51 protein-coding genes and 1 rRNA gene (1 of these 52 running past the window's edge) are annotated in these 56,639 nt (G+C 72.9%); 22 read left to right on the forward strand and 30 right to left on the reverse strand.

From position 1 onward, the window contains the following. A 16S ribosomal RNA gene (locus tag QP089_RS06295) occupies positions 1–574 on the reverse strand; the annotation flags it as partial. A 789-nt stretch (positions 575–1,363) separates the two neighbouring features. On the opposite strand from QP089_RS06295, the gene QP089_RS06300 reads away from it, so the two are divergent. After that, a complete protein-coding gene (locus QP089_RS06300; protein WP_285910368.1) occupies positions 1,364–2,137 on the forward strand; it encodes a hypothetical protein in 774 nt (257 codons plus the stop codon). Here the strand turns inward: QP089_RS06300 and QP089_RS06305 are convergent. Both QP089_RS06305 and trxA read right to left on the reverse strand, forming a co-directional pair. Next, complete coding sequence (locus QP089_RS06305) at positions 2,075–2,914, reverse strand: putative RNA methyltransferase (RefSeq protein WP_285910369.1); 840 nt, start codon at positions 2,912–2,914, stop codon at positions 2,075–2,077. The two genes, QP089_RS06300 and QP089_RS06305, sit on opposite strands and share 63 nt — an antisense overlap. Positions 2,915–3,053: 139 nt before the next feature. Next, positions 3,054–3,407: a thioredoxin gene (trxA, locus tag QP089_RS06310; RefSeq protein WP_285910370.1), complete on the reverse strand. Its 354-nt coding sequence runs from the start codon at positions 3,405–3,407 to the stop codon at positions 3,054–3,056. A gap of 131 nt (positions 3,408–3,538) precedes the next feature. On the opposite strand from trxA, the gene QP089_RS06315 reads away from it, so the two are divergent. Both QP089_RS06315 and QP089_RS06320 read left to right on the forward strand, forming a co-directional pair. Next, a complete protein-coding gene (locus tag QP089_RS06315; protein ID WP_285910371.1) occupies positions 3,539–4,549 on the forward strand; it encodes a sigma-70 family RNA polymerase sigma factor in 1,011 nt (336 codons plus the stop codon). 191 nt (positions 4,550–4,740) lie between these two features. After that, positions 4,741–6,090: a class II 3-deoxy-7-phosphoheptulonate synthase gene (locus tag QP089_RS06320; RefSeq protein WP_285910372.1), complete on the forward strand. Its 1,350-nt coding sequence runs from the start codon at positions 4,741–4,743 to the stop codon at positions 6,088–6,090. Between the two features lie 95 nt (positions 6,091–6,185). Here QP089_RS06320 and QP089_RS06325 read toward each other — a convergent pair whose 3' ends face one another. The 3 genes from QP089_RS06325 to QP089_RS06335 form a co-directional block, all read right to left on the reverse strand. After that, positions 6,186–6,554: an ATP-binding protein gene (locus tag QP089_RS06325; protein ID WP_034517645.1), complete on the reverse strand. Its 369-nt coding sequence runs from the start codon at positions 6,552–6,554 to the stop codon at positions 6,186–6,188. Between the two features lie 96 nt (positions 6,555–6,650). Then, entirely contained in the window at positions 6,651–6,989 is a 339-nt protein-coding gene (locus QP089_RS06330; protein ID WP_285910373.1) for an STAS domain-containing protein, read from the reverse strand. A 31-nt stretch (positions 6,990–7,020) separates the two neighbouring features. Further along, entirely contained in the window at positions 7,021–9,303 is a 2,283-nt protein-coding gene (locus QP089_RS06335; protein WP_285910375.1) for a SpoIIE family protein phosphatase, read from the reverse strand. Positions 9,304–9,614: 311 nt separating this feature from the next. On the opposite strand from QP089_RS06335, the gene QP089_RS06340 reads away from it, so the two are divergent. From QP089_RS06340 to QP089_RS06350, 3 genes are all read left to right on the forward strand, one after another. After that, positions 9,615–13,853, forward strand: coding sequence for a HAMP domain-containing protein (locus QP089_RS06340; protein WP_285910376.1), 4,239 nt, complete (start codon positions 9,615–9,617; stop codon positions 13,851–13,853). Between the two features lie 96 nt (positions 13,854–13,949). Continuing rightward, positions 13,950–14,609 carry a response regulator gene (locus QP089_RS06345; RefSeq protein WP_285910377.1) on the forward strand — a complete coding sequence of 220 codons (660 nt, stop codon included), beginning with the start codon at positions 13,950–13,952 and terminating at the stop codon, positions 14,607–14,609. 107 nt (positions 14,610–14,716) lie between these two features. Beyond that, the gene (locus QP089_RS06350; RefSeq protein WP_285910378.1) at positions 14,717–15,748 is read left to right on the forward strand and encodes an urease accessory protein UreH domain-containing protein; all 1,032 of its coding nucleotides are present in this window, start codon (positions 14,717–14,719) and stop codon (positions 15,746–15,748) included. Positions 15,749–15,769: 21 nt separating this feature from the next. Here QP089_RS06350 and gltX read toward each other — a convergent pair whose 3' ends face one another. Both gltX and QP089_RS06360 read right to left on the reverse strand, forming a co-directional pair. Continuing rightward, positions 15,770–17,170 (reverse strand): glutamate--tRNA ligase, encoded by a 1,401-nt coding sequence (gltX, locus tag QP089_RS06355; RefSeq protein WP_285910379.1) that lies wholly within the window; start codon positions 17,168–17,170, stop codon positions 15,770–15,772. A 92-nt stretch (positions 17,171–17,262) separates the two neighbouring features. Next, entirely contained in the window at positions 17,263–17,841 is a 579-nt protein-coding gene (locus tag QP089_RS06360) for a TIGR03086 family metal-binding protein (RefSeq protein ID WP_285910381.1), read from the reverse strand. A gap of 96 nt (positions 17,842–17,937) precedes the next feature. Here QP089_RS06360 and QP089_RS06365 point away from each other — a divergent pair, with 96 nt between their 5' ends. Continuing rightward, positions 17,938–18,810, forward strand: coding sequence for a helix-turn-helix domain-containing protein (locus QP089_RS06365; protein ID WP_285910382.1), 873 nt, complete (start codon positions 17,938–17,940; stop codon positions 18,808–18,810). Beyond that, the gene (locus QP089_RS06370) at positions 18,773–19,417 is read left to right on the forward strand and encodes an NUDIX hydrolase (RefSeq protein ID WP_285910383.1); all 645 of its coding nucleotides are present in this window, start codon (positions 18,773–18,775) and stop codon (positions 19,415–19,417) included. The genes QP089_RS06365 and QP089_RS06370 overlap by 38 nt, the downstream gene beginning before the upstream one ends. 25 nt (positions 19,418–19,442) lie before the next feature. On the opposite strand, the gene QP089_RS06375 is transcribed toward QP089_RS06370, so the two are convergent. Next, positions 19,443–20,204, reverse strand: coding sequence for an SDR family NAD(P)-dependent oxidoreductase (locus QP089_RS06375; protein WP_285910385.1), 762 nt, complete (start codon positions 20,202–20,204; stop codon positions 19,443–19,445). 119 nt (positions 20,205–20,323) lie between these two features. Beyond that, positions 20,324–20,824, reverse strand: a complete 501-nt coding sequence (locus tag QP089_RS06380) for an HAD domain-containing protein (RefSeq protein WP_285910386.1) — start codon at positions 20,822–20,824, stop codon at positions 20,324–20,326. A gap of 136 nt (positions 20,825–20,960) precedes the next feature. Here QP089_RS06380 and QP089_RS06385 point away from each other — a divergent pair, with 136 nt between their 5' ends. The 3 genes from QP089_RS06385 (at position 20,961) to QP089_RS06395 (ending at position 24,210) form a co-directional block, all read left to right on the forward strand. Next, on the forward strand, positions 20,961–22,415 hold the full coding sequence (locus tag QP089_RS06385; RefSeq protein WP_285910387.1) for an amino acid permease: 1,455 nt from the start codon (positions 20,961–20,963) through the stop codon (positions 22,413–22,415). 57 nt (positions 22,416–22,472) lie between these two features. After that, positions 22,473–23,327 carry a class II glutamine amidotransferase gene (locus QP089_RS06390; protein WP_285910388.1) on the forward strand — a complete coding sequence of 285 codons (855 nt, stop codon included), beginning with the start codon at positions 22,473–22,475 and terminating at the stop codon, positions 23,325–23,327. Positions 23,328–23,394: 67 nt separating this feature from the next. Further along, on the forward strand, positions 23,395–24,210 hold the full coding sequence (locus QP089_RS06395) for a PIG-L family deacetylase (protein ID WP_285910389.1): 816 nt from the start codon (positions 23,395–23,397) through the stop codon (positions 24,208–24,210). Positions 24,211–24,244: 34 nt separating this feature from the next. Here QP089_RS06395 and QP089_RS06400 read toward each other — a convergent pair whose 3' ends face one another. The 3 genes from QP089_RS06400 to QP089_RS06410 all read right to left on the reverse strand — a co-directional run bounded on the left by QP089_RS06400 (position 24,245) and on the right by QP089_RS06410 (position 26,626). Next, a complete protein-coding gene (locus QP089_RS06400; protein ID WP_285910390.1) occupies positions 24,245–24,607 on the reverse strand; it encodes a VOC family protein in 363 nt (120 codons plus the stop codon). Positions 24,608–24,707: 100 nt separating this feature from the next. Then, entirely contained in the window at positions 24,708–25,337 is a 630-nt protein-coding gene (locus QP089_RS06405; protein WP_285910391.1) for a TetR/AcrR family transcriptional regulator, read from the reverse strand. Further along, complete coding sequence (locus QP089_RS06410) at positions 25,334–26,626, reverse strand: acyl-CoA dehydrogenase family protein (RefSeq protein WP_285910392.1); 1,293 nt, start codon at positions 26,624–26,626, stop codon at positions 25,334–25,336. The genes QP089_RS06405 and QP089_RS06410 overlap by 4 nt, the downstream gene beginning before the upstream one ends. Positions 26,627–26,744: 118 nt before the next feature. On the opposite strand from QP089_RS06410, the gene QP089_RS06415 reads away from it, so the two are divergent. From QP089_RS06415 to QP089_RS06425, 3 genes are all read left to right on the forward strand, one after another. After that, the gene (locus QP089_RS06415) at positions 26,745–27,809 is read left to right on the forward strand and encodes a phosphotransferase family protein (RefSeq protein ID WP_353070554.1); all 1,065 of its coding nucleotides are present in this window, start codon (positions 26,745–26,747) and stop codon (positions 27,807–27,809) included. 152 nt (positions 27,810–27,961) lie between these two features. Beyond that, on the forward strand, positions 27,962–29,512 hold the full coding sequence (gene qcrB / locus QP089_RS06420; protein ID WP_285910393.1) for a cytochrome bc1 complex cytochrome b subunit: 1,551 nt from the start codon (positions 27,962–27,964) through the stop codon (positions 29,510–29,512). A 29-nt stretch (positions 29,513–29,541) separates the two neighbouring features. Beyond that, positions 29,542–30,048, forward strand: a complete 507-nt coding sequence (locus QP089_RS06425) for a GNAT family N-acetyltransferase (protein ID WP_285910394.1) — start codon at positions 29,542–29,544, stop codon at positions 30,046–30,048. Positions 30,049–30,209: 161 nt separating this feature from the next. Here QP089_RS06425 and mctP read toward each other — a convergent pair whose 3' ends face one another. Both mctP and QP089_RS06435 read right to left on the reverse strand, forming a co-directional pair. Beyond that, positions 30,210–31,844 (reverse strand): monocarboxylate uptake permease MctP, encoded by a 1,635-nt coding sequence (gene mctP / locus QP089_RS06430; protein WP_285910395.1) that lies wholly within the window; start codon positions 31,842–31,844, stop codon positions 30,210–30,212. Then, on the reverse strand, positions 31,841–32,086 hold the full coding sequence (locus tag QP089_RS06435) for a DUF3311 domain-containing protein (protein WP_285910396.1): 246 nt from the start codon (positions 32,084–32,086) through the stop codon (positions 31,841–31,843). Before QP089_RS06435 ends, mctP begins: the two co-directional genes overlap by 4 nt. A 172-nt stretch (positions 32,087–32,258) precedes the next feature. Between QP089_RS06435 and QP089_RS06440 the strand changes: the two genes are divergently transcribed. Continuing rightward, entirely contained in the window at positions 32,259–33,248 is a 990-nt protein-coding gene (locus QP089_RS06440) for a TIGR03621 family F420-dependent LLM class oxidoreductase (protein ID WP_285910397.1), read from the forward strand. A 6-nt stretch (positions 33,249–33,254) separates the two neighbouring features. Here QP089_RS06440 and QP089_RS06445 read toward each other — a convergent pair whose 3' ends face one another. From QP089_RS06445 to QP089_RS06455, 3 genes are read right to left on the reverse strand one after another with little or no spacing between them, the layout of a single operon-like run. Next, positions 33,255–34,763, reverse strand: a complete 1,509-nt coding sequence (locus tag QP089_RS06445; protein ID WP_285910398.1) for a sugar ABC transporter ATP-binding protein — start codon at positions 34,761–34,763, stop codon at positions 33,255–33,257. A gap of 1 nt (position 34,764) precedes the next feature. Beyond that, positions 34,765–35,835 carry a sugar ABC transporter substrate-binding protein gene (locus QP089_RS06450; RefSeq protein WP_285910399.1) on the reverse strand — a complete coding sequence of 357 codons (1,071 nt, stop codon included), beginning with the start codon at positions 35,833–35,835 and terminating at the stop codon, positions 34,765–34,767. After that, on the reverse strand, positions 35,832–36,905 hold the full coding sequence (locus QP089_RS06455) for an ABC transporter permease (protein WP_285910400.1): 1,074 nt from the start codon (positions 36,903–36,905) through the stop codon (positions 35,832–35,834). The genes QP089_RS06450 and QP089_RS06455 overlap by 4 nt, the downstream gene beginning before the upstream one ends. A 103-nt stretch (positions 36,906–37,008) precedes the next feature. Here QP089_RS06455 and QP089_RS06460 point away from each other — a divergent pair, with 103 nt between their 5' ends. The 5 genes from QP089_RS06460 (at position 37,009) to QP089_RS06480 (ending at position 42,527) form a co-directional block, all read left to right on the forward strand. After that, positions 37,009–37,764, forward strand: coding sequence for an SDR family NAD(P)-dependent oxidoreductase (locus QP089_RS06460; protein WP_285910401.1), 756 nt, complete (start codon positions 37,009–37,011; stop codon positions 37,762–37,764). 18 nt (positions 37,765–37,782) lie between these two features. Continuing rightward, complete coding sequence (locus QP089_RS06465; RefSeq protein ID WP_285910402.1) at positions 37,783–39,450, forward strand: thiamine pyrophosphate-binding protein; 1,668 nt, start codon at positions 37,783–37,785, stop codon at positions 39,448–39,450. Positions 39,451–39,503: 53 nt separating this feature from the next. After that, positions 39,504–40,313, forward strand: coding sequence for an IclR family transcriptional regulator (locus QP089_RS06470; RefSeq protein WP_285910403.1), 810 nt, complete (start codon positions 39,504–39,506; stop codon positions 40,311–40,313). A gap of 79 nt (positions 40,314–40,392) precedes the next feature. Further along, complete coding sequence (locus QP089_RS06475; RefSeq protein ID WP_285910404.1) at positions 40,393–41,121, forward strand: response regulator transcription factor; 729 nt, start codon at positions 40,393–40,395, stop codon at positions 41,119–41,121. Next, positions 41,118–42,527, forward strand: a complete 1,410-nt coding sequence (locus tag QP089_RS06480; RefSeq protein ID WP_285910405.1) for a HAMP domain-containing sensor histidine kinase — start codon at positions 41,118–41,120, stop codon at positions 42,525–42,527. Before QP089_RS06475 ends, QP089_RS06480 begins: the two co-directional genes overlap by 4 nt. Here QP089_RS06480 and QP089_RS06485 read toward each other — a convergent pair. From QP089_RS06485 to QP089_RS06525, 9 genes are all read right to left on the reverse strand, one after another. After that, positions 42,466–44,193 carry an ABC transporter ATP-binding protein gene (locus tag QP089_RS06485; RefSeq protein WP_285910406.1) on the reverse strand — a complete coding sequence of 576 codons (1,728 nt, stop codon included), beginning with the start codon at positions 44,191–44,193 and terminating at the stop codon, positions 42,466–42,468. The genes QP089_RS06480 and QP089_RS06485 overlap by 62 nt on opposite strands. A gap of 395 nt (positions 44,194–44,588) precedes the next feature. After that, a complete protein-coding gene (locus tag QP089_RS06490; RefSeq protein ID WP_285910408.1) occupies positions 44,589–45,161 on the reverse strand; it encodes a TenA family protein in 573 nt (190 codons plus the stop codon). 50 nt (positions 45,162–45,211) lie between these two features. Next, entirely contained in the window at positions 45,212–45,958 is a 747-nt protein-coding gene (locus QP089_RS06495) for a glutamine amidotransferase (protein WP_285910409.1), read from the reverse strand. A 50-nt stretch (positions 45,959–46,008) separates the two neighbouring features. Beyond that, a complete protein-coding gene (locus tag QP089_RS06500) occupies positions 46,009–47,073 on the reverse strand; it encodes a phosphotriesterase family protein (protein WP_285910411.1) in 1,065 nt (354 codons plus the stop codon). Next, on the reverse strand, positions 47,070–48,086 hold the full coding sequence (locus tag QP089_RS06505) for an ABC transporter permease (protein WP_285910412.1): 1,017 nt from the start codon (positions 48,084–48,086) through the stop codon (positions 47,070–47,072). The genes QP089_RS06500 and QP089_RS06505 overlap by 4 nt, the downstream gene beginning before the upstream one ends. Continuing rightward, positions 48,086–48,841 carry an ATP-binding cassette domain-containing protein gene (locus QP089_RS06510; protein WP_285910413.1) on the reverse strand — a complete coding sequence of 252 codons (756 nt, stop codon included), beginning with the start codon at positions 48,839–48,841 and terminating at the stop codon, positions 48,086–48,088. Before QP089_RS06510 ends, QP089_RS06505 begins: the two co-directional genes overlap by 1 nt. A gap of 2 nt (positions 48,842–48,843) precedes the next feature. After that, positions 48,844–49,860: a substrate-binding domain-containing protein gene (locus tag QP089_RS06515; RefSeq protein ID WP_285910414.1), complete on the reverse strand. Its 1,017-nt coding sequence runs from the start codon at positions 49,858–49,860 to the stop codon at positions 48,844–48,846. Continuing rightward, positions 49,857–50,846: a carbohydrate kinase family protein gene (locus QP089_RS06520; RefSeq protein ID WP_285910415.1), complete on the reverse strand. Its 990-nt coding sequence runs from the start codon at positions 50,844–50,846 to the stop codon at positions 49,857–49,859. The genes QP089_RS06515 and QP089_RS06520 overlap by 4 nt, the downstream gene beginning before the upstream one ends. Further along, positions 50,843–51,718, reverse strand: coding sequence for a BtpA/SgcQ family protein (locus QP089_RS06525; protein ID WP_285910417.1), 876 nt, complete (start codon positions 51,716–51,718; stop codon positions 50,843–50,845). Before QP089_RS06525 ends, QP089_RS06520 begins: the two co-directional genes overlap by 4 nt. A gap of 143 nt (positions 51,719–51,861) precedes the next feature. Here QP089_RS06525 and QP089_RS06530 point away from each other — a divergent pair, with 143 nt between their 5' ends. Both QP089_RS06530 and QP089_RS06535 read left to right on the forward strand, forming a co-directional pair. Next, a complete protein-coding gene (locus tag QP089_RS06530) occupies positions 51,862–52,881 on the forward strand; it encodes a LacI family DNA-binding transcriptional regulator (protein ID WP_285910418.1) in 1,020 nt (339 codons plus the stop codon). Between the two features lie 45 nt (positions 52,882–52,926). Beyond that, positions 52,927–54,030: a M20 family metallopeptidase gene (locus QP089_RS06535; RefSeq protein ID WP_285910420.1), complete on the forward strand. Its 1,104-nt coding sequence runs from the start codon at positions 52,927–52,929 to the stop codon at positions 54,028–54,030. A 175-nt stretch (positions 54,031–54,205) separates the two neighbouring features. Here the strand turns inward: QP089_RS06535 and QP089_RS06540 are convergent, their stop codons facing one another. The 3 genes from QP089_RS06540 to QP089_RS06550 form a co-directional block, all read right to left on the reverse strand. After that, entirely contained in the window at positions 54,206–54,850 is a 645-nt protein-coding gene (locus QP089_RS06540) for an RlpA-like double-psi beta-barrel domain-containing protein (protein WP_285910421.1), read from the reverse strand. An 829-nt stretch (positions 54,851–55,679) separates the two neighbouring features. Continuing rightward, positions 55,680–56,135, reverse strand: coding sequence for a hypothetical protein (locus tag QP089_RS06545; RefSeq protein WP_285910422.1), 456 nt, complete (start codon positions 56,133–56,135; stop codon positions 55,680–55,682). Positions 56,136–56,283: 148 nt separating this feature from the next. Next, on the reverse strand, positions 56,284–56,639 hold the final stretch of the coding sequence (locus QP089_RS06550) for a siderophore-interacting protein (protein ID WP_285910423.1). 409 nt of this gene lie beyond the right edge of the window; 356 of the gene's 765 nt are visible here — the last part of the coding sequence; its start codon lies off the right edge, out of view; the stop codon is at positions 56,284–56,286.

Raw genomic sequence — 56,639 nt, forward strand, 5'->3', positions numbered from 1 at the left:
AGACGCGACAAACCGCCTACGAGCTCTTTACGCCCAATAATTCCGGACAACGCTTGCGCCCTACGTATTACCGCGGCTGCTGGCACGTAGTTAGCCGGCGCTTCTTCTGCAGGTACCGTCACTTGCGCTTCGTCCCTGCTGAAAGAGGTTTACAACCCGAAGGCCGTCATCCCCCACGCGGCGTCGCTGCGTCAGGCTTCCGCCCATTGCGCAATATTCCCCACTGCTGCCTCCCGTAGGAGTCTGGGCCGTGTCTCAGTCCCAGTGTGACCGGTCGCCCTCTCAGGCCGGTTACCCGTCGTCGCCTTGGTAGGCCATCACCCCACCAACAAGCTGATAGGCCGCGAGCCCATCCCCAACCGAAAAACTTTCCACCACCAGACCATGCGACCAGTGGTTATATCCGGTATTAGACCCAGTTTCCCGGGCTTATCCCAGAGTCAGGGGCAGGTTGCTCACGTGTTACTCACCCGTTCGCCGCTCGAGTACCCCCGAAGGGGCCTTTCCGCTCGACTTGCATGTGTTAAGCACGCCGCCAGCGTTCGTCCTGAGCCAGGATCAAACTCTCCATCAAGGCCCAACGACCACCCCAGGGGGCGAACCCCAGAGCAGCCAAACCTCAGAAGAAAATCCCAGCAAACGATCCCGAAGGACCGTATTGCCTCAAAGAAATCCCCACCATCCCCGAAAAACGAGGACGGCCACGGGGCGATCCGACCCAAAAGCCGGATCGATAAAGGCACTGGCTTTTAACACGCTGTTGAGTTCTCAAGAAACGGACACCCACCGCGCCAGAGCCGCTTCCGCGGCCCTCGCTCCGGGGCAACCCTACTAACTTACCAGGTTCTTCCTCGCTGTCAAGCCGATCCGCGAAGATCTTTTTGACGGTCGAGGTTGCTCCTGGTTCCCCGCGCGTCGGATCGGACAGATCGATAATCTGTCGTGATCTTCCAGCGGAGACGCCCACCGGGCCGGCCGCCTCGTGGCGTCCTGCATCCCGTCTCGGGCTGACCTAGTCATCGTACCTCAGCCCGGGCGAGGCCCGAACCGTTTTCCGAAGACCGGTTCCCCGGGGCCGTCCGCCTGTCGACGTCCTGCATCCCTGGGGGTGGAAGAGACATTAGGAGCCCTCCGATAGAGCGTCAAATCAGCAGGCGCCCGACTCCGCCGCCACGGCCGCCCGAATGCCAGCGGCAGGCCCGATGACCTCCCTTTTCCCAGGCTTCGTGGGCTGGCTCACAGTGCGGTACCGTTCGCAGACCCGCGTCGCTCGCGGGGCCGGACTCCCCCTCCGGCCAGGCGGCGGCCGGTTTCCCCGTTCGCGGCCGGTCCCCGACGCCGGCCGAGGTCAGGAGGAACGCCCGTGACTGTCCCCGCAACCGTCCGCGCCTCCGCGGAGCGCCTGGTGGTCGCCGCGACGATGGGGCCGACGGTCCATGACGTGCACGCCTGGCGGTTCAAGGTCGTCGCCGGGCTCATCGAATTGCACGCCGACCCGGAACGGTTCCGGCCATTGCACGACCCCGCTGGCCGCGGCCTGCACCTGGCCAGCGGCGCCGCGCTGGTGAACCTGCGGCTGACCGCCGCCCAGCTCGGACACGAGGCCGTGGTGCGGCTGTTGCCCGACCCGGGACGTCCTGCCCTCCTCGCCACGGTCCGCCTCGCCGGACGGCATCGCGTCACGCGAGAGGAACGGCTGCTGTGCGCGGCCACCCTGCGCCCGTCCCCGACCGCGCCGCCTGAGTCGGGCGTGCGCCCGTTAATGCACGTCATCAATGAGCTCCGCGAGGCGGCGAGGCTAGAAGGGGCGGCGCTGCATCCGCTGCCGCCTGGCCGCGACGGCAGCGCGCAGCGCGTGGTCCTGACCACCGCCGGCGATACCCGGGCCGCATGGCTCCGCGCGGGACAGGCCCTGCAGCGGGTGCTGCTCAGCGGCACGGCCCGGTCCGTGGCGGCCTCGTTCAGCTTCGAGGCGGCGGACGTTCCCGGGGTGTGCGACGTGACCACGCCGGGCGAAGTGCCGCAGGCACTACTGGAGCTCGTCCAGGACGTCCCCGCCCGGTCCCGCCGGCGGCTATTCGAGCCGCCGGTAGACCGACAGCACGAAGGAGAGGGGCACTGGCAGCGGGTCCGGTAGCGGCCGGAGGCGCTCCCACAGCCGGTCCGCCGGGACGTGGTGGGCGCTGGGACCCATCCCGACGAGCGTCGCGACCTCCTCATGGGTGAGGACGGCCTCGTCCTCGATCCGCTGCCGCGAATCGAACTTGAAGTAGCCGGACAGGGCCGTGTCCATGCGCTCGGTCTTGCGTTCGTCGATCGACAGCAGCCCCAGCGACTCCACGAGCGCGCCGAGATGTCCGGGCGACGGCGTCACCGTGAAGAGGAAGCCCTCGGGGCTCAGCACGCGGTGGAACTCGGCGGCGTTGCGCGGGGCGAACACGTTCACGACGGTGGCGGCGGCGCCGTCCCGCACCGGGAGCGGGCGCCACAGGTCCGCGACGACGGCTCCGGCGCGGGGATGCGCCTTGGCCGCGCGGCGGGCGGCGTGCTTGGAGATGTCCAGGGCGAGGCCGATCGCGTCCGGTGACCGGTCCAGAATCCGGTTCAGGTAATGGCCGCTGCCGGCGCCCGCGTCGAGGACGAGGGAGCGCCCGTCGACCGTCCGGGCGACGCCGGCGGCGAGGCGCTCGGCGGGCGCCTCGAAATGGCCGGCACCGAGGAACTCGGCGCGGGCGCGCACCATTTCGGGCGTGTCGGCCGTACCCGGACGGGCATTGCCGGGCAGCAGGTTCGCGTAACCCTGCCGCGCGATGTCGAACGCATGCCCGGACGGGCAGAGCAGGCCCCGCTCCGCCAACGCCAGATCCCCTCCGCAGACGGGGCACACCAGGTACGGGACGACATCGGCGAGCATCCGTCCATCATCGTGCATCGGGGGCCCGCGGCGGGCGCCTCGGCCCGCATCTTTGCCATCCCGCCGCGCCCGTGACGACGGGGCGTCCACTGCCCGAAACCCGCCCGGCGCGCGGCCGACGCGCGGCGGGCGCCGCGCGTCAGTTCTCGGTGCGGCGGTGGACGTCCTCCATGTCGAGGGCGCGGACCTGCTCGATCACGTTCTCCAGCACCGGTTCGGGCAGCGCCCCCGGCTCGGCGAAGACGATCACGCCTTCGCGGATGGCCATCAGCGTCGGGATCGAGGCGATCCCGAACCGCTCGGACAGCTCGGGCTGGGCCTCGGTGTCGACCTTGCCGAACACGATGTCGGGGTGCTTGCCCGCGGACTTCTCGAAGACCGGCGCGAACCGCTTGCACGGCCCGCACCACTCCGCCCAGAAGTCGACCAGCACGATGCCGTCCCCCTGTGCCACCTCATCGAAGTTCTCGGCGGTGAGTGTGACGGTCGCCATGTCGGTTTCTCCTCTGCCGGGGTATCAGGACGGTAGAGCGGCTGCCAGCCTCGCAGTATTCCCCACCCGGGAATCACAGGACGGTAATTAGCGTTGACCTCATAGGGAGATCGCACCGGAGAAGGGTCAGGATGGCTGCAACCCGTACCAAGGGCGACAGGGTCGACGTCCCCGACAAGGATCTTGTCGGAGCGTACCTCGACCGGATCGGCCGTACTCCCCTGCTCGACGCGCAGGAGGAGGTCGATCTGGCCAAGGCGATCGAAGGGGGCCTGTACGCCGAACAGCTCCTGGAGGAGGGACGCACCCCCGAGGGCGCGTCCCGCGAGGAGCTGGAGGAGCTGGTCGCGGCGGGGCTGCGCGCCAAGCAGCGCTTCGTCGAGGCCAACCTGCGGCTGGTCGTCTCGATCGCCCGGAAGTACCCGACCGACTCGTTGCCCCTCATCGACCTCATTCAGGAGGGGAACCTGGGGCTGATGCGCGCGGTGGAGAAGTTCGACTACCGGCGCGGCTTCAAGTTCTCCACGTACGCGACGTGGTGGATCAGGCAGGCGATCGGGCGCGGGCTCAGCCACACCGCCCGCACGATCCGGTTGCCGGTCCACGTGGAGGAGGAGCTTTCCCGGCTGCGGCGCGCCGAGCGGCAGCTCGGGCGCGAGCTGGGCCGTGAACCGACCCGCGAGGAGCTCGCCGGCACGCTGGGCGCCGAGCCCGAGCACGTCGACGAGCTGCTGCGCTGGCGGCGCGACCCCGCGAGCCTCGACGCGACCGTCGACGACGCCGGCGAGACGCCGATGGGCGATCTGCTGGAGGACCCGGACGCCGTGACGCCCGAGGCGGAGATCCTGGCGCTGGACGACCTGGAGGGGCTCGGCCGGCTGCTGGACCGGCTGCCCGAGCGGGAGTCGGCGATCCTGCGGGCCCGTTTCGGGATGGACAACGGCCAGCCGCTGTCCTACGCGCAGATCGGCGCTCGGTACGGCCTGAGCCACAACCGGGTGCGGCAGATCACCGACCGTTCGCTGCGGCGGCTGCGGCAGCTGGCGACCGAGACCGACCTGAGCGGCCGCCGGGCGCTTGCGGGCGCGCCCGCCCGGACGGAGGAGCCGGTACGGGCCGCCGCCGGATTCCGCGCGGCCTGACCATTTGGACGCAGACGACTACATAACGTGATTATCTCGCCGATCGGGCGGCCTTGGAGTCGCCCGGTCGGCGTTCTGCTGTTCGCCGGTGGCGGACCGCTCCATCCCCGGCTGGGAGGAATCCCCCCAGAGCGCCCGCGCGGTCCTGACCGGCGCGTCGAGCGCGCGCGGCGCCCTATAGCCTTTGGCGCGTGAGTACTTCCAGCGTCTCGGGGGCGCTCGACGCCTGGCGCGACCTCCCCGCCCTCCAGCAGCCCGATTGGGACGACCCGGCCGAAATGCGCGCGGTCGCCGCCGAACTCGCCGCGCAGCCCCCGCTCGTCTTCGCCGGCGAGTGCGACCAGCTCAAGGCCCGCCTCGCGGAGGTCGCGCGCGGCGAGGCGTTCGTCCTGCAGGGCGGCGACTGCGCCGAGACGTTCGAGGGATCGAACGCCGACGCGGTCAAGAACAAGCTCAAGACGCTGCTGCAGATGGCGGTGGTGCTCACCTACGCGGCCAGCGTGCCGGTGGTCAAGATCGGCCGGATGGCCGGGCAGTTCGCCAAGCCGCGGTCCAAGCCGTCGGAGGTGCGCGGCGGCGTGGAGCTGCCCGCCTACCGGGGCGACGCGGTGAACGGCCTGGCGTTCGACGCCGAGTCCCGCCGCAACGACCCGCACCGGCTGCTGCGGGCCTACCACTGCTCGGCGGTGACGCTGAACCTGTGCCGGGCGTTCACCAAGGGAGGCTACGCCGACCTGCGGCAGGTGCACGCCTGGAACCAGGACTTCGTGGCGACGAGCCCGTCGGGGCGCCGGTACGAGCAGCTCGCCGGGGAGATCGACCGGGCGCTGACGTTCATGAAGGCGTGCGGGGTGAGCCCGGACGAGTTCCACAGCGTGGAGTTCTACTCCAGCCACGAGGCGCTGCTGCTGGAGTACGAGCGCGCCCTGACCCGCATCGACCACCTCAGCGGCCTGCCCTACGACGTGTCGGGGCACTTCCTGTGGATCGGCGAGCGGACCCGGCAGCTGGACGGGGCGCACGTGGAGTTCCTGCGGCACATCCGCAATCCGATCGGGGTGAAGCTCGGCCCCACGACCACCGCCGACGACGCGCTGGCGCTGATCGACCGGCTGAACCCGGAGCGCGAGCCGGGCCGGCTGACGTTCATCACCCGGATGGGCGCGGGCCGGATCCGGGACGCGCTGCCCCCGCTGATCGAGAAGGTGCACCAGAGCGGCGCCCCGGTCGCGTGGATCTGCGACCCGATGCACGGCAACACCTACGAGGCGCCGAGCGGGCACAAGACGCGGCGGCTCGACGACGTGCTGGACGAGGTCGCCGGGTTCTTCGAGGTGCACCGGGCGCTCGGCACGCACCCCGGCGGCATCCACATCGAGTTCACCGGCGACGACGTCACCGAGTGCACGGGCGGCGGCCACGGGCTTGTCGAGGACGACCTGCACCAGCGGTACGAGACGGCCTGCGACCCGCGGCTCAACCGCGGCCAGTCGCTGGACCTGGCGTTCATGGTCGCGGAGCTGTACCGCAAGTCGTCCTGACGCGGTCCGCTAAGGGCGGGGCGCGCCCGCCGTCACGCGCGGGCGCGCCACCGCAGCGGCGGCCCGGTGGCGAGCGATCGGCCGGGAGCGCGCCGTCAGATGCTGACCTCGGCCCAGACGACCTTGCCGCCGGTGACCGGGTCGGCGCCCCACGAGGTGGCGAACCGGTCGACGATGAACAGGCCGCGGTGGGACTCGTCGAGTGGGCCGGGGACGGTCAGTCGGGGCAGCTGCGCCGCGCGGTCGCGGACCTCGACCCGGACGCGGCCGGCCCCGCGCAGCAGGCGCAGCTCCAGGGCCGTGCCCGCGTGCCGGACGGCGTTGGCGACCAGCTCGGCGACGATCGCGGTGACGAGCTCCTCGCGTTCCATGAGCGCCCAGGTGCGCATGGTGCGGGCGGCGAGCCGGCGCGCGTACTCGACGGCCTCCGTCTGGGGCGCCGCGCGCAGCGTGGTCTCCGTCATGGGATCGGTCACTCCGCCCGCTCGCCGTTCCGCATCGTGGTCCGTCCCGTGTTCCGTCCTGCCCCGTCCGGCCGCCGCGGGCCCGGCGGCGTCGTGTCAGCGTCCATCGGCGGACGCCTCCTCCGCCGGTCCCTCGATCAGGAAGCGGTCGAGGCCGGTGGTGCGCAGCACGTTCTCGACCCGGCCGTAGGCGCCGGTGACGGTCAGCGTGGCGTTCTGCGCCCGCGCGTGCTTGTAGGCGCGGACGAGCACGTTCAGCCCGGAGGAGTCGCAGAAGTCGACGGCGGTGAGGTCGACCACGACGACCCGCTCACCGGCGTCCACGAGCTCGACCAGCCGGGCCCGCAGCTCGTCGGAGGAATGCAGGTCTATGGAGCCGCGCGCGGCGATCGTCGCGCGGCCGTCCTGTCGTGTCGTGTGCAAGGCAAGCCCCACGCCACCCCACCTTACCGATTGTTGGTCTCCATCATGACGCCCGCAGAACGATGAGGGCAACGTCGTCGTTCGAGGGTTCGGGGCCGAAGTCGCGGACCGCGCGCTGGATGCGGGCGGCCACGGCCCCCGCGCTCAGCCCGGTGCAGCCCGCCAGCAGCCGTTCCAGGCCGTGGCCGTCGCCGAGCAGGCGGGTGCCCGAGCGGCGCTCGGTGACGCCGTCGGTCACGCACAGCAGCACCTCGCCGCGGCGCAGCTCGATCGTGTCGGTGTGGAACTCCACGCCGTCGAACACGCCGAGCAGCGGCTGGGGTGAGGCGGCGTCGCGGACGCCGCCCTCCGGGTCGAGCACCAGCGGGAGCGGGTGCCCCGCGCTGGCGAGCCTGATCGTCACGCCGTCGCGGCGGCGGCGCACGGCGATCTCGCCGTGCAGCAGGGTGAGCAGCCGCCCGCGCTCGCCCTCGCCGAGGATCAGCCGGTTGAGCCGGGCCAGCACGGCCGGGACCGACATATCCTCGGCGGCGAGGATGCGCAGCGCGTGCCGGGCCAGGCCGGTGACGGCGGCGGCCTCCGGGCCGGTGCCGCACACGTCGCCGATGGCGAACCGCCAGCGGGACGCCGACTGCGGGCCGCCGGGCCGGACGCCGGCCTCGAACACGTCGTAGAAGTCGCCGCCGACCTCGCTGCCCTCCCCCGCCGGCTCGTACACCACCGCGACCTCCAGGCCGGGGATCTCGGGGATGCCGGGGGGCAGCAGGCTGCGCTGCAGGGCGCTGCTCATGGCGGTCTGCGCGGAGAACAGCCGGGCGTTGTCGACGGCGAGGGCGGCGCGGCGGCTCAGCTCCTCGGCCAGCTCGATGGCGCTGCGCTGGAACCGGTCGCCGGCGGGGCGGCCGATGACGATGCAGCCGATGCGCCGTCCCCGGGCGATCAGCGGGAAGGCGTAGGCCTGGTCGTCGGCGGTGCCGCCGGCCGCGGCGCGGATCTCGTCCGGCGCGCCGGCCGGGCCGTTCCACGGGCCGGGGGCGTCCATCGGGGGCGCCTCGCCGGCCTGCTCGAGCAGGTCGCGCAGGCCGTCGGCGCGGGTCTCGTCGGCGTGCCAGACGTAGGCCAGCCGCGCGGGCTCGGCCTCGGTGACGGTGTAGACGGCGCACCAGGTGGCCAGCCGCGGCACGACGAGCTGGGCGACCAGCGCCATCGTGCGCTCCTGGTCGAGGGTGCCGGCGAGCAGGTCGCTGGCCTCGGCGACGAAGCTGAGCCAGCCGCGCCAGGACCGTTCCAGCTCGCCCACCCTGGCCTTCTCCAGGGAGAGGGAGATCTCGTCGGCGAGCCGGCCGAGGCGGGCGCCGTCGGACTCGGCGAACCGGCCGGGGGCCGAGGCGACGGCCACCAGCAGGCCGGTGAGGCGGCCCTGCGACTCCAGCGGCGCGGCGGCCAGGGACCCGGCCCGCAGCGCGGCGGCGGCCGGATCGGCGGCGTCGGCGGCGACCCACGGGGACCCGGCGCGCACGGCGGGGGCCAGGCCGCCCACCGTCAGGCCGCCGAGCGGCATCTCCGCGGCGGTGCCGCTCGACGCGCCCATGATCAGGCGTCCGTCGCGTTCGGTCAGCAGCACGGCCGCGCCGTCGGCGCCGAGGACGTCCCGCACGGCCGCGACGGCGTCGTCCATGGCCTCGACCGCGGCCGGGGAGCGCAGCAGCCGGTCGCCGGCCGCGGGGGTCTCCCCCATCCCGTCGGCGTCGAGCCGCTCGCCGCCGAGCCGGTCGTCGCGGGACCGCGCGCCGGAGGCGGCGCCGAGCCCGGCGTCGGCGATGCCGTCGAGCCCGTCGAGCTCGGGCGGTGCCTGCTTCGCGGTGGGACCGCCCGGTGCCTGTTCGTCCTCGGCGGGCACCGGCGCGTCCCCGGGGTGGGCGGCCTCGCCGGGCGGCCCGCCGTCGTCGGCACCGGGGCGCGGCAGCCGGAACCACACGCCCTTGGTGCGGCGGTCGTAGGAGACGCCCCAGGAAACGGCCAGGCGGGCGATGGAGGGCAGCCCGCGGCCGCTGGAGGCGGTGACGCCCGGCATCTCGATGCCGCGGGTGGGGTGCCGGTCGCGGACCTCGATCTCAATGTCGCCGTCCTCCAGGCGGCAGGACACCTCGAAGGACGTGCCGGCGTAGGCGACCGCGTTGGTGGCCAGCTCGCTGGTGGCCAGCACCGCGTCGTCGGCCGACTCCTCCATGCCCCAGTCGGCGAGCACCTTCCGGACGAAGCGGCGCGCGTCCGCCACCGCCGCGGCGGCGGACGGAAAGGTCGCCGACGCCGTCTGCCGATCCAACTGCCGTCCCTCGTTCGAAGCCTGAGTACCCGGTCCGGCCATCGTGGCAGACCGGCCGGCCGCCCGGCCACGAGAGTCGCGAACCGGGGCCGCGGAACGCCTCTGACCTGGTGAGCGCGCCCCCCGTCACAACACGACAGACCGTAACACGAAGACTACGGGCCCCCGATCCGCGACCTATGCCGCGTGTCCCCCGTCAGCGCGCTATTCGGGTTCCGGAACGGCCGGCAACGTAGAGTACTGATGGGGCCGGGAGGCGGTCCGGACGGACCGGTCCAGCCCGGCGACCGCGGGCCAGGAGGAAGAAGAGCATGCCGCGTACAGCGTCCCGTGCCCGCCCCGCGGGCGGGTCTCGCGACACCACGCCGCGTTACAGCGACGCCGATCTCGAACCGCTGCTGAAGGCGCTGACCGCCGTCCGCGACGGCAGGACGGCCGCCGAGCTGAACGTGCCCGGCGAGGGCGCCGTGGCCGAGGCCGCGGCCATCCTCGACGAGATCCGGCGCAACGGCCACGACCTGGCCGCCGGGCTGTCCCGGGTGCGGCGCGAGATCGGCCGCGAGGGGCAGCTGCGCGGCCGGCTGGCGCCCGGACCGCTGCGCGGGAGCTGGGCGGCGGCCGTCGAGGACGCCAACGCGATCATCGACAAGCTGACCGACCTGGCCACCGGGATGCACCGGGTGGTGGAGGCGGTGGCGGCCGGCGACCTGAGCCAGCGTGTGGAGCTGCGGGTCCGCGGCCGGCCGATGCGCGGCGAGCTGCTGCGGATGGCCAAGTCGGTGAACGGCATGGTGGAGCTGCTGGACCAGTTCACCTGGGAGGTCACCCAGTTCGCCCGCGAGGTCGGCACGGAGGGGCGGCTCGGCGGCCAGGCCCCGGCGCGCGGCATGACCGGCCGCTGGCGGGACGTGACGGCGGCGGTGAACGTGATGGCGGGGCGGCTGACGTCCCAGGTCCGCGACATCGCGGAGGTCACCACGGCGGTGGCGCAGGGCGACCTGACCCGGAAGGTGACGGTCGAGGCGACCGGCGAGCTGCAGGAACTGAAGCTGACGGTCAACCAGATGGTCGACCAGCTGTCGGCGTTCGCCGACGAGGTCACCCGCGTCGCCCGCGAGGTCGGAACCGAAGGACGTCTCGGCGGTCAGGCCAACGTGCGGGGCGTCAGCGGGGTCTGGAAGAACCTGACCGACAACGTCAACGCGATGGCGAACAACCTGACCTACCAGGTCCGCAACATCGCGCAGGTCACCACCGCCGTCGCCGAAGGCGACCTGGGCAAGAAGATCACGGTCGACGCGCAGGGCGAGATCCTGCAGCTGAAGGACACCGTGAACACGATGGTCGACACCCTGTCGGCCTTCGCCGACGAGGTCACCCGCGTCGCCCGCGAGGTCGGCACCGAAGGACGCCTCGGCGGCCAGGCCAACGTGCCCGGCGTCAGCGGCGTCTGGCGCGACCTGACCAACAACGTCAACGGCATGGCGTCCAACCTGACCTACCAGGTCCGCAACATCGCGCAGGTCACCACCGCCGTCGCCGAAGGCGATCTGAGCAAGAAGATCACGGTGGACGCACAGGGCGAGATCCTGGAGCTCAAGGACACCGTGAACACGATGGTCGACACGCTGTCGGCCTTCGCCGACGAGGTCACCCGCGTCGCCCGGGAAGTCGGCACCGAGGGGCGTCTGGGCGGCCAGGCGAACGTGCCCGGCGTCAGCGGCGTCTGGAAGGACCTGACGGACAACGTCAACTCGATGGCGAACAACCTGACCATGCAGGTCCGCGGGATCGCCCAGGTGACGACGGCGGTCGCGCAGGGCGACCTGACCCGCAAGATCGCGGTGGACGCGCAGGGCGAGATCCTGCAGCTCAAGGACACCCTGAACACCATGGTCGACACGCTGTCGGCCTTCGCCGACGAGGTCAGCCGGGTCGCCCGCGAGGTCGGCACCGAGGGCCGGCTCGGCGGCCAGGCGCACGTCCCCGGCGCCGGCGGCATGTGGAAGGACCTGACCGACAACGTCAACGGCATGGCGTCCAACCTGACCTACCAGGTCCGCAACATCGCGCAGGTCGCCACGGCCGTCGCGCACGGCGACCTGACCCGCCGCATCGACGTCAACGCGCAGGGCGAGATCCTCGAGCTGAAGACGACGCTGAACACGATGGTGGACACGCTGTCGTCGTTCGCCTCCGAGGTGACCCGCGTCGCCCGCGAGGTCGGCAGCGAGGGGCGGCTCGGCGGGCAGGCCGAGGTCGAGGGCGTCTCGGGCACCTGGAAGCGGCTGACCGAGAGCGTGAACGAGCTGGCCCGCAACCTGACCACGCAGGTCCGCGCGATCGGCGCGGTGGCCAGCGCGGTCGCCACCGGCGACCTGACCCGGACGATCACCGTGGAGGCGCGCGGCGAGGTCGCCGAGCTGTCGGACAACGTCAACCTGATGGTCGCCACCCTGCGCGAGACGACCCGCGCCAACGAGGAGCAGGACTGGCTGAAGACCAACCTGGCCCGGATCGGCGGGCTCATGCAGGGGCACCGCGACCTGATGCAGGTCGCCGAGCTGATCATGCGCGAGCTGACGCCGACCGCGAGCGCCCAGTACGGCGCGTTCTACCTGGCCGAGGGCGGCGAGGAGGCCGAGCTGGTGCTGATCGCCGGGTACGGGACGCGGCGCAGCCGGATCGGCACGGTCCGGTTCGCGCTCGGCGAGGGCCTGGTCGGGCAGGCGGCGCAGGAGCGCCGGCCGCTGCTGATCAACGACGCGCCGGCCGACTACGTCCGGATCGGGTCGGGGCTGGGCGAGTCGTCCCCGGTCCACATCATCGTGCTGCCGATCGTGTTCGAGGACGAGGTGCTCGGCGCGATCGAGCTGGCCTCGTTCGGCCGGTTCACCGACGTCCACCTGGCGTTCTTCAGCCAGCTGATCGAGACGATCGGGGTGACGCTGAACGCGATCCGCGCCAACACCCGCACCGAGGCGCTGCTCGGCGAGTCGCAGCGACTCGCGCAGGAGCTGCAGGAGCGCTCCGACGAGCTGCAGCGCCAGCAGGGCGAGCTGCGGCACTCCAACACAGAGCTGGAGGAGAAGGCGGCGCTGCTGGCCCAGCAGAACCGCGCGATCGAGATCCAGAACTTCCAGATCGAGCAGGCCCGGCGGACGCTGGAGGAGCGCGCCGAGCAGCTGGCGATCTCCTCGCGGTACAAGTCGGAGTTCCTGGCGAACATGTCGCACGAGCTGCGCACGCCGCTGAACAGCCTGCTGGTGCTGGCCAAGCTGCTGTCGGAGAACCAGGGCGGCAACCTCACCGACAAGCAGGTGGAGTTCGCCCGGACGATCCACGAGTCCGGCACCGACCTGCTGGAGCTGATCAACGACATCCTCGACCTGGCCAAGGTGGAGGCCGGGAAGATGGAGGCGCACCCGCAGCGGCTGTCGGTCCCGGCGCTGGTCGACTACGTGGAGGCCACGTTCCGCCCGCTGTCGGTGGACAAGGGCCTGCAGTTCGGGGTGGAGGTCGCGCCGGACGTGCCGGCGACGCTGAACACCGACGAGCAGCGGCTGCAGCAGGTGCTGCGCAACCTGCTGTCGAACGCGGTGAAGTTCACCGCCGAGGGCGAGGTCCGGCTGGTGATCGAGCGGGCCGGGGACATCGACTTCACGCTGCCCGCCCTGTGGAACACCCCGGACGTGATCGCCTTCCGGGTGATCGACACCGGCATCGGGGTGAGCGCGGACAAGCTGCAGGAGATCTTCGAGCCGTTCCAGCAGGCCGACGGGACCACCAGCCGCCGCTACGGCGGCACCGGGCTGGGCCTGTCGATCAGCCGGAACATCGCCCGGCTGCTGGGCGGGGAGATCCAGGCCGAGAGCCAGCCCGGCCGGGGCAGCGTGTTCACGCTGTACCTGCCGGCCCAGTACAGCGAGCCGGAGGGACGTCGCCGGTCCGCGGCGCCGGAGGAGGCGGACGGCGAGGCGCAGGGCGCGCCGGCCCTGCCGGCGGGCGGCGGCGAGGAGCGCGGAGCCCGGCGCGCGGCGGCCGGAGCGGGCCGCGAGAACGGGCTGGCGGCCGGGCAGCGCGGCGCCGAGCGCGCGGGGCGGGCGCAGCCCGCGCTGACCGGGATGGTCTCCGAGCCCCCCGCCGACTTCGTCGACACCGTGCTGTCGGGCCGCAAGGTGCTGATCGTCGACGACGACGTCCGCAACGTGTTCGCGCTGACGTCCGTCCTGGAGGGATACGGGATGGAGGTCCTGTACGCCGAGGACGGGCAGGCCGGGATCGACCTGCTGCACCGCAACCCGGACGTGGCGATCGTGCTGATGGACGTGATGATGCCCGGTCTGGACGGCTACGCGACCACGGCGGCGATCCGGCAGATGCCGCAGTTCGCCGAGCTGCCGATCATCGTGATCACCGCGAAGGTGATGAAGGGCGACCGCGAGAGAAGCCTCGAATCGGGCGCGTCGGACTACGTGCCGAAGCCCGTCGACGTGGATCATCTCCTCGACGTCATGAGGAACTGGCTGCAACCCTCCGTCGTCCGCTGAGGAGGGGAGCCGTCCGGCGGGTAGGGTCGCCGGGGGCGTTGGTGGCATGAGCGCGGCCGCACGGCGGGGGCCGGACCGGAATCGGAGAGACGACGCGTGGACGACAAGGCGAAGATCCTGCTCGTGGACGACCGCGAGGAGAACCTGATCGCGCTGGAGGCCATCCTCAGTTCCCTCGATCAGGATCTGGTCCGGGCGCGTTCGGGCGAGGAGGCGCTGAAGGCGCTGCTCACCGACGAGTACGCGGTCATCCTGCTGGACGTCGTCATGCCGGGGATGGACGGGTTCGAGACGGCCCGCGACATCAAGCGCCGAAAGAAGACCCGCGACCTGCCGATCATCTTCCTGACGGCGGTGAACAGCGATCCCGACTACGCGTTCCGCGGTTACGCGGCGGGCGCGGTGGACTTCATCTCCAAGCCGTTCGATCCGTGGGTGCTGCGGGCGAAGGTGTCGGTGTTCGTGGAGCTGCACACCAAGAACAAGCAGCTGCGCGACCAGACGGCCCTGCTGCGCGAGCAGGCCGCGCTGCTGCGCGAGCAGTCGACGCTGCTGAAGGCGCGGGACGCCGGCGCGGCCCGGGGCGACGGGGAGGCCGGGGAGGACGATGGCCCGCGGGTCGCCGACCGGCTGGCCGAGGTGGTGGAGCAGGCCGAGACGGTGGGCAAGCACCTGCCGCCCGCGCTGCGCGGCGAGTACGAGGAGCTGGAGCGCCGGCTGGATCTGCTGCGGGAGGCCCTGGAGTCCGGCGGCTGACGTCCCCGCACAGGCGGTGATCGTCCACCGGTGATCGACTGGCCGTGTCCGGTCAGTGACGCTTCGCAGACGGAGGCGCCGGGGAGGGTTCCGCCGGGAGGTGGGCCGTGGACGTCGCCGGGCTGTTCCTCGCCGGCGCCGGGGCGGGGCTGCTGGCGGGCGGCACCACCTGCGCGGCGACCCAGATCGGCCTGCTGACCGGCGCCGTCGGCGGCGGTGCCGCGGGCGGTGCGGACGGCGCCGGTTCGCGGGCGGCGCGGCCGGTGCGGCAGGTGGCGGTGTTCCTGGCGGCGAAGCTGGTGTCGCATGTGGTGCTGGGCGCGCTGCTCGGGCTGCTGGGCGGTGCGGTGCAGCCGGGGCCGCGCGTGCGCGGGGCATTGCTGGCGGTCGCCGCGCTGGTGCTGGCGCTGTTCGCCCTTGACCTGCTGGGTTTCGGGCCGGCGCGGCGGCTGCTGCGGCGGCGCGGGCCGTCCGCACCGAGCCTCGGAGAGCCGGACGACCACTGCCAGGTGCCGCAGGGCGGACGCTCGAGGCGGCCCGTCGTGCTGGGGGCGGCCACGGTGCTGGTCCCGTGCGGGCTGACGCTCTCGGCGGAGCTGCTGGCCGTGACGTCGCGTTCGGTGCTGGGCGGCGCCGTGGTGATGGGCGCGTTCGTGCTGGGGACGGCACCGCTGTTCGGGCTCATCGGCGTCACGGTCGGGCGGGCGATGGCGCTGCTGCGGGGCCGGCTGACCGCGCTGCTCGCCGTGGCGCTGCTCGCGGTGTCGGGCTGGACGATGCTGTCGGGCCTGCGGCTCGGCGGCTGGCTGCCGTCGGGCGGCGGCGGGACGGCGGCGGCGGACGCGGCGCGGTCCGTCCGGACCGACGCGTCCGGCACCCAGGTCGTGACCGTGTGGGCGCTGGACCGGGGCTACCGGCCCGCGCTGCTGACCGCGCGGGCCCGCGTGCACACCGTGCTGGTCCTGCGGACGCGGCACACGTCCGGGCACATGCGGGTGTTCACCATCCCGAGCCGCGACCGGGACGTGTACCTGCCGGCGACCGGCGAGACGCGGGTCGATCTCGGCGCCCCGGAGCCGGGCCGGATGCGCTTCATGTGCGCGTCCGGCCACTTCCCCGGGGCGATCACGTTCCGCTAGCGCGCGGCGGCCGGGTCGGGATCAGGACGACGCGGCGAGCCTCGCGCGGGCGGCGGCGATGCGGGCGAGGGTCCGGTCCCGGCCGAGGATCTCCAGCGACTCGAACAGCGGCAGGCCCACGGTGCGGCCGGTGACGGCGACGCGGACGGGCGCCTGCGTCTTGCCGAGCTTGAGGCCGTGCTCGGTGCCGATCCGCTCCAGCCGGTCCTTCAGCTCGGCGGCGTTCCACGGCGCGTCCTGGTAGGCGGCCTCGGCGGCGGCGAGGATCGCGTCGGCGGGCCCCTTCATCGCCTTGCTCCAGGACTGCTCGTCCTGCGGCGGCTCGTCCAGGCACGCGAAGTCGATCATCTGCACGATCTCCGACAGCAGCGCGACGCGGGTCTGCGCGAGCGGCGCCAGCTCGGCGAACACCGCGACGTCCACGTCGAACGGCGCCTCCTGCAGGAACGGCAGGCACTCGGCGATGAACTTCTCCACCGGCAGCGCCCGGATGTACTCGCCGTTGATGGCGCGCAGCTTCTTGACGTCGAAGAAGGCCGGCGAGGAGTTGACGTCCTCGATGCGGAACTCGTCGACGATCACGTCCCAGGGGACGATCTCGCGGTCGCCGGACGGTGCCCAGCCGAGCAGCATCAGGTAGTTGCGCATGGCCTCGGCGAGGTAGCCCTCGGCCCGGTAGTCCTCCAGCGCGACCTTGTCGCGGCGCTTGGACAGCTTCTGCCGCTTCTCGTTGACGATCACCGGGACGTGCGCCCAGACGGGCGGCTCGCCGCCGAGCGCCTCCCACAGCAGCTGCTGCTTGGGCGCGTTGGACAGGTGCTCCTCGCCGCGCACCACGTGGGTGATGCCCTGGCTCATGTCGTCGACCGCGTTGGCCAGCAGGAAGGTGACCGACCCGTCGGCGCGGGCGATGACGAAGTCCTCCAGCACGGCGTTGTCGAAGACGGGCTTGCCGCGCAGCAGGTCGACGACGGTGGTCTGGCCCTCGTCGGGGGTGCGGAAGCGCAGCGCCCGGCCGGGGCCGGGCTCCAGGCCGCGGTCGCGGCAGAACCCGTCGTAGCCCTTGTGCTGGTCGCCGGTGCGGGCGACGATGGCCTCGCGGCTGCAGTCGCAGTAGTAGGCGCGGCCCCGCTCCTTCAGCGTCCGGGCCGCCTCGGCGTGCTTGTCGGCGTTGGCGGACTGGAAGTAGGGGCCCTCGTACTGCTCGCCGTCCATGCCGAGCCACGCCAGGGCGCGGATGATGCCCTCGGTCCATTCGGGGCTGTTGCGCGAGGCGTCGGTGTCCTCGATCCGCAGGACGAGCGTGCCGCCGGACTGGGCCGCCATCACCCAGTTGAACAGCGCGGAGCGGGCGCCGCCGACATGGAACATGCCGGTCGGCGAGGGCGCGAAACGTACCCGGATCGAAGAGCTCGAAGACATGCCCCCCAGGGTAGAGCGCGCGGGGGCCCGCTCGCGCCCCGATCAGGGCGCGCCGCCCGGCGTGGCGGGCCCCCGTCGCGGCGCGGCCCCCGTCAGGGCTTCCAGTACGGGTCGCGGCCGGCCAGCCCGAGGACGCGGTCGAGCAGCGGCGCGTCCCCGGGGACCGGGACCTCGGGTCCGAACGCGCCGTACTTGCGGCTGACCTCTGCGGTCGGGACGAGCTGCTCCCAGGCGGCCTGGACGACCTCCGGCGGGAAGCCGGGATCGCGGCCGGTGGCGACGGCGAGGTCCCAGCCGTGCACGACGCACTCGCCGAGGACGATCCCGGCGATGAACGCGGCGGGCATGCCCTCCTTGTTGCCGGTCAGGCTGGTGTTGCCCTCCCAGGCGGCCGGGTCGTTCCAGGCGTCGGCGGTCCTGCGGGCCTGCTCCTGGAACCGCTCGGCCCAGCCGGGCTCGGCGGTGAAGTCGTGGTCCTCGCCGGGACCCGTGGTGGGCTCCTTGCGCGCGGCGGTCTCGCCCCGCCCGTTCCACAGGATCAGGTGGTTGACCAGCGCGCGCACGTCCCAGCCGGGACACGGCGTGGGATCGTCCAACCGGTCCTTCGGGATCTCCAGGACGATCCGCGCGGCGACGTCCGCGGCCGGCCGCAGCTGGCTTCGGACTTCCATGACGACTCCTTCGCTCATTCGTTCGAACATACGTCCACGCTAGGCCGGTCGGCGGCGCGCCGTCTTGAAGAAACGCGACACCGCTAGCCTGGGCCGATGGGCCGACCCTTACCCGGCGGGACGCGCGGCATCCTGCACGCGCGGACGGGCCTGGAGCGCTTCCGGGTCGAGCGGCCGGCGCCCGCCCCGGCGCTGGCCCCGTTCGTGGCGCACTTCTGGGTGCTGCGCTGGGACCTGCGGGGCCGTCCGCCGCACCGGCAGCGGGTGCTGACCCGGCCGTCGGTGCACATGACCTTCACCAGCTACCTGACGAGCGGCGCGACGCGGGCGCGGATCGTCGGGGTGGTCCGCGACGACTTCGTGGAGGAGATCGCCGGCGAGGGCCGGGTGATCGGCGCCGCGTTCCGGCCGGGCGGGTTCCGGCCGTTCCTGGACGGGCCGGTGTCCGCGCTGACCGGCCGGTTCGCGGCGGTGGACGAGGTGTTCGGCGAGCCGGGACGGGCGCTCGCCGCGGAGGTCTTCGCCACGCCCGGCGACGGGGAGGCCATCGCCCGGCTGGAGGCGTTCCTCACCGGCCTGCGGCCCGAGCCGGACCCGTCCGCCGGGCGGGCAGCCGCGATCGTCGAGCGGATCGCGGAGCGGCCGGGCGTCGTCCGCGTCGGCGAGGTGGCCCGGGACGAGGGCATGAGCCCGCGCGCCCTGCAGCGGCTGTTCCACGAGTACGTGGGGATCGGCCCGAAATGGGTCATCCGCAGGTTCCGGATGATGGAGGCGGCCGAGCGGGCCGCGGCGGGGACGCGGGTCGACTGGGCGGCGCTGGCGATCGAGCTGGGCTACGCCGACCAGGCGCATTTCACCCGGGACTTCACCGCCGCCGTCGGCACCTCCCCCGCCCGGTACGCGCGGGAGGAGGGCCTGGCAGGATCGGGCCATGACGGACCCCCGCGCGACCCCCGGCCCCCTCGATGACCTGACGGCCTTCCACCGGCTCGCCGCGGAGCGGCTGGCCGGCTTCGAGCACACGACCGTCCCGGACGCGCCCGGCCTGCGCCGCGCCGGGGTGGTGCTGTGCGTCGTGGCGGACGGCGGCGTCCCGTCGGTGATCGTGATCAAGCGGGCGTACAAGGGGCGCAACGCCGGGCAGTGGGGGCTGCCCGGCGGGCGGCTGGAGGACGGCGAGACCGCCGAGGAGGCGGCGCTGCGGGAACTGCGGGAGGAGATCGGCCTGCGCGCGGGGCCGGGCGACGTGATCGGCCGGCTGGACGACTTCCCCGCGACGTCCGGTTTCGCGATCACCCCGGTCGTGGCCGTCCTGCACGATCCGGGGCCGCTGGCGCCGAACCCGGACGAGGTCCATTCCGTCCACTACACGAGCCTGCGCAAGCTCGCCGACGACGGCACCCCGAAGTGGGTGGCGCTGCCGGACGGTGGCAGCCTGCTGCAGATGTGGCTCGGGCCGAACTGGCGGGTGCACGCCCCGACCGGCGCCATGCTGTGGCAGTTCCGGGAGGTCGTGCTCCTCGGGCGCGATGCCAGGGTGGCGGACTTCGCCCAGCCCGACTGGACCCGCAACTAGCGGGCCCGGCCGGGCGGGTCGCGGGTTAGAAGGTGCCGCCGTCGATGACGATGCGCTGCCCCGTCACGTAGGACGCGCCGTCCGAGACGAGGAACCGGACGACGTCGGCGACCTCCTCAGGCGAGCAGACGTGCCCGTACGGGGACGCGGCGTCCTGCTGCCGGATGTCGTCGACGCCCATTGTGGCGCGCACCAGCCGCCGCCCCATGTCGGTGTCCACCACGCCGGGCGCGACCACGTTGACGTGCATGCCGTTGGCGCGTTCCTCTTTCGCCAGGACCTGCGCCAGCGCCTCCTGGGCGGCCTTGCCCATCGCGTAGGGGCCCGAACTCGGGTGCATCAGGTCGGTGACCACGCTGGACACGAAAACGATGTCGCTGCGGTCCGCGCGCCGCATCAACGGGATCAGCGCCTGGCTGAGGTGGTGGGGGCCGAAGGCGTGCACGCGCAGCACCCGCTCCAGCTCGGCCGGGTCGGTGTCGGCCACGGTGTTGCCGCGGCTGGCGATCCCGGCGCTGTGCACGAGGATGTCCAGGGCCCCGAAGGTCTCCTCGACCTCGGCGGCGAGCGCCCGGCACTCGTCGAGGGAGTCGACGGACGCCCGGACGGCGTGGCCCGCCACCCCGGCGGCCTCGATGTCGGCGACGGTCTTGCGGGCCGCCTCCTCGTCGCGCCGGTAGGCGATCGCGACCCGGGCGCCGTCGGCGGCCAGGGCCAGCGCGATGGCGCGGCCGATTCCCCGGCTGCCCCCGGTGACCAGGGCGGTACGGCCGGCGAGAGAACTCATGGACACTCCTTCGTCAGGGCGCGGAACGCGGAGCACCATCCTGCCCGCCGCCCGTCCGCCGACGTAAGCGGCCCCTGACAAGAGCCGGTCCCCGGTCGCGTCCCGCCGTGACCCCCGCGTCAGCGGGCGAGGGCGCGCAGCCAGGCGGCGCCGCGCTCGAGGTCGTCGTCGGTGAGGCCCACCAGCGGGTCGACGGCGACGAGGAGGTGCTCGGCCACGCCCTCCTCGGCGGCGATGCACTCCGTCGCGTCCGGCTCGTCCTCGAACCAGACGAACGGCCGCCGCTCGACCCACGCGGCGACGTGCCGGGCCTTCCAGGCGCCGAGGGTGCGGCCCTCCTCGACGCCGGGGAACCGCGGGATCGGCACGAACGGCAGCTCGGGCAGCCCGATCCGGGGGGAGATCCACTCGTTGGCGTTGTCGCACCAGTAGCTCGCCCACGCCAGCTCGGCGCCGGTGGACTCGGCCAGTTCCAGCAGGGACGGGCCGTGCTCGGCGTTCAGCCACAGGCGGAACGTGACGCCGTTGGGCGAGCACCGGTGCCGCCGGTAGCCCCGGTGCGGCCTTTCGAACGGATTGAGCACACCGTCAACGTCCAGCAGCACCAGCGGCGACCCCATACCCGAGAACCTACGGCATGGGGACCGGAAGTTACATCAAGGTCATTTTGGGCAGCGTTTTGACAGTTTTGGCTCCATGACCGAAACTGCACCGGGCCCGTCGGGGCGACACCCTGTGGAAAGGCGGTAACGAGGCGTGAGCGAGCAGGATTTGAGGACGGCGCCGGCCGAGACGCCGCACGTCGACGCCGGCGACACCGGCTACCGCAAGTCCCTCAAGACCCGCCACGTCAACATGATCGCGATCGGCGGGGCCATCGGCACCGGGCTGTTCCTCGGCGCCGGCGGGCGGCTGGCCAGCGCGGGCCCATCACTCGCCATCGCCTACGCGGTCTGCGGGTTCTTCTCGTTCATGGTCGTGCGGGCGCTCGGCGAGCTGGTCCTGCACCGCCCCTCGTCGGGGTCGTTCGTCTCCTACTCGCGCGAGTTCATGGGCGAGAAGGGCGCCTTCGTGGCCGGCTGGATGCACTTCCTCAACTGGTCCACGACCGGCATCGTCGACATCACCGCGATCGCGCTCTACATCCACTACTGGAAGATGTTCACGAGCATCCCGCAATGGGTGCTGGCGCTGATCGCGCTCGCGGTGGTCGTCACCATCAACCTGATCTCGGTGCGGATCTTCGGCGAGCTGGAGTTCTGGTTCTCCATCGTCAAGGTGGGCGCCCTCGTGGCGTTCATGTGCGTCGGCCTCGTGCTGGTGGTCACCGGCCACAAGGTCGGCGCGCAGGACGCCGGGCCGATGATGATGTTCGACCACGGCGGGATCTTCCCCAAGGGCGTGCTGCCGATGCTGGTGGTCGTCCAGGGCGTCGTGTTCGCCTACGCCTCGACCGAGCTGGTCGGCGTCGCCGCCGGCGAGACCGAGAACCCCGAGGAGGTCATGCCGAAGGCGATCAACTCGATCGTCTGGCGGATCCTGGTGTTCTACGTGGGGTCGGTGCTGCTGTTGGCGATGCTGCTGCCCTGGAACGCCTACAAGGACGGCGAGAGCCCGTTCGTCACCGTGCTGTCCAAGCTGGGCGTGCCCGCCGCGGGCGACATCATGAACCTGATCGTGCTCACCGCGGCGCTGTCCAGCCTCAACTCCGGGCTGTACTCCACCGGCCGGATCCTGCGCTCGCTCGGCGCAGCCGGCTCGGCGCCCCGGTTCACCACGACGATGAGCAGGTCGCAGGTGCCCTACGGCGGCATCCTGCTGACCACGGCGATCTGCGTGCTCGGCGTCGGGCTGAACGCCTGGGTCCCCAGGGACGCCTTCGAGATCGTGCTGAACTTCGCGGCGATCGGCGTCCTCGGCAGCTGGGCGATGATCATGATCGCGCACCTGCTGTTCGTCCGGCGGGCCCGCGAGGGCGCGCTGCGCCGGCCGTCCTACCGGCTGCCCGGCTCGCCGGTCACCGAGATCGTCACGCTGGCCTTCCTCGCCGCGGTGCTCGTGCTGATGTGGTTCGACGACGACGGCGAGGGCCACCAGACCGTGCTGGCCGTCCCGGTGATCATCGCCGCGCTGGTGGCCGGCTGGTTCTGCGCGCGGGGCCGCATCGCGGCCATCAGGGCGTCCCGCGCGGCCGCCGCGGCGGAAGAATGACCGTTCCCTGACCCGCCGGTGCCGATTCGGCACCGGCGGGGCGGGCATCGTGGGGGCATGTGCCGACTGTTCGGGATGACGACCGGCGGGCCGCGCGTGCACGCCACGTTCTGGCTGCTGGACGCCCCCGACAGCCTGAACTCCCAGAGCCGCCGGATGCCCGACGGCACGGGGCTCGGCTGGTTCTCGCTCGGCGAGGAGCCCGTCCGCGACCGGGCCCCCATCGCGGCGTTCGAGGACGCCGACTTCAACGCCGAGGCCCACGACGTCGTCTCCCACACGTTCATGTCGCACGTCCGGTATGCCTCGACGGGCAAGCCCGACGTGCACAACTCCCACCCGTTCGTCATGGACGACCGGCTGTTCGCGCACAACGGGATGGTCCGCGGCCTCGACGTGATCCGCTCCTGGCTCACCGACGTGGAACGCGCCCCGGTGCAGGGGCAGACCGATTCGGAGCTGGTCTTCGCCTACGTGACGGCGGAGATCCGGCGGCACAGCGACACCGCCGCCGGCCTGATCGCCGCCGTCCGGCGCATCGCCGCCGAGGTGCCGGTCTTCGCGCTCAACGTCCTGCTCGCCGAGTCGCGGCGGCTGTGGGCGCTGCGCTACCCCGACACCCACGAGCTGTGGGTGCTCGAGCAGGAGCTCGGCGAGCAGGAGGCGGCCTGCCGGCTGTCGTCCGACCGCGAGCCCGGCCGCGTGCACCTGTCGGCGCACCGCGACCGGACGCCCGCTCACGTCCTCGCCAGCGAGCGGATGGACGACGACCCGGGCTGGCGGCTGCTGGAGCCCGGCGAGCTGCTGGTCGTGGAGGGCACGTCGGCGACCTCGCTGTTCCCGTTCGACCCGCCGGCCCACCGGGTGTCCCGCGACGATCTCTCGGTGACCGAGGCCACGTCCCAGACGTGATCCGCTTCACCCGCGGGCACGTAGGGTTGACCGGGTCGGACGAGCGCCCTTGAGGAGTCCCGGAGCAATGGAGCACGAACTCACCCTGATGGCGGTCCACGCCCACCCGGACGACGAGGTCCTCAGCACCGGCGGCCTGCTCGCGCGCTGCGCCGCCGAGGGGATCCGGACGGTGCTGGTCACCTGCACCAACGGCGAGCAGGGCGACGACTCGGGCGGCGTGAAGCCGGGCGAGCCGGGCCACGACGCCGAGGAGGTCGCGCAGCGGCGGCTCGCCGAGGTGCGCGAGTCGGCCGGGATCCTGGCGGTGACGCATCTGGAGCTGCTCGGCTACCGCGACTCCGGCATGGAGGGCTGGTCCACCAACGACGACCCGCGCGCGTTCGCGAACGTCCCGCTGGAGGAGTCGGCGGGGCGGCTGGCCGAGCTGATGGAGCGCTACCGCCCGCAGGTCGTCGTCACCTACGACGAGAACGGCGGCTACGGGCACCCCGACCACATCCAGGCGCACCGCATCGCCGTCGCGGCCACCGAGAAGACCGGCATCCCGGACAAGCTGTACTACACCGCGATCCCCCGGTCCGGCGTCGCGCAGATGTTCGAGGTCGCGAAGTCGGCGGGGGTCGACCTGGGCTTCGAGCCGCCGGACGACTTCGGCGTCCCGGACGAGATGATCACCAGCGCGGTGGACGTCTCCCCCTACGCCGCCCGCAAGGTCAAGGCGCTGCAGGCGCACGCGAGCCAGGGCGAGAACATCTTCTTCCTGCGGCTGCCCGAGGAGGTCCAGCACATGGCCTTCTCGACCGAGACGTTCATCCGGCACTTCAACCGCGTCGAGGCCGCCCCCGACACCGAGGACGACCTGTTCGCGGGCCTGCGCTGAGGCGCGGGCGCCCGGCGGCGCCGCACGCTCCGCGTCAGGGGCGGTAGGTGCCGAAGTACCACTCGTTGCCGTCCAGGTCGCGGGCGGCGTAGTCGCGCGAGCCGTAGTCGGTGTCGACGAGCTCGCGGAAGATCTCGGCGTCGGCCGCCTTCGCGCGGTCGTGATGGGCGTCGGGGTCGTCGACCGCGACGTAGACGGCCGCCTTGACCTGCACGCCGGCGCCGAACATGAAGATCCCGGTGTCGTAGCGCATCTCGGCGTGGACGATCCGCCCGTCGTCGTCCTTGTGGACCGCGTGCGGGGTGAAGCCGAACGCCTTCTCCAGCCACTCCATCGACTTCTGCGGGTCGGCGGTCGCGATCAGCGGGTAGAAGGTCCGCCGGATCTCACTGGTCATGTCATCCTCCCTGGTCGTCCGATGCCATGCCCAGTCTCCGGGCCGCCTCCCCGGCGCGTCTTGGACGAATGGGAGCCGCGCTGCCGCAGGGGCGCAGGAATCAGCGGCGGGCGGCGTCGCGCTCGTCGGCGAGGCGGCGCGTCTCCTCGGAGACGGGCGCGCCGAGGATCGCGGCGACGACGTCGATCAGGTAGCTGGTGAACAGCCGGTCGTCGGTGCGCGGGCCGGAGCGGGCGCGGCGGGCCAGCTCGGTCGCGGCGTACAGGATCGCGGTGAACCGGCGGTGCAGCCGCGCCGCGTCCTCCTCCAGGACGGGCTCGACCAGCCTGCGCCACCGGTGCAGGCTGTCGGCCCCGTCGTCGGCCTCCGGGACGACCGGGCGCAGCCGGTTCACCCCGTCCGCCCAGATCTGCAGGAACGCCCGGCCCGACTCGTCGCGCAGGCAGACGGCCAGGGGGCGGACGAGGGCGGCGGCGAGCGCGCGCCCGTCCCGCTCGCCGTCCGCCTCGTAGGCGTCGAGCAGGGCGTGCCGGCGCGCCTCGATCTCCGGGGCGTGCCGGGCGTGGATCGCGCGCACGATCCCCGCCCGGTCGCCGAAGTGGTACTGCACGGCCGTGGCGTTGCGGGCGCCGGCGGCCTGCACGATCTCGCGCAGGCTGACGGCGTCGATCCCCCGCTCGGCGTAGAGCCGCTCGGCCGCGTCCAGCAGCCGCTCCCGCGTCTCGTTCATTCGTTACCTATAGCGTGTTCCAGGGCGTCGGCGAAGCGGGCGCGGGCCGCCTCGCGGCGGGTCGGCAGGTGCCCGGACGGCCACAGGCCCTCGACGGGCTCGACGTCGCGCAGCAGCTGCCGCGCCACGGTGATCTTGTGGACCTCGGTGGGGCCGTCGGCGATGCCCATCGCCTCGGCGCCGAGCATCATGGCGGCGAACGGCATCTCGTTGGAGACGCCGAGCGCGCCGTGCAGGTGCATCGCCCGCTGCACGACGTCGTGGTACACCTTCGGCATCGCGGCCTTGACGGCGGCGATGTCCTTGCGGACCCTCTTGTAGTCCCTGTGCTTGTCGATCAGCCAGGCGGTGCGCAGCACCAGCAGCCGGAACTGCTCGATCTCGATCCAGCTGTCGGCGATCTTCTCCTGGGTCATCTGCATCTTGGCCAGCGGCCCGAACCGGGTCTGCCGGGACACCGCGCGCTCGCACATCATGTCGAACGCCTTGCGGACCTGCGCGATCGTGCGCATGGCGTGGTGGATGCGGCCGCCGCCGAGGCGCGTCTGGGCGATGACGAAGGCGCCGCCCTCGTCGCCGAGCAGGTTCTCGGCCGGGACGCGGACGTTCTCGTAGCGCAGGTAGCCGTGCGAGCCCTCGCGCTCGCCGCCGACGCCGACGTTGCGGACGGTGGTCAGGCCGGGCGTGCCGGCCGGGACGATGAACATCGACATGCCCTCGTAGGCGGACACGTCGGGGTTCGTGACCGCCATGACGATGAGGAACTCGGCGTGCCGGGCGTTGGAGGAGAACCACTTCTCGCCGTTGATGACCCAGCCGTCGCCGTCGCGGACGGCGCGGGTGGTGAACAGGGTCGGGTCGGCTCCGCCGTGCGGCTCGGTCATCGAGTACGAGGAGGAGATCTCGCCGTCCAGCAGCGGGCGCAGGTAGCGCTCCTTCTGCTCGGGCGTGCCGAAGTGGGCGATGATCTCGGCGTTGCCGGAGTCGGGCGCCTGGCAGCCGAACACCGACGGCGCCCAGCGGGACCGGCCGAGGATCTCGTTGAGCAGGGCCAGCTTCACCTGCCCGTACCCTTGGCCGCCGAGGTCGGGGCCGAGGTGGCAGGCCCACAGGCCCTTCTCGCGGACCTGGTCCTGCAGCGGCCGGACGATCGTCTTGTAGCGGGGGTCGGTCTTGTCGTACGGGTCGCCCAGCACGAGGTCGAGGGGTTCGACCTCGTCGCGGACGAACGCGTCCGCCCAGTCGAGAAGTTCCTGGTAGGCGGGGTCGGTCTCGAAGTCCCAGGCCATCGCGAGCCTCCTGCGGTCGGTGCGCTCCGTCCCGTGAATAATCGGGCCGTCTCAATGAATAATGCAAGTGCATGACTGTTACTCTCCGGTAGACCGCCGTACCGGAAAGGGAACCGCCGTGCAGCCTGAGCAGATCGACGCCGCGCTCGTGGACTTCGCCGTCCTGGCCGGGTGGATGGACGGTCAGGGGCTGCCGGGCGGCGCGTTCGAGGACGTCGAGCCGCTCACCGGCGGGACGCAGAACACGCTGGTCCGCTTCCGCCGCGGCGGCCGTGACTACGTGCTGCGGCGCGGCCCCGCGCACTTGCGCGCCCGGACCAACGACGTGCTGCGCCGCGAGGCCCGCGTGCTGACGGCGCTGGACGGCACCGACGTGCCCGCGCCGCGCGTGATCGCGGCCTGCCCGGACGAGTCGGTCATGAACGGCGCGGTGTTCTACCTGATGACGCCGGTCGATGGCTTCAACGCCTCGGTGACGCTGCCGGACCTGCACGCCGGCGACGCGTCCGTCCGGCACGAGATGGGCCTGAACGCGGCGCGGGCATTGTCCGCGCTGGGCGCGGTCGACCACGAGGCGGCGGGCCTGGGCGACTTCGGCAAGCCGGAGGGCTTCCTGGAGCGGCAGGTCAGCCGGTGGCTGTCGGAGCTGGACTCCTACAGCGCGCTGGACGGCTACCCGGGCCCGCAGATCCCGGGCGTGGACGACGTGGCGCGCTGGCTGGAGGAGCGCCGCCCGACGACGTGGCGCCCCGGCATCCTGCACGGCGACTACCACCTGGCCAACCTGATGTACTCGTTCGGCGGGCCGGAGGTCGCGGCCATCGTCGACTGGGAGATGTGCACGATCGGCGACCCGCTGCTCGACCTCGGCTGGCTGCTGGCGACCTGGCCGCGGCACGGCGACGAGAGCGCGCTGCTGGCCGGGCCGCTGGGCGCCGCCGGGGGCCTGCCGGCGACGGACGAGCTGGTCGAGGCCTACGCCGGGCGCGCCGGGGCCGTGGCGGGCCGCGACCTGTCGTCGATCACCTGGTACGCGGTGCTCGCCTGCTTCAAGCTCGGCATCGTGCTGGAGGGGACGCACGCCCGCGCGTACGCGGGCAAGGCGCCGAAGGAGACCGGCGACCTGCTGCACTCGATCACGCTCGGGCTGTTCCGCCGCGCCCAGGCGTTCATCGCCTCCTGAGCGTTCATCGCCTCCTGAGCGTTCCCGCGCCCGCTCGGCCGGCCGCCCCCCGAAGTACTACGACTCGTAGAACTACCCCTTGTAGAACTACGTTGCGTCGTACTACTTTCGGTCGTACAGGTCACCGGCGACCGACCCCCTGGGAGTGGCGCATGTCCATGACCGAACGGCGTGATCACCCGGCCCGGCGAACGCTGGACGCGCTGGACGAGCGGCTCGGCACCACCGGATTCGCCCGCCGCGCCGCCCGCAAGGCGTTCCCCGACCACTGGTCCTTCCTCATCGGCGAGATCGCCCTCTACTCCTTCCTCGTCCTTCTCGCCTCCGGCGTCTTCCTGACCTTCTTCTTCAAGCCGAGCATGGTCGAGGTCGTCTACGACGGCTCCTACATCCCGCTGCGCGGCGTCAAGATGAGCGAGGCGTACGCCTCGACGCTGCACATCAGCATGGACGTGCGCGGCGGCCTGCTGATGCGGCAGGTCCACCACTGGTCCGCGCTGATCTTCATCGCCGCGATCATGGCGCACATGCTCCGGGTCTTCTTCACCGGAGCGTTCCGCAAGCCCCGCGAGCTGAACTGGCTGCTCGGCATCGTGCTGTTCGCGCTGGCGATGGCCAACGGCTTCACCGGCTACTCGCTGCCGGACGACCTGCTGTCGGGAACCGGGCTGCGCCTGGTGCTCGGCGCCGTGCAGTCGATCCCCCTCGTCGGCAGCTACCTGTCGTTCTTCCTGCTCGGCGGCCAGTTCCCCGGCACCGACCTGGTGCCGCGGCTGTACATCGTGCACGTCCTGCTGGTGCCGGGGCTGATGGCCGCGCTGGTACCGCTGCACGCGATCGTGCTGCCGTGGGTGCAGAAGCACACGGACTTCCGGCGCGGCCGCAGCACCGAGCGGACCGTCGGGGGCAAGCCGTTCTACCCGGTCTTCATGGCGAAGACCACCGCCTTCGTGCTGTTCACCGCGGGCGTGACCGTGCTGCTGGCGGCGTTCCTGCAGATCAACCCCGTCTGGCAGTACGGCCCCTACTCCCCCAGCGCGATCAGCGCCGGCTCGCAGCCCGACTGGTACCTGGCGTTCGGGGACGGCGCGCTGCGCCTGATGCCCGGCTGGGACGTCACCGTCGCCGGGCACACGCTCGCCCTGGGCATCCTCGTCCCGCTGCTGGTCATCACCGCCTTCTTCACGCTGCTCGCGCTGTATCCGTTCATCGAGCAGCGCGCGACCGGCGACACCGCGATCCACCATGTGCTCGACCGGCCGCGCAACGCCGCCACCCGCACGGGCCTGGGCGTCGCGGGGATCGTCTTCTACGGCGTGCTGTGGGCGGCGGCCGGCAACGACGTCATCGCCGACCGCTTCGAGGTGTCCCTGTTCGCGACCACCTGGTTCTTCCGCGTGACGCTGGTCGTCGGGCCGGTGGTGGCGTTCGCGGTGACGCGGCGGCTGTGCCTCGGGCTCCAGCGCCGCGACCGGCTGCTCCTGGAGCACGGCATCGAGACCGGGATCATCGTGCGCGACCCGTCCGGCGGGTTCAGCGAGCGGACCCGCCCGCTCCCGGCGGCGACGGCGGAGCGGATCCGGGCGCGGACCGCGGTCCCGAAACCGCCGGCCGGTCCGCTGGCGCGGCTGTTCGGCGGCGGCGAGCTGGAGGGTCCGGAGGAGCGGAAGGAGCGGAAGGAGCGCCGGCCCGTCCCCCGCTGATGCGATGATCACGGGTGGGAGGTGCCGCGATGAGGATCCGCAGGGGCGGCCCGGACGACGTGCCCGTGATCATGGCGATGCTGGACGGCGCCGTCGCGTGGCTGGCGAGCAACGGGCGGACGGGCCAGTGGGGCGCCGAGCCGTGGTCGCGCGACCCGCGCCGGGTCGACCGCATCGCCGGCATCGCCCGCGACGACGAGATCCTGGTGGCGGAGGCGGACGGCCGCCCCGCCGGGGTCATGGCGGTCGCGCCGCGCCCGCCGTCCTACATCGGCGCGGCCGGCGAACCGGAGCTGTACATCACGCTGCTGGTGACCGACCGGGCGTTCGGCGGGCGCGGGGTCGGCGGCTTCCTGATCGACGAGGCGAAGCGGCTGGCGCGGGCGCGGGACGCCGGGCTCCTGCGCGTCGACTGCTACGGCGGCGACGACGGGCGGCTCGTCGCCTACTACCGGAGCCAGGGGTTCGAGCCCGTCGCCGAGTTCACGGTGGGCGACTGGCCCGGGCAGCTGCTGTCCCAGCGCGTCGACGAGTGAGACCCCGCCCCGCCCGCCTTGCGGATCGCGGCGGGCGGAGCGCAGTCTGGAGAGACCGGTGGGAACGGGGCAGTCGGTGACGCCCTTACGCCGCACGGACGGCGACCGAGCCGCTCGCCCCGTTCCACCGGTCCACGCCCGTCACGGGCCTTCGGTGCTCCTCACGCCGACTGGCCGGTCAGCTCGCCCGCCGGGTCCTCCGGCGTCGCAAGCCGGTCGCCCGCGTCGGCGGTGTAGTCGTCGGCGCTCGTCTCGTCCTTGCCGGCCGGCACCTTCAGCGCCCGCACGACGGCCGTGACCACGACGGCGACGATCATGTTGAGCACGAACGCGGTCAGCGCGATGTAGCCGGTGTGGCCGATGAACGGGATGTCGGCGAGCGGCGAGCCGAAGTGGCTCTGCGTCGCCGACGACTGGTCGTAGGCGGTGTACGTGCCGTACACCATGCCCGCGGCCCAGCCGGCCAGCAGGCCCCACCGGTCCAGCCACCGCGTGTACAGCCCGATGCCGATGGCGGGGAACGTCTGCACGACCCAGATGCCGCCGAGCAGCTGCAGGTTGATCGCCAGCGACTTGTCGAAGCCGAGCACGAACACCAGCGCGCCCAGCTTCACCAGCAGCGACACCAGCTGCGACACCCGCGTCTCCTCCTCGGGGGTCGCGTCCGGCCGGATGAAGGAGGTGTAGACGTTGCGGGTGAACAGGTTGGACGCGGCGATCGACATGATCGCGGCGGGCACCAGCGCGCCGACCCCGATCGCGGCGAACGCGACGCCGGCGAACCAGTCCGGGAACACCTGGTCGAACAGCTCCGGCACCGCCAGCTGCGGGTTGCCGGCCTTCTTGACGGCGGCGACGACGCCGGGGTGGGCGAGCGCCATGTAGCCGAGCAGCGCGAGCAGGCCGAGCAGCAGCGAGTACGCCGGCAGCAGCGCCGCGTTGCGCCGAATCACGTCGCGGCGCCCGGCGGCGAGCGCGCCGGTCACGCTGTGCGGGTAGATGAACAGCGCGAGCGACGAGCCGAGCGCCAGCGTCCCGTACGCCCAGTGCGTCATGTCGTTGGTGAACAGCGACCCGGCGGGCTTGCCGGTCGCCTGGCTCGGCTTGGCGAGGGCGGCGGCCGACTTGTCGAAGATGCCGTCCCAGCCGCCGAGCTTGGTCGGGATGTAGACGATCGCGACGATGATGACGAGGTAGATCAGCGCGTCCTTGACGAACGAGATCAGCGCGGGCGCCCGCAGCCCCGAGGTGTAGGTGTAGGCGGCCAGCAGCGCGAACGCGATGAACAGCGGCAGGTCCTTGGCCCAGCCGGAGCCGGACACGCCCATCACCGTCAGGACGGCCTGGATGCCGACGAGCTGCAGCGCGATGTACGGCATCATCGCCAGGATCCCGGTGAAGGCGATGGCGAGCCCCAGCGACCGCGACCCGTACCGGCCGCGGACGAAGTCGGCGGCGGTCACGTAGCCGTGCCGCTGCGCGACCGACCACAGCCGCGGGCCGATCAGGAACACGATCGGGTAGGCGATCGCCCCGTACGGCACCGCCCAGAAGCCCATCGCCCCGCCCGCGAACACCGCCGAGGGCACGGCGACGAAGGTGTAGGCGCTGTAGAGGTCGCCGCCGAGCAGGAACCAGGTGATGAACGTGCCGAAGCTGCGCCCGCCGAGGCCCCACTCGTCCAGGTGCATGATCGTCTGACCGCGGCGCCAGCGCGCGGCCGCGAAGCCGACCACGGTGACCACCGCGAAGAAGACGATGAAGATGGTCAGCTCGACGCCGTTGACGTCCTTCACTTCGCCGCACCCCGCTTCCGGGTCAGCAGGTGGGCGCTGCCGATGCACACGGCCGTGAGCACCACCCACAGCAGCTGCCACCAGTAGAAGAACGGGAAGCCGGCCACGCGCGGACCGTCCTTGGCGTAGGTCGGCACGGACAGGTAGACGACGAAGGGCGCCACCAGCAGGATGCCCGCGGCCACCCTGCGCGCCAGGGACGTGCGGGGCGGGGGTGCGGGTGCGGGGGACGTATCACTCACGGACTGACCTCCAGGGCCGGGGGAACGAGCGGCCAGGGCGAATCCCGCCCCCGGCAATATTGCGATCTTCGAACCGCGGACACCAGCCCCCGGGGCGATTTGTTGACCAAGTCCGAGCCCGATGCCGTTTTCCTGCCAGCGGAACGGTCCACGCGCACGGCATGCTCGGGCCATGGACCAAGCCCGCAACGATCAGGCCTCGACCGGCCGGACCGGCACCGGCCGGGCCCGCCGCCCGTTCCGCTTCGGCGTGGTCGGGGAGTCGATCCGCTCCGGGGCGGAGCTGACGGCGACGGCGCGGCGTGCGGAGGACCTCGGATACTCGACGCTGACCCTGCGCGATCATTTCGTGGCCGAGCCGTTCGGCGACCAGCTCGCCCCCATGGTCGCGCTGGCGTCGGCCGCCGCCGCGACGAGCACGCTGCGAATCGGCACGATGGTGCTCTGCAACGACTACCGCCACCCGGTGATGCTGGCGAAGGAGGCGGCCACGCTCGACCACCTGTCGGGCGGCCGTTTCGAGCTGGGCGTCGGCGCCGGGTGGCTCCGCGAGGAGTACGACGCCGCCGGGATGCCCTTCGACGCCGCGAGCGTGCGGGTCGGCCGCCTGGAGGAGTCGCTGCGGATCCTGCGGAGCCTGCTGTCGGGCGACACGACGACCTTCGCCGGAGAGCACTACCGGGTCGACGGCCTGACGGTCTTCCCGCGTCCGGAGCGCCGCCCGCCCCTCGTGGTCGGCGCGGGCAGCCGCCGCATGCTCGGCATCGCGGGCCGGCTCGCCGACACCGTCGGGATCCTGCCGCGCGCCCTGCCGGACGGCACGATCTCCGACGAGATCACCGAACGGCTCCCGGAGACCATCGAACGCAAGGTCGGCTGGGTGCGGGAGGCCGCCGCCGGGCGCGACGTCGAGCTGAGCATGGTGGTGACGCCCACGTTCGGTCCCGACCCGCTCCGCGCCGCCGCAAAGGTCGCGGTCATGCGCGGCTGGGGCACCGCGTCCACCGACCTGGTGCTGGACATGCCGTCGCAGTTCGTCGGGCCGCCCGAGCACATCGCCGAGCAGATGCTCGCCCGCCGCGACCGCTACGGCTTCACCTACTACCTGGTGCCCGACGCGGCCATGGACGCCTTCGCACCCGTCATCGCGCACCTGGCGTGACGTGCGTCAGCGCGCGGAGCCGGCGAACCCCGCGTTCATGGCCAGGCTCAGCTCCGGTTCGGTGAGCCGGCCACCGCTCAGCGACCCGACGACGCGGCCGTGCTGGAACACCACGACGCGATGGCAGAGCTCGACCAGCTCGGCGAGGTCCGACGAGGCGATCAGCACCACCTTCCCCTCCGCGGCGAGACCCCGCACGATGGCGTGCAGTTCGGTGCGGGCGCCGACGTCGACGCCGCGCGTCGGGTCGTCCAGCGCCAGGACGGACGGGTCGGCGTCCAGCCATTTGGCGAGGACGACCTTCTGCTGGTTGCCGCCCGACAGGTCGCTCGCGCGGGCGCGCACGTCGCCGCGGATACGCAGCCGTTCCAGATGGCCGCGCGACCGGTCGACGAGGCGGGAGCGGCGGGGCAGGAACCCGCCGCGTCCCTGCCCGAGCCAGCTCACCGTCGTGATGTTCTCCCACAGCGGCTTGTCGAGCATCAGCCCGCGGCCTTTGCGGTCGCCGGAGATGTAGGCGACGCCCGCCGTGACGGCGTGCCGGGCCGAGCGGGGCGATCGTCCGTCCGGCAGCCGCACGGACCCCGGCGACGGCCGGGCGCGCCCGCACACGGCGTCCAGGACGGCGAGATGGCCCGCGCCCTGCAGCCCGGCGAGCCCGACGATCTCGCCTTCCGCCGCCGTGAGCGACACGTCGCGCAGCCGGCCGGGGACCGTGACGCCGGTGAGGGAGACCGCCGCCCCGCCGGGGCGGCGCGGGGCGGCGGCGGGCACGGCGGCCGGTGCGGCCGGGCCACCCGCGGGCTGGCCCAGCATCGCGGTGACCAGGGCGTCCAGGTCGACGTCCGCGGCGTCGGCGCCCGGCAGCACGACCCGTCCGTCGCGCAGTACGGTCACCCGCGTCGCGATCCGCATGACCTCTTCCAGGAAGTGCGAGATGTAGAGGACGGCCAGGCCGCGTTCGGCGAGGCGCCAGGTGACGTCGGCGAGCCGGTCGGCGGCGGCGCGGGGCAGCGCGGAGGTCGGCTCGTCCAGGATCAGCACGCGGGGCTCCTGCAGCAGCGCGCGGCAGATCTCCAGCAGCTGCCGGTCGGCGAGCGGCAGGTCCCCGGCTCTGATGTGCGGCGGCGGGTCGATGCCCAGCTCGTCCAGGACGGGTTCGGCGAGACGCCGCATCTCGCGGGTGCTGACCAGGCCGCGGCGGCGGGGCGCACCGTAGGGGAAGAGGTTCTCCAGCACGGTCAGGTCGTCGTAGGTCATGAGCTCCTGCGAGACGATCGCGACGCCCTGCGCGGCGGCCTGCCGGGCGTCGGCGAACCGGACCGCCGCGCCGTCCAGGTCGATGGTGCCGCCCTCGGGCCGCACCACCCCGGAGATGATCTTCACGAGGGTGGACTTGCCCGCCCCGTTCTCGCCGACGAGCGCGTGCACCTCCCCCGCGTCCAGGGTGATCCCGACGCCGTCCAGCGCGGTGACGCCGCCGTAGTGCTTGACCAGGCCGGAGGCGACCAGCATGTCAGCGGGCCTCCTTGAGCGGCCGGATGCTCGCGTTCGGGTCCGCCAGCAGCTTGTCCAGCTGCGGCTTGTACCAGGCGTAGGCGTTCCGCACCGACTGCTGCCGCTTGAGGATCTCGTCGATGTTGCCGGAGTCCATCACCAGGCCGGGCGTCTTGAACCAGCCGCTCGGCGGCTTGCCCTTGCCGTCGCGGACCGCCTTGATGAGCAGCGCCGTCGCGACGTAGCCCTTGAGGTAGTGCTCGGGGTCGATGCCGGCGAAGTTGGTGCCGCGCTTGATGGCGTCCAGCGTCTTCGGGTCGACGTCGAACCCGGCGGTCAGGTACCTGCCGTGCCGCTGCTCCTTGAGCCGGGCGAGGTTGTAGCTGTCGGCGTCGCCGACGCCGAGGAACGCCAGCGCGTCCGGATGGGCGTTCACCTGCGCCTGCCAGGCGCCGTAGCTCTGCGCCGGGTCGCTGTAGGTCTGGAACGGGCCGAGGACGCGGATGCCCGGGGCCTGCTGCGCGAGCGTGTCCTTGATGCCCTTCGCGCGGCTGTCGAGCACGGGCGTGCCCGGGTTCGGCACGCCGACGACGATCGTCCCCTTGGCGTCCTTGCCGAGCTTCTTCACCGCGGCCTGCGCGAGCATCGCGCCGAGTTCGTAGTTGTCGTTGCCGACGTAGAAGCCGACCTTGCTGCCGTCGGTGGGCGCGGTGTCCAGCGCGACGACCGGGATGCCCTTCTCGACGGCCTGCGCCGCAGGGCGGGTGAAGATCGGCGGGTCGAGGTTCTCCAGCACGATCCCATCCGGGTGGGTGACGGTGAGGTTCTGGAACAGCTGCTGCTCGGCGGGCCCGTCGGTGTTGGGCGGGCCGACGACCTTGAAGTCGATGTTCCCGGCCTGCTTGGACGCCTCGGTGGCGCCCTCGTACATCTCGCGGGCGAAGTTGAGGCTGTAGTTGGCGACGGCGATGCCCATCTTCAGCCGACCGCCCTTGCCGCCCGACCCGCCGCCGCAGGACGCGGTGGTCAGGACGGCGCCGAGCAGCACCGCGGCGGCCGCGGCGAGGGGCCCGCGAGGACGAAGGATCATGGGTTCCTCCCAGGTGGGCGCGGGTCGGGGACCGGCCCCGGCGGGCGGACCGGACGCAGGTCGCGGACGCGGCGCAGCAGCGGCGCGGCGCCGACGGCGACGAGGATGACGCCGCCGGTCGCGAAGGTCGTCCAGTTGATGGGGACCTCGAAGAACACCAGCGCCGCCGTGACGGCGCCGAGGATGAGGGTGCCCGCCGCGGCGCCGAGGACGGAGCCGCTGCCGCCCTTCAGCGGGGTGCCGCCGATGATGGCCGCGGCGATGGCGGTCAGCTCGTAGCCCTGCCCGATCGTGGGGTCGCCCGCGATGAAGAACGCCAGCGCGAGCACCGCCGCCACGCCCGCCATCAGCCCGGACAGCGCCAGTGCGGCGATCCGGGTGCTGGTCACGGGCAGCCCGCCGAACTCGGCGGCCTCCGGATTGGAGCCGATCGCCCGCACCCGCGCGCCGAACCTCGTCCGGGTGAACAGCACGCTGAGCACCGCGACGGCGAGGACGAACACCCACACCGCGTTCGGCACGCCGAGCAGGTCGCCGCCGCCGAGGACGCGGAACAGCGCGTCGCCCTGCGGCAGGTCGGTGATCTGCTTTCCCTCGGCGAGCGCGAGCCCGACGCCGCGCAGCAGCATCGCGGTGGCGAGCGTGACGATGAACGACGGCAGCCGCAGGTACGTCGTCACCGCGCCGTTGAGCGCCCCGACCAGCGCCGACAGCGCCAGCACGGCCAGCGCCGCCAGCCAGGTGTTCCAGCCGTCGCGGATCAGCAGCGCGCCGACGACCACGCCCATCGCGTACATCCCGCCGACCGACAGGTCGACCTCCCGCATCGCCAGCGCGAACACCATGCCGAGCGCCATCAGCCCGACGTAGACCGAGTTGTGCGCGGTGGTGAGCAGGTTGCCGGTGCGCAGGAAGTCCGGCTGGAACAGCCCGACGCCGAGCACCAGCAGGACCAGCACGCCGACGACGCCCGCCTCGTCGGGGACCGGGCGGCGCGTCCGGCGCCGGACGCCGGCCTCGCCGTCTTCGTTCGCCGCCCGCGCGGCGGCCGGGGGCCGTGGAACTGACATGCGGCGAGCATGGGACCGGCCGCCTTCCGCGACAAGGACGCCGTTTCAGTGAGTGAAAACGGCGCCTTGTCGGCGCCGCCGCGGCGGGCGCACGCTGCCGTCCATGACCGAGACGCCGTCCTTGAACGGAACGCAGCGGGTCGCGCTCGTCACCGGCGCCGCGGGCGGGCTGGGCCGGGAGTTCGCGATCGCGCTCGCCGGGCGCGGGCTCCGGGTCGCGGGCCTGGACCTGGCCGACATGTCGGGCATCGCGGACCGCATCCCCGGCGACCGCTTCCTTCCGGTCCGCGCGGATGTGACCGACCCGGACGAGGTGAAGGCGGCGGTGGAGGAGACCGTCGCCCGGTTCGGGGGCCTGCACATCGTGGTCAACAACGCCGGGATCTATCCGCCGATCCCGTTCGAGAAGACGACGCTGGAGGACTGGCGCCGGATCATGCGGGTGAACCTGGACGGGCCGTTCCTGGTGTCGCACGCCGCGCTCCCCCACCTGCGCGCGGCGGGCTGGGGCCGGATCGTCAACATCGTCTCGGCCGTGGTGTTCCTCGGCCCGCCCGACCTGGTCGCCTACACCACGTCCAAGGCGGGGCTGGTCGGCTTCACCCGGGCGCTGGCGAGCGCGGTCGGGGCCGACGGGATCACCGTGAACGCGATCGCGCCCGGCCTCACCCGGACCGCGACCGCCGCCCGCACGACCGGCGCGGACGGCGGCTTCGAGCGGGTGCGGGGCCTTCAGGCGGTCCCGGCGGTCGAGGAGCCGCGCGACCTGGTCTCCACGCTGCTGTACGTGGTGGACGAGGGCAGCGGCTTCCTCACCGGGCAGACCATAAACGTCGACGGCGGCTCCGCCAAGCACTGACATCCGGGAAGGCAGGACATGAGGCCGATCGAGGCGCTGCTGGAGATCGCGCGGGACGAGGGCGTCACGCGGATCTTCGGAAATCCCGGCACCACCGAGCTGCCGCTGATGGACGCGCTGGTCGAGGCGCCCGACCTGCACTATGTGCTGGGGTTGCAGGAGGCGTCGGTGGTCGCGATGGCGGACGGGTACGCCCGCGCCACGCGCCGCACGTCGATGGTCAGCCTGCACGTCGCGGCGGGCGTCGCGAACGGGCTGATCGGGATGCTGAACGCGCTGCGATCGCGGACGCCGATGGTGATCGTCGCGGGCCAGCAGGACCGGCGGCACCTCCTCCAAGACCCGATGCTGTCGGGCGACCTGGTGGGGCTGGCGTCGGCGGCGACGAAGTGGGCGGTCGAGGTTCAACACGCCCGTGACCTGCCGATCGTGCTGCGGCGCGCGTTCGCGCTGGCGGCGCGTCCGCCGGCGGGTCCGGTGCTGGTGTCAGTGCCGATGGACTTGCTGGAGGAGGACTGCGACGTCGCCGTGCCCGCCCGCTCCCCCGTGACGGGCCCGGGACCGGCGGACGTCGCGGACGCGGCGGCACTGCTCGCGGCGGCCGAGCGTCCGGTCGTGGTCGCCGGCGACGGGGTGGGGCGGGCGGGCGCCGTCGCCGAACTGGTCGCGGTCGCCGAACGGCTCGGCGCGGCCGTCCACCACCAGCCGATGAACGACGGAATCGACTTCCCCACCGGGCATCCGCTGTACGCCGGGATGCTGCCGCCGCGCAACGCGGTCATCCGGGAGACGCTCGCCGCGCACGACGCCGCGTTGATCGCCGGATGCCACGCGTTCATGCCGCACCACTACACGCCCGGCCCGGCGGTCCCGGACGGCCTCACGATCGTGCAGATCGACGAGGACCCGGCGGAGATCGGCCGCAACTTCGCCGTCCGGCACGGCCTGACCGGCGACCTCGCCGGGACGCTGCTCGCGCTCGCCACCGCGCTGGATGGCCGGGTGCCGTCCGCGCGCGAGCGGATCGAGCGGCTCGGCGCCGCGCACGCCCGTGCCCGCGCGGAGACGGAGCAGCGGGCGGCCGCCGCCTACGGGCCCGCCCCGATGGACCCGGCCGCCGCCGCGCACGCGGTCGCCGCAGGACTGCCCGGCGACGCGGTCGTGGTGGAGGAGGCGATCACGACCGGGTTGAGGCTGCGCGCCGTGCTGCGCCAGGACCGGCCCGGCTCTTACGTGCACACGGTGGGCGGCGGGCTCGGTTGGGGCATCGGCGCGGCGGTCGGCACCCGGATGGGCTGCGGCGACCGCCCGGTGGTCGCGGTGCTCGGGGACGGCTGCGCGATGTTCGGCGTGCAGGGCCTGTGGAGCGCCGCCCGCCACCGGGTGCCGGTCGCGTTCGTCGTGATGAACAACGGCGAGTACCGCACCCTCAAGGAGACCCTCGACGAGGGCGGCGGCGCGTCCGCCGAGCACGGCCGCTACGTCGGTATGGACCTCGCGCCGCCGGCGCTGGACTGGCAGGCGGCGGCGCGGCTGTTCGGTATCGCCTCGGTGCGCGCGGGATCGGCGGCGGAGCTGGCGGAGGCGGTCGCGGCGGCGAAGGACCTGGAGGCGCCGCTGCTGATCGAGGCTCCGGTCGCCGGGCACGCCCCCTCGTCCGGCGGCCGGCCTCCGGGCTCGCGGTGAGCGGCGGGCCGCCGCCCCTTGCCGGGACGCCCGATCGCGGTGACGATCGGGACATGGACACGCGCGCCCGCGGAGCGGAGCCGGAGCCAGAACCGCCGCGATCGGTGCTGGCGCGCGGGCTCAGCCTGCTGGACGCCTTCGGCTCCGCCGACACCGAGCTGACGTTGACCGAGCTGGCCGCGCGCACCGGGCTGCCCAAGCCGACCGCGCACCGGCTGCTGGGGGAGCTGGTGCGGTGGGGCGGCGTCGAGCGGACCGCGGCCGGCTACCGGCTGAGCATGCGGCTGTTCGTGCTGGGCCAGCGGGCGCCCCGGCCGCGCGGGTTCCGCGAGGCCGCGCTGCCCCACCTGGAGGATCTGTACGAGGCGACGCACGAGAACATCCACCTGGCGGTGCTGGACGGCGTCGACACGCTGTTCCTGGAGAAGGTCAGCGGGCACCGGTCCATGCCGATCATCTCCCGCGTCGGCGGCCGGCTCCCCGCGTACTGCACCGCGACCGGCAAGCTGTTCCTCGCGCTCGGGCCGCGGGAGCGGCTGGACCGGGTGCTGGCGGCCGGGCTCGCCCGCCACACCCCGCACACCATCGTCATGCCGGGGCTGCTGCGGCGGGAGCTGGCCCGCACCGCCGACCGCGGCTACGCGGTGAACCGGGAGGAGTCGGAGGCGGGGGTGTCCGCCGTCGCCGCGCCCGTCTTCGACCACCGCCGCCGGGTGATCGCCGCGATCTCCATCACCGGCAACGTGTGCCGGCTGGACCTGGACCGGCTCGCCCCGGCCGTCCGGACCGCGGCGCTGTCGCTGTCGCGCGAGCTGGCCCGCGACGGCGCGCCCCTGCCGCCACCGCGGTTAAGAACCTCCTGAGCGGCGTCTAAGACTCCTCTCACCCTCCGCTCAGAATCGGTGGCCCACAGTGGTGGCCGGACCGAGCGAGGGAGCGGAGATGGCGGAGGCGGACGCGGGCGCGGGCGCGGGCGCGCCGAGGATCCTGGTGGCCGACGACGATCCGGCGGTGCGCGCGGCGCTGGAGCGGGTGCTGCGCTTCAACGGCTACGAGGTGGAGCTCGCGGCCGACGGCCTGGAGACGCTGGAGGCGATCGACCGGGCGGCCCCGGACGCGGTCGTGCTCGACTGGATGATGCCGAACCTGGACGGGATCGGCACCTGCCGGATGCTGCGCGGCCGCGGCGACGACCTGCCGGTGCTGCTGCTGACCGCGCGGGACGGCCTGGACGACCGCATCGCCGGGCTCGACGCGGGCGCCGACGACTACATCGCCAAGCCGTTCGAGCTGGAGGAGCTGACGGCGCGGCTGCGCGCGCTGCTGCGCCGCTCGCGCGGGTTCGGCGCGGAGCCGGGCGGTGACGAGGTGCTGCGGTTCGCGGACCTGGTGATGAACGTCGACACCCGGCAGGTGCGGCGCGGCGGGCGGCCGCTGCAGCTGACCCGCACCGAGTTCGACCTGCTGGAGCTGCTGATGCGGCGGCCGCGGCGGGTGCTGGAGCGGGCCCGGATCCACGAGGAGGTGTGGGGGTTCGACTTCGGCCGGTCGTCGAACTCGCTGCACGTCTACATCGGCTACCTGCGCCGCAAGACCGAGGAGCACGGCGGGCCGCGGCTGATCCACACGGTGCGGGGCGTCGGGTACGCGCTGCGGGAGGACCCGGTATGAGGCTGCGGCCGCGCGGTCGGCGACGGCGCGGGCTGTCGCTGCGGACGCGCGTCGCGCTGCTGGCCGCCGGGACGGTGATCGCCGCGATCGTCGTGACGTCGGTGGTGTCGTTCACCATGTTCACCGGGCGGCTGCGCAACGAGATCGACCAGAACCTCATCGGGCAGGCGCAGACGCTCGCCGACAACGTCAACGGCCGGCCCGGCGACCGGCACGACGGCGACCTGCTGGCGGCGCTGGACATGAGCGTCGCGACGGTCCGCGGCGGCCGCGCGGTCTCGCCGCCGGGCACCCGGACGCCGCCGCCCGTCGACCAGGCCGCGGTGCGGAGGGTGTCGGCGCCGGGCGGCCCTCCGTTCGTGCTGGCGGACGGCGAGTCGGGCGGCGTGCACATGCGGGTCATCACCGTGCGGGCGCAGGACGGGACGGTGATCGTGCTGGGCCGGTCGCTGACGATGGTCGACGAGACCGTCACCGGCTTCCAGTACATGACGATCATGGTGGGGGCGGGCGCGGCGGTGCTGGCGGCGGGCGCGGGCATCGCGGTGGCGGGCGCCGGGCTGCAGCCGGTGCGGCGGCTGACCCGCGCGGTCGCGGCGATCGCCCGCACCCAGGATTTGAACACCGAGCCGATCCGGGTGTCGGGCGACGACGAGATCAGCCGGCTGGCGGGGAGCTTCAACGCGATGCTCGCCGCGCTGAACCGGTCCCGGGAGCGGCAGCGGCGGCTCGTCGCCGACGCCGGGCACGAGCTGCGCACCCCGCTGACCAGCCTGCGCACCAACATCGACCTGCTGATCCAGTCGCGCGCCCATCCCGAGCGGACGCTGCCGCACGGCAGCATGGACGCGCTCCTCGGCGACGTGAAGGCGCAGCTGCGGGAGCTGACGAACCTCGTCGGCGACCTGGTCGAGCTGGCCCGCGACGACGAGCAGGCCGCGGTGCGCACCGAGGTCCGGCTGGACCGGGTCGTCCCGCTCGCGGTGGACCGGGTCCGGCTGCGGGCGCCGGCGGCGACGTTCGAGACGCGGCTGGAGCCGTGGCTGGTGCGCGGCTCGGAACCGGCGCTCGTCCGCGCGGTCACGAACCTGCTGGACAACGCGGTGAAGTTCAGCCCGCCGGACGGCACCGTCCGGATCGTCCTGCGCGATGGGGAGCTGCTGGTCGCCGACGAGGGGCCGGGCATACCCGAGACGACGCTCCCCTATGTCTTCGAGCGCTTCTACCGCGCGCCGGAAGCCCGCGCGCTGCCGGGCTCGGGGCTGGGGCTGGCGATCGTCCGGCACACCGCCGAGCAGCACGGCGGCACGGTGTCGGCGTGCAACCGGCCCGAGGGCGGCGCGCTCATGCGTCTGCGCCTTCCTGGGACGCCGCAAGCGTCCGCGAACCGGTCGGATGGAGCATGACGATCCGGTCCGCCTTCGGCGCCAGATGCAGGTCGTGGGTGATGAGGATCGTGGTCCGGCCGGCCATCAGTCGCCGCAGCGGGCCGAGGACGTTGCGGGCCGTACGCGCGTCCAGGCCGGTCGTGGGCTCGTCGAGCACGAGGACCGGCGCGTCCCGCACCATGGCGCGGGCGATCCCGATCCGCTGCCGCTGGCCGCCCGACAGCAGCCGTCCCCGCTGCCCGATCTCGGTGTCGTAGCCGTCCGGCAGCGCGGTGATGAAGTCGTGGGCGTCGGCGGCGACCGCCGCGGCGACGATCTCCGCCTCGGTCGCGCCGGGCCTCCCGTAGGCGATGTTGTCGCGGACGGTGCCGGAGAACATCAGCGTCTCCTGCTGCAGCACGGTGACGGTGTCGCGGAGCGCGGCGAGCGACAGCTCCCGCAGCGGGATCCCGTCCAGCCGGATCCCGCCGGAGTCGGGATCGTAGAAGCGCAGCAGCAGCTTGGTGACCGTCGACTTCCCCGCGCCGCTCGGCCCGGCCAGCAGCACCAGCTCGCCCGGCCCGGCTCTGAAGTGCAGGTCCTCGATGACGGGACGGTCGGCGCCCGGATAGCGGAACGTGACGTGGTCGAAGGCGACCCGCCCGCGCCGCGCGACCCGGGTGCGCGCCGCCGGATGCTCGGCGACGGCGGGCCGGGTCCGCAGCACCTCCTGGACGCGGTCGGCGCCCGCCGCCGCCTCAGACGCGGTGAGCGCGAGCTCCCCGAGGCTCTGCACGTTCGGGTACAGGTAGCCGAGGTAGGCGGCGAAGGACAGCAGCCCGCCGAGCGTGATCCGATGCTCCTGCAGTTCCCACGCGCCGGCGCCGAGCACGACCAGCACGCAGACCGTCTCGACGACCTCGACTAGCGGCCCGTACAGGCTGGACAGCCGGCTCTCGGCCATCTTCGCCGCCAGCCAGGTGCGTCCCTCGGCGTGCAGCCGCCGCGCCTGCATCTCCTGCCGGTTGTAGGCCTGGACGAGCGGCTGGTTCGACAGGCTTTCCTCGACGGTGCCGACCATCGCGCCGTTGCTCAGCCGCTCCTGCCCGGCCGCCGCCCGGAACCGTCCGGAGAACCCCCGCGTCACCAGCAGGAAGACCGGGACGAGCGCGCACGCCACCAGCGCCAGGTCCCACCGGACGGCGAACGCCGCGGCCACGAAGAACACGGCGCTGACGACCGCCGTCACCATCCGGACCAGCCCGGAGGCGACCAGTTCCTCGATCGCCTCGACGTCGTCGGTCAGCCGCGCCATCAGGTCGCCGAGCCGCCCCCGGTCGAAGAACTCCGGCGACAGCGTCTGGACGTGCGCGAACACCCGGTCGCGCAGCCGCAGCAGGAACCGCTCCCCCGCCAGCGTCGTCACGTACTCGCCGACGAACGTCATCAGCGCGGCCACCACCGCGATGCCGAGCCACTCGGCGGCCGGCGTCCAGAAGGCGGCCAGGTCGCGGGCGGCCAGCGCCCGGTCGGTGATGACGCCGAACAGCCGGATCGCCGCCACCTCGCAGGCGGCCGCCGCGACGGCGAGCACGCCGCCGAGCAGCAGCAGCCGCCGGTCCCCCCGCATGAGCGGCCAGAAATGCCGGAACGTCGTGCGCACCGACACGACGGGCGCGGCCTCCGAAAGAGTTGTCCCGGCCACGTCCTCTCCCCTCGCTCCCGCGCGTTCCCGCGCATGAAAAAGGACGGGAGCCGGCAGGGCGCGTTCTTTGCCCCGCCGGCTCCGCCCGGCTCGTGTGTTCGCCCGTTACTTGGCGTGCGGCCGGCGGGCGGGCTTGCGGCGGTGCTTCTTCGGCGGGACCGGCTTGACCGGGCGCTTGCGGGGCTTGGGAGCGATCTTCTTGAAGCTCATCTCGGCTTCCCTTCGGTTTCTCCTCGCCGCGTTCGCGGCCTTGCAGAAATGAACTTACGGCCCGAGCCGATGACCATTCGCAGACTGCACTGAATCGCGGCGAAGAGAAAGATAAGAGAACGCTAAGCGCCATTTCCGGCATGCGTAGGCCCCCGGCGCGGCGCGCCGGGGGCCTGGTCGCGCCGTCAGGCATAGACGGCGTCGTGGAAGGCGATCTCCGCCTCCAGCATCGCGCCGAACCAGCGGATCAGCAGGTCGTCCGGGATGCTCTCGGGCAGGGCGTCGACCTGGCGGGCCAGCGCGTCCACGCCCTCGCGGAACGCCTCGGTCGCGTGCAGCGCGACCCAGTCGGCGATCGGGCCGGGCCGCGTGCCGCCTCCCGCGTGGGCGCGGGTGCACCAGGCGAGGTACAGGCTCTCGGCGGCGAACAGGACCGTCGCCACCGCCCCGTAGCCGCCCTCGCGGGCCGCTGCCAGGGCGAAGTCGGACAGGATCCTGGCGCGCTCGGCGGCGCCCGGCCGCGCCTCGACGGGCCAGGCGGCGCGGGCGGCGCGGAAGTAGTCCGCCTGCTCGGTGGTCAGCGCGTGGACGGCCCGCGCGTTGCGCTCCATCGCCGTCCAGTCGGGCGCGTCCCACACCGCGAGGCCGTGCAGGCGGGCCGCCGTCGCCACGAACGACGCCTCGATCTCCAGGTAGTCGGCGTACTCCCGGTCGCCGATGGCGCCCGCCGCGACCTCCTGGATGAAGCGCATGGCCATGGCCCGGTCCATCGTTCCGGAACAGGCGTCGAGCAGTCTCTGAGAACGGGTCACTGCGCGAGCCACTCGATCAGGCCACCGAACACGCGGGCGTAGCCGTCCCATTCCTCGCAGAACGGCTTGGGCGCCCAGTGCGGGGAGCAGTCGGAGGTGAACACCGCCGACCGCCCCTTCCCGTACTCGGTAACGGCGACCAGCGGATCGCCGTTCAGCGTGGCGAGGACGTCGGCGCCCTGCCGCGCGCGGACACGGTTGTAGCCGAGCAGCGCGGGCCATTCGCCCTCCACTCCGCCGAGCGCGGCGTGGCCGGAGCCGGTGACCTCGGCGTTCGCACCCGCGGGCAGTTCGACGCGGTCGTCCTCGGGGAGCAGCTCGACCGGCAGCGCCTCGTGCAGCACCGTGTTGCGGAAGGCGGCCTTGCCCTCGAAGCCGGTGAAGGAGAGGTATCCGCCGACCATCAGCAGGCCGCCGCCGTCCGCGACCCAGGCGCGCAGCGCGCCGAGCCGGTCCGCACCGGGGATGGCCTGCTCGAAGACCTGCGGGGCGAGCTGGATGGAGTTCGCGCCGATGTCGGACAGCACGACCACGTCGTAGCGTCCGAGCGCGTCCGCGTCCCCGGGGAACTCGGCCGGCACCAGGTGGGCGGGCATGTGCTCGACCTCGTGGCCCCGGCTCTCCAGGGCCCGGCGCAGCGGCTCGACACCGGTCACGTACGAGCTGGTGGTGAAGGAGTCCACCCCCTTGATGTGGGTGGACTGGGAGACCCAGCTCTCGCCGGCGATCAGGACGCGGCTCACTATCGATCCTCTCTTTTGGATGGGAAAACGCGGGGGACGCCGGCGGCCGGTCAGGCCGCGGCGGACTCGAACAGCCGGGCGGGATTGCCGCGCAGCAGGCCGTCGACGGTCTCCGGCGCGACGCCGAGCGCGGCGAGCCGCCGCGCGAACAGCACCGGCACGTACTGGAAGCCGTTGCCCCCGTAGGTGGTGAGCATGCTCTTGAGGAACACGTCATGGCTGAGCAGCAGCCGCCCGCCGTGCCCGCGCGCGATCAGCCCGGCGACCGCGCGGGCCGTCTCGTCCGGTGCGGGCGACTGCCCCTCGCCCGGATACAGGAACGGCATGCCGATCATGTCGAACTCCAGCCACACGCCCCGGTCGGCGACCGACAGCTGGTAGCCGGGGTCGCCGCCGGACGGGTCCATGTGGCACAGCACCACCGCGCCCGGCGGCACGCCGTACCCGTCCAGCACGATGTCGAGCACCTCGTGGGCGCGGCGCTGCCAGCCCGGCAGGTGGACGTACAGCGGGACGCCGGTCTCGCGTTGCGCGCGGGCGGCGGCGCGCAGCGCGACGTGCTCGGCCGAAGTGAAATCGGGCGACACCCCGATCTCGCCGATCACGCCGGGCCGGACGCCGGTGCCGTCCGCGCCGTTCGCGAACTCGGCGACCAGCTCGGCCGCCATCCGCTCCTCACCCGCCTCCGCCAGGTGCGCCGGATGGTACTGCTCCAGGTACCAGCCGGAGCCCATGACGATCCGCAGGCCGCTGCGCTCGGCGAACGAGCGCAGCGCCACCGGGTCGCGGCCGAGGCCGCCGGGCGTGACGTCCACGACCGTGCCGCCGCCCGTCGCGGCGAACGCGCGCAGGTCCGACAGCATCGCCGCGTCGTCGTCGAGCGTGCAGTGGTCCAGGCAGTCGTAAGGGCGCTCGCGCAGCAGCCAGGCCAGACCGGGCGTCGTCCGGGCGTCGCGCAGGAACGCCAGGGCCGGGTCGGTGGCCGGTTTCACCGCCTTGCGGACGTCGTTGCGCAGGTGCTCGTGGGTCAGGGTGAGCCCGAGCCCGTCGCTGGGGACGGGCCCGGCCACCGTCATCACGGGCACCGCGCCCGGCCGGGTCTCCGGCACCGTCATGTCCGCCCCAGCAGCCGGGCGCCCAGCTCGGAGATCGAGCGGCCGCGCAGGTTCAGCCAGATCGCGGCGAGCAGTACCAGCCCGGTGACGATCGGGGTGAGGAACGGGCTCACCCCGAGCAGCGTCAGCCCGTTGGCGATCACGCCGGTGATCACCGCGCCGATGATGCTGCCGATCATGGTGCCGCGGCCGCCGAACAGGTCGGTGCCGCCGAGCACCACCGCGGCGATCACGGTCAGCTCGAAGCCCTGCCCGGAGTTGGCCGAGCCGGAGCCGAGCCGCGCCGCGGTGAGCAGCCCGGCCACGCCCGCCGCGAGCCCGGCCAGCATCAAGGTGACCATCTTGATCCGGGCGGTGTTGACGCCCGCGCGGCGCACCGACTCCTCCTGCGAGCCGATGCCGTTGACGTAGTTGCCGAACCGCGTCCGGGCCAGCAGGATCCCGCCGATCACCACGGCGGCCAGCGCGATCCAGGCCAGCGCGGAGAAGCCGAGGAACTTCGCCTCGCCGATCTTGGCGACGTACAGCCGCCGGTCGATCGGCACCGAGAACCCCTTGGTCCACAGCTGCGCGAGCCCGCGGATCACCGACATCGTCGCCAGCGTGACGATGAACGGCGGGATCTTCTGGTAGGCGGCCAGCCAGCCGTTCACCGCGCCCCAGAACAGGCCGGCCGCGAGCGCCGCGACGATCACGATCGAGGAGTCCCAGCCGGCCTTCAGCATCTCCGCCGTGCCGACCGCGACGAACGCGACCGTGGAGCCCACCGACAGGTCGATCTGCCCCGTCGTGATCACGAACGTCATCGCGACCGCGACGATCAGCGTGATCGCCACCTGGGTGGCGAGGTTCGACATGTTGTCGAAGCTGAGGAAGTTGTCGGCGGCGATGCCGAAGCCGGCGAACAGCGCGACGGTGACGCCGAGCATCGCCAGCGTCGCCTTGTTGGCGCGCTCCCAGCGGCTCGGGGTCTTCGCCAGGACGGTCGGGGCGGGCGGGGCCTGCACGCTCATCAGGCCACCTCCTCGGTGTGCTCGGTGCCGGAACGGGTGATCATGGCGACGAGCCGCTCGATGTCCAGCGCGGACACCGGCTCGTCCTCGACGCTGCGCCCCTCGTACATGACGGTGATGCGGTCGCAGACCTCGAACAGGTCCTGCAGCCGGTGGGTGATCAGGATGACCCCGACGTCCTGCGCCGCCACGTCCTTGATCATGGCGAGCACCTGGCGGACCTCGGCGACCGCGAGCGCGGCGGTCGGCTCGTCCAGGATCAGCACCCGCGGCTTGAACGACACGGCCCGGGCGATCGCCACGGCCTGCCGCTGCCCGCCGGACAGGTGCCCGATCTCCTGGTAGGTGGACTTGACCCGGACGTGCAGGTCCGACAGCGTCTCGGCGGCCCTCTCGTGCATGGCGCGCCGGTCGATGAACGGCCCTTTGCGCGGTTCGCGGCCGAGGAACAGGTTGCTCGCGACGTCGAGGGTGTCGCAGAGCGCGAGGTCCTGGTAGACGATGCCGATCCGCTCGCGGCGCGCGTCCGCCGGGCTGGCGAACCGCACCTCCCTGCCGTCGATCGCGATCTGCCCGGCGTCGTGCTGGACCGCACCGGCCAGCACCTTCATCAGGGTGGACTTTCCGGCGCCGTTGTCGCCGACGAGGCCGAGGACCTCGCCGGGCGCCAGGGTCAGGTCGACGCCGCGCAGCGACTGCACCGCGCCGAACGACTTGGTGATGCCCTTCAGCGTGACCAGCGGTCGATCGCCCATGATCACTTCTCCAGGTAGTACAGGTAGTCCCCGACGTTGGCGGGGGTGACGATCTGGGTCGGGACCGGCACGTCCTTCGGCGCGGACCGCTTGCACGCCAGGTCGATCGCCGCGTTCATCGCGTCGTAGCCGAACTGGAAGGTGTTCTGCTGGACGACGCCCTTGATCCAGCCGGCCTTCAGGCCGTCCACCGCCTGGCTGGACAGGTCCCAGCCGACGACCTGGAGGTCCTTGGTGCGCTGCTGGCTGACCACGGCGGCGGCCAGGCCGATCAGCGCGGGCTCGCCGGTCGCGTAGGCGTAGGGCAGGTCCGGGCTGCCGGTCAGCAGGTTCTCCGCGGCGGTCTGCGCGTTCTCCTGGATGTTGCGGCCGTCCACGACGTTCTTGATCTTCATGCCGTGGCTGGTGACCTCGTCGGTGAAGCCCTTCTGCCGCTCGTTCTGGATCGTGCTGTTCAGCGCGCCGACCACCCCGATGTCGCCCCTGCCGCCGGAGATCTTCAGCAGCGCGTCGGCGAGCTGCTTTCCGCCCTCGGCGTTGGCGGTGCCGACCTGCGTGGACACCGCCGGGTCGTCGACGGTGGCGTCCACCGCGACGACCGGGATGCCGGCCGCCTGGGCGCGCCGGACCGCGGGCTTGATGCCCTCGGTGTCCACCGCGTCCACGATGATCGCGTCGTAGTGGCCGGCGACCATGTCGTCGATGGCGTTGGCCTGCGTGCCGGAGTCGTCATTGCCGTTGACGACCTGGACCTGCGCGCCCGCCTTGGCCGCGACGGTCTTCGCGCCCGTGTTGATCTGGTTGAAGAACAGCGCCTGGAGGTTGATCGGGACGAGCCCGATCTTCGGGGCGTGCCCCTGCACCTTGCAGGACTGCGCGATCCTCTTGGGCGGCGGCGGGCCCTGCTCGGTGGCCTTCTTCTCGGCCGCGATCTCCTTGCGGGCCTGCACGTCGCAGGCGGTCGTCGCCGTCAGCAGCAGGCCGAGCGCGACCGCGGCCGACACCGTGCGTCGCATCATGTCTCCTCTCCCAGGCGCCGCGCGAGCGCGGAGGGCGCTTCCGGACCGGATCCGGCTGTTTCCTTGTGGGCCGTGCGGGCTCGAGCTGTGTTCGCCTGGGCGGGGTCCGCTCCGGCGGAGTCGATATAGGCGAGGACGGCCTCGCGATGCGGCAGCCCGGCGCGCGCGCCGGGCCGGGTGCACGACAGGCCCGCGGCGACCGCGGCGACCCGCGCCGCCTCCAGCGGGCCGGCGCCCCGGTCCAGCTCCGCGCAGTAGGAGCCGGCGAAGCAGTCCCCGGCGCCGGTGGCGTCCACGGCGGTCACCTCGATCGCCGCGCCGGCGTGCCGGGAGCCGTCCGGCGTGAACAGCGTCCAGCCCCGGGACCCGTCCGTGACCACCAGGTTTACCCGATGTTCGGTAGCGGCCACCGCCAGCGCGGAGTCGCCGCCGAGGAACATGGCGGCCTGCGCGCGGCCGACGATCGCGTGGTCGGCGGCGGCGAGCGCGGCCCGCGCCGCCTCGGCGCCGTCGCAGCCGTCGAGGTCGACCACGACCCCTGGCCGTCCTTCGCCGAGCACGCCGGCCGCGGCGGGGAAGCGGTAGCCGTCGAGGTAGAGCCAGTCCGCGCCCGCCGCGCGGGCCTGCGCGGCCACGGCGGCGACATGCTCGGTGGTGACCTGGTCGTCCTGGCTGATGATGGAACGTTCCCCGTCGGGGGTCAGCAGGACGACGGCCGTGGTGAGGACGCCGGTCCGGGCCGTCCACCCGGTGCCGACGCCGTCGGCGGCGAGCGCGCCGAGGAACGCGGTGCTCGCCTCGTCCGGCCCGACGACGCCCGCGAAGCGCGCGTCGGCGCCCATCCGCGCGGCCGCCACCGCCGCGTTCGCCCCCATCCCGCCCTCGCCGCGGCGCACCGCGGTGGCCTGGACGCGGGCGGCCGGCCCCGGCAGGACGGGGACGGCGACCGTGAGGTCGACGTTGGCGTAGCCGCAGAACACGATCATGGGAGGACCACGCCCGCCTTCGCCGCGGCGGCGGTCAGCTCGCGCACCTTGGCGCCGTCGACCCGGCCCCACCAGCGGCCGTTGTCCTTGACCGACGACGCGACGATCACGCCGTCGCAGGCCGGCAGCAGCCGCCCGACGTTCCCCGCGGTGATCCCCGAGCCGATCACGACCGGCAGCGTGGTGTGCGCGGCGATGCCCTCGACCTCGTCCAGGGCCGCCGCGTCGCCGGTCCGCGAGCCGGTCGCGATCAGCACGTCGGCGCCGAAGAACTCGGCGTCCTCGGTCTGCTCGGCGAGGGTCCGGTCCGCGACGATCGCGTGCGCGCCGTGCTTGACGTGCACGTCCGCGAAGACCTTGACGGGGCCGGCGCCGATCCGGCTGCGGTACCGGGCGGCGTGCGCGGACTGGCCCTCGATGATCCCCTCGTTGGCGACGTAGGCGTTGGCCCACTGGTTGACCCGCACGAACCCGGCGCCGCCCGACCAGGCCGAGGCGATCGAGCACTCCGCCGCGTTGGACAGGACGCTGACGCCGAGCCGCCCGCCGGTGGCGTGCCGGACCCGGTCGGTCACCACGGCCATGGCGGCGGCGGTCTCGTAGCCGTGCTCGCCCGGCTTCAGGAACGGGATGTCCCAGTGGTTCTCGACGATCAGGCCGTGGCAGCCGCCCTCCAGGTAGGCCCGCGCCTCCTCGATCGCGAACGCGCAGATCTCGTCGAGCGGGACGCCCTCGTAGTGCGGGCTGCCCGGCAGCGGCGGCAGGTGCACGACGCCGATGACGACCTTCGGGGTGCCGAACAGCTCCTCGACGGCGTTCGGCTTCGGCGGGAACACGCCCAGCGCCCGCTCGCTCCCGGTCGCCCTCACCATGTCGCCTCCTGTGTAATCGATTGCAGTCGCGTTGCCCTGCACCGTAGATAGGCGATGCGCAAACCGTCAAGGGGCTATGATCGGGTCAGCCGTTATCGAACTGCCCAGCATCCGGGCTGCCGCCAAGCTGGAGAGGTAAACGATTGCAGCGGGTCACGATCGCTCAGGTCGCCGAGCGGGCCGGGGTGTCCACCGCCACGGTGTCGCGCGTGCTGTCGGGCCGCGGGCCCGTGTCGGCCGGGGTCCAGCGCAGGGTCAGGAAGGCCGCCGACGAGCTCGGATACCAGGTCAACTCCATCGCCCGCGCGCTGCGCAACAGCCGCACCGACACCGTCGGCATGGTCGTGCCGAGCATCTCCAACCCGTTCTTCACCTCGCTGGTGGAGAGCGTCGAGCACGCCCTCGGCCGCGAGGGCAAGGAGCTGCTGCTCTGCGACGCGCGCTCCGACCCCGAAGTGGAGGCGCGGCGGCTCGCGACCCTCGTCGCCCGCAGCGTCGACGGCATCATCGTCAGCCCGAGCCACGGCACGCTGAGCGGCGCCGCCGTCCAGGAGACCGCGGGCCGGCTCCCGCTCGTCCAGCTCGACCGGTTCGTCGGCGGCACCAGCACCGACTGGGTGGGCGTCGACGACGTCGCCGCGATGCGCCAGGTCATGGACCACCTGCATGCGGGCGGGGCGCGATCGGCTGCGTTCGCCGGCTCGCTGCTGACCAACTCCTCGACCGAGCAGCGCTTCGCCGGGTTCCGCCGCCGCGCCGAGGACCTCGGCATCGCCGTGGACCCCGACCAGATCCTGCTCGGCGACTACAGCGTGGAATGGGGCGAGACCGCCGCCGCGCGGCTGATCGCCGCCGGCGACCTGCCCGACGCCATCGTGTGCGCCGACGACCTGATCGCGCTCGGCGTGACCCGGGCGTGCCGGGCGCACGGCGTGGACGTCCCCGGCCGGGTCCAGGTCACCGGGTACGACAACATCGAGTTCTCGCGGCTCAGCGAGCCCGCGCTGACCACCGTCGACCAGCCGCGCGACCGGATCGCCACCGAGGCCGTGCGGCTGCTGGCGGCCGCCGCGGGCGAGAACGAGGCGGACCGCGGGCCGTCCGCGCACATCGCGCTCGTCCCGACCCTGGTGGTCAGGGACAGCACGCAGGCACGGGCCTGAGACTTCCCCGGCCGCCGGCCGGGCCCGGGAAGAGGAGGTCAGCAGATGGGCGAGGCGCTCGATCTCGCGCGGCGGCTGGTGCGGATCGACACCCGGGGCGGCGGTGAGCGCGCGGCCGCCGACCTGGTCGCCGGCGTGCTCGACGCCGCCGGCTTCGACGTCCGCGTGGACGAGCCGGCCGAGGGGCGGGCGAACGTCGTGGCCCGGCACGGGCCCGCGGCACCGCGCGTCCCGGTCACCTTCACCGGGCATCTGGACACGGTGCCCGCCGATCCGTCCGGCTGGTCGTTCGACCCGCTGTGCGGAGACGTCCGCGACGGGCGGCTGCTCGGGCGCGGCAGCAGCGACATGAAGACGGGCGTCGCCTGCCAGATCGAGGCGGCCGTACGGGCCGTCCGAGACGGCCTGCCCGGACCTCAGCTGGTGTTCACGTTCGGGGAGGAGACCGGCTGCGACGGGGCTGCGGCGCTCGACCCGGCCGCGCTCGCCGCCACGGACCTGCTGGTCGTCGCCGAGCCGACGGGGAACCGGACGGTCCTCGGCCACAAGGGCACGCTCTGGTTGAAGGCCACGGCGCGGGGCGTGTCCGCGCACGGATCCCGGCCCGAACTCGGCCGCAACGCCCTCGCCGCGCTCGCAGGCGCGGCGACCCGCATCCACGCGCACGCCGGCTGGCCGGTGAGCCCCACGCACGGGCCCGCGACGGTCAACGTGGGCACCTTCCACGCCGGCGTGCAACCGAACCTGGTGCCCGACCGCGCCGAGATGCGGCTGGACGTCCGCACCGTCCCCGGCTTCGGCGCGGACGAGGCGGTCGCGGTGATCTCCGGGCTGTGCGGCGAGGAGGTCGAGATCGAACGGCTCGTGGACCTGCCCGGCGTGGCCACCGACCCCGCCGCGCCCGGCGTGCCGGAGGTCCTGGACCTGCTCGCTCCCGGCTCCTCCGGGGCCCCGCCCGAGTACGCGACGTACTTCACCGACGCGTCGGTGCTGGCGGGCCTGCTCGGCGGGCCGCACGTGGTGATCTACGGGCCCGGCGACCCCGAGCAGGCGCACGTGACGGACGAGACGTGCTCGGTCGCGCGGATCGACGCCGCGTCCGAGGCGCTCTACCGCCTGCTGGCCGCCCGCCCGCGCTTCGCGGCGTGACGCGGACTGGGCGACGGAGCCCGCACGCATGACGACGTCCCGGCGATCGGAGTGATCGCCGGGACGTCCTCATTCCATGCGCTCCGGCAGCCCTGCCGGAAGAGCCGCTGAGGCTCGGAGTGAGGCGGCTCACGGAAGCGTCGCACAGGGGTTCCCCGTGAGGCCGCTCACACCGTCAGCCCAGGGGCTGCGGGTCACCCTTGGTGCCCGGGCCGGAGCCCCACGACAGGACCTGCCACTTGACGCCCTGGAGGTGTCCCTCGCCGGTGCCGGCGTCGTACTTGCTGTCCGGCTTCTCGCCGTCGAGCAGGTAGCGGAAGGTGTAGGTGTCGAGGTCGAGCATGACGCCGTCGTGCGAGGGCGCGCCGGGCCCGCGGTCGCCGATGAAGCCGGTGATGCTGCGGCCGTGGTAGGTGACCTTGACCTTGGTGTTCAGCGGCCAGCTGGGGCTGGCGAACAGGCCCTTCTGCATGGGCTTGCCGCTGGCGGGGGCGCCGGTGTCGCCGTTGATGCCGGAGCCGTCGTCCCAGAAGTAGGACGCGGTGGTCGTGCCGCTGAGGATCGCCTTCGGGCCGTCGTCGGCCTTCTTCTTGGCGGCCGACGGCTTGGACTTCTCGTCCTTGGAGGCGGCCTTCGAGCGGGACTCGGCCAGGGTCTTGGAGGCGGTGTCCTTCTTGGGGGCCTTGTTCTGCTGCGCGGCCATGTCCTGCTGCTGCGCGAGGAGCTTGTCGGGCTGGGGAGCGGAGTCGTCGTGGCTGGCGGCCGCCACACCGCCCACAAGCATCCCGGCAAGAGCCGCGCCGGTGACACCGGTCAACACGCGATTGATCGTCCGCTGCTGCATATGGATCCTTAGTTCGGCGTACAGGGCTGCCGTTCCGGCGCCGGAGCACAGGGGTCGTCCGGGCATGCGGAACGGGGTCCGAGACTCGGGACTCGGAATGCCGCCGCGAAAGGGAACCCGCGTCGGATCGGCCCGCGGGCATGGCGGACCGCGCTCGCGTCCGACCGCGCACGCCCGTCATGGGGCGATGCGCGCGAAGCGGGCTTCGATGAAGCGGGAAGGAATGCCGACCGGGGGCTCGGTGGCCTGCCACGGTCACGGCCGGTGCATGGTACGGCCGTGGTTCGGCGGAGGGATCCCGCCTGGCGGGCGGGAGGCGACGGCTATGCGATTGGCCAGGTCAACGGTGCTTTGACCTCGACCTGGCGTTGACTATATCCGGCATTACCGCGCTTGAGTCAAATGGGCGATTTCTTTACCTTTGCCCAGGTAGATCCTCTTCTAGGGAGGTCGGCCGGATCGCCTTTCTCGCAGGGGATCCGGGCGAGTGCGCCGCCCGGCGGCCGCACAGAAAAGATCTTAAAGAACGATCTTATGCGGTGGGAATGATCGCTATGCGACGTCCGGAGCGCCGGCGAGAGGGGCGCCGGGAGAGCCAATGATCAAAGGGCGGGGCGCTGGCGCCGGGGCACACGAGGGCGGCCCGGAGCGACATCCGATGGGCACACCGAAAAGCCCGTCCGGCTTTCCGGACGGGCTACGGGATGCGAACAGGCCCTGTGCGCAGGGCGCTCTCGAGAAGGCCCGGCGACGACCGCGCAGGAGGCGGGCGCCGGGCCGTGGACCGCGCGCGGCGGCCCGGGTGTCAGCGCGTCGGGTAGACCGACGGCACCAGCGGGGTCGGTCCCGTCCCGCCGGCGAACACCGGGTTGACGGCCGGCGCCTCGGCGAACGGGGACTCCGCGTAGGGAGGCTGCGCGAAGTCCGGCTGGGCGAACTGGGCGGCGGCCACGATCGGCTGGTACGGCGCGGGAGCCGCCTGCGGAGCGCCCGGCGGGGGCACCGGAGGCGGTACGTGGGAGCCGTCGGCGCGGCGCGGTTCCGGCGCCGGAGGAACCGTCCGATCCGTGCGGCGCTCGGCCAGGACGGCCATCAGCGCGCGGGCGGTGTCGGCGTCCATCCGGAGCAGGACGCTGGGCGTGCCTGCCTGGTCGACGAACGGGGAGACCGAGGGGGCTGCGGGGAGCCGGGGCAGCGCCGCCCGCATCTCCTCGCGGAGATCCTGGGCCAGCCGCAGCGCCTGTCGGTCACTGTCGCTCAAGTGTGCGGTCATCGCGATCTCCGGGCGAGTTCACGTGCGGGGGGTCCGGGGCAATCCTGCTAGGAATGGCGTGCAGGTGCAAGGGCTGATGCACGTGCATTTTACGAAATATCGCCCCGTAACCCCCGCCCGCGCCGCTCGTTGGCGATCAGTCCAGGCCGCGCCTGCCGGGCGTCCAGTACGGCTTGACCAGCACGGATCTGCGCGGCCAGCCGCGTTCGCGGACCAGATGGGCGCGCACGGCCTGCACGGTGCGTGCCTCCCCGGCCACGTAGGCGCACCCCGGCTCTTCGGGAAGATCCAGCCGGCGCACCGCGTCCACGAGGATCTCCGACGACGCGGCGGAGGCGTCCCCGCGCCGGCACCAGGACAGCTCCTCCGCCCTCGGCAGCGGGAGCCGGTGCTCCGGCTCCGCGATCTCCACCGCGCCATGGACGCGCTCGTCGCGACCGACGGCGCGCAGCATCGCGCCGAAGGTGACCGAGGCCGTCTCCTCCCCCGCGA

The sequence above is a fragment of the Actinomadura opuntiae genome (assembly GCF_030283205.1).
In the GTDB taxonomy this organism is placed as follows: domain Bacteria; phylum Actinomycetota; class Actinomycetes; order Streptosporangiales; family Streptosporangiaceae; genus Spirillospora.

What these genes read in the sequence shown, in the direction of transcription:
- QP089_RS06305 (WP_285910369.1), bottom strand. Translation starts at nt 2,914, where the DNA reads ATGCTCGCCGATGTCGTCCCGTACCTGGTGTGCCCCGTCTGCGGAGGG.
- trxA (WP_285910370.1), bottom strand. Translation starts at nt 3,407, where the DNA reads ATGGCGACCGTCACACTCACCGCCGAGAACTTCGATGAGGTGGCACAG.
- QP089_RS06315 (WP_285910371.1), top strand. Translation starts at nt 3,539, where the DNA reads ATGGCTGCAACCCGTACCAAGGGCGACAGGGTCGACGTCCCCGACAAG.
- QP089_RS06325 (WP_034517645.1), bottom strand. Translation starts at nt 6,554, where the DNA reads ATGACGGAGACCACGCTGCGCGCGGCGCCCCAGACGGAGGCCGTCGAG.
- QP089_RS06340 (WP_285910376.1), top strand. Translation starts at nt 9,615, where the DNA reads ATGCCGCGTACAGCGTCCCGTGCCCGCCCCGCGGGCGGGTCTCGCGAC.
- gltX (WP_285910379.1), bottom strand. Translation starts at nt 17,170, where the DNA reads ATGTCTTCGAGCTCTTCGATCCGGGTACGTTTCGCGCCCTCGCCGACC.
- QP089_RS06360 (WP_285910381.1), bottom strand. Translation starts at nt 17,841, where the DNA reads ATGGAAGTCCGAAGCCAGCTGCGGCCGGCCGCGGACGTCGCCGCGCGG.
- QP089_RS06365 (WP_285910382.1), top strand. Translation starts at nt 17,938, where the DNA reads ATGGGCCGACCCTTACCCGGCGGGACGCGCGGCATCCTGCACGCGCGG.
- QP089_RS06370 (WP_285910383.1), top strand. Translation starts at nt 18,773, where the DNA reads ATGACGGACCCCCGCGCGACCCCCGGCCCCCTCGATGACCTGACGGCC.
- QP089_RS06375 (WP_285910385.1), bottom strand. Translation starts at nt 20,204, where the DNA reads ATGAGTTCTCTCGCCGGCCGTACCGCCCTGGTCACCGGGGGCAGCCGG.
- QP089_RS06380 (WP_285910386.1), bottom strand. Translation starts at nt 20,824, where the DNA reads ATGGGGTCGCCGCTGGTGCTGCTGGACGTTGACGGTGTGCTCAATCCG.
- QP089_RS06390 (WP_285910388.1), top strand. Translation starts at nt 22,473, where the DNA reads ATGTGCCGACTGTTCGGGATGACGACCGGCGGGCCGCGCGTGCACGCC.
- QP089_RS06395 (WP_285910389.1), top strand. Translation starts at nt 23,395, where the DNA reads ATGGAGCACGAACTCACCCTGATGGCGGTCCACGCCCACCCGGACGAC.
- QP089_RS06400 (WP_285910390.1), bottom strand. Translation starts at nt 24,607, where the DNA reads ATGACCAGTGAGATCCGGCGGACCTTCTACCCGCTGATCGCGACCGCC.
- QP089_RS06405 (WP_285910391.1), bottom strand. Translation starts at nt 25,337, where the DNA reads ATGAACGAGACGCGGGAGCGGCTGCTGGACGCGGCCGAGCGGCTCTAC.
- QP089_RS06410 (WP_285910392.1), bottom strand. Translation starts at nt 26,626, where the DNA reads ATGGCCTGGGACTTCGAGACCGACCCCGCCTACCAGGAACTTCTCGAC.
- qcrB (WP_285910393.1), top strand. Translation starts at nt 27,962, where the DNA reads ATGTCCATGACCGAACGGCGTGATCACCCGGCCCGGCGAACGCTGGAC.
- QP089_RS06425 (WP_285910394.1), top strand. Translation starts at nt 29,542, where the DNA reads ATGAGGATCCGCAGGGGCGGCCCGGACGACGTGCCCGTGATCATGGCG.
- QP089_RS06440 (WP_285910397.1), top strand. Translation starts at nt 32,259, where the DNA reads ATGGACCAAGCCCGCAACGATCAGGCCTCGACCGGCCGGACCGGCACC.
- QP089_RS06445 (WP_285910398.1), bottom strand. Translation starts at nt 34,763, where the DNA reads ATGCTGGTCGCCTCCGGCCTGGTCAAGCACTACGGCGGCGTCACCGCG.
- QP089_RS06450 (WP_285910399.1), bottom strand. Translation starts at nt 35,835, where the DNA reads ATGATCCTTCGTCCTCGCGGGCCCCTCGCCGCGGCCGCCGCGGTGCTG.
- QP089_RS06455 (WP_285910400.1), bottom strand. Translation starts at nt 36,905, where the DNA reads ATGTCAGTTCCACGGCCCCCGGCCGCCGCGCGGGCGGCGAACGAAGAC.
- QP089_RS06460 (WP_285910401.1), top strand. Translation starts at nt 37,009, where the DNA reads ATGACCGAGACGCCGTCCTTGAACGGAACGCAGCGGGTCGCGCTCGTC.
- QP089_RS06465 (WP_285910402.1), top strand. Translation starts at nt 37,783, where the DNA reads ATGAGGCCGATCGAGGCGCTGCTGGAGATCGCGCGGGACGAGGGCGTC.
- QP089_RS06470 (WP_285910403.1), top strand. Translation starts at nt 39,504, where the DNA reads ATGGACACGCGCGCCCGCGGAGCGGAGCCGGAGCCAGAACCGCCGCGA.
- QP089_RS06475 (WP_285910404.1), top strand. Translation starts at nt 40,393, where the DNA reads ATGGCGGAGGCGGACGCGGGCGCGGGCGCGGGCGCGCCGAGGATCCTG.
- QP089_RS06480 (WP_285910405.1), top strand. Translation starts at nt 41,118, where the DNA reads ATGAGGCTGCGGCCGCGCGGTCGGCGACGGCGCGGGCTGTCGCTGCGG.
- QP089_RS06490 (WP_285910408.1), bottom strand. Translation starts at nt 45,161, where the DNA reads ATGGCCATGCGCTTCATCCAGGAGGTCGCGGCGGGCGCCATCGGCGAC.
- QP089_RS06500 (WP_285910411.1), bottom strand. Translation starts at nt 47,073, where the DNA reads ATGACGGTGCCGGAGACCCGGCCGGGCGCGGTGCCCGTGATGACGGTG.
- QP089_RS06505 (WP_285910412.1), bottom strand. Translation starts at nt 48,086, where the DNA reads ATGAGCGTGCAGGCCCCGCCCGCCCCGACCGTCCTGGCGAAGACCCCG.
- QP089_RS06510 (WP_285910413.1), bottom strand. Translation starts at nt 48,841, where the DNA reads ATGGGCGATCGACCGCTGGTCACGCTGAAGGGCATCACCAAGTCGTTC.
- QP089_RS06515 (WP_285910414.1), bottom strand. Translation starts at nt 49,860, where the DNA reads ATGATGCGACGCACGGTGTCGGCCGCGGTCGCGCTCGGCCTGCTGCTG.
- QP089_RS06520 (WP_285910415.1), bottom strand. Translation starts at nt 50,846, where the DNA reads ATGATCGTGTTCTGCGGCTACGCCAACGTCGACCTCACGGTCGCCGTC.
- QP089_RS06525 (WP_285910417.1), bottom strand. Translation starts at nt 51,718, where the DNA reads ATGGTGAGGGCGACCGGGAGCGAGCGGGCGCTGGGCGTGTTCCCGCCG.
- QP089_RS06535 (WP_285910420.1), top strand. Translation starts at nt 52,927, where the DNA reads ATGGGCGAGGCGCTCGATCTCGCGCGGCGGCTGGTGCGGATCGACACC.